The following is a 54,064-nucleotide window of genomic DNA, read 5'->3' on the forward strand; positions in this document are numbered from 1 at the left end:
GCTCAGGGATGAGCCCCCGCACCGACCCCTCGACCCCCGTTTCAGACCACAGACTTACAACCCTGAGAGGGATTGACGCATAGTGCTCGACGTCAACTTCTTCGATGAGCTCCGGATCGGTCTGGCCACCGCTGACGACATCCGTCAGTGGAGCCACGGCGAGGTCAAGAAGCCCGAGACCATCAACTACCGCACGCTCAAGCCCGAGAAGGACGGACTCTTCTGCGAGAAGATCTTCGGTCCGACCCGGGACTGGGAGTGCTACTGCGGCAAGTACAAGCGTGTCCGCTTCAAGGGCATCATCTGCGAGCGCTGTGGCGTCGAGGTCACGCGCGCCAAGGTGCGTCGTGAGCGGATGGGCCACATTGAGCTGGCCGCTCCCGTCACGCACATCTGGTACTTCAAGGGCGTTCCGTCGCGTCTGGGCTACCTGCTCGACCTCGCCCCGAAGGACCTCGAGAAGGTCATCTACTTCGCCGCGTACATGATCACGTACGTGGACGAGGAGCGTCGTACCCGCGACCTGCCCTCCCTCGAGGCGCACGTCCAGGTCGAGCGTCAGCAGGTCGAGAACCGCCGCGACTCCGACCTGGAGGCCCGCGCCAAGAAGCTCGAGACCGACCTGGCCGAGCTCGAGGCCGAGGGTGCCAAGGCCGACGTGCGCCGCAAGGTGCGCGAAGGTGCCGAGCGCGAGATGAAGCAGCTGCGCGACCGTGCGCAGCGCGAGATCGACCGTCTCGACGAGGTGTGGAGCCGCTTCAAGAACCTCAAGGTCCAGGACCTCGAGGGCGACGAGCTGCTCTACCGCGAGCTGCGTGACCGCTTCGGCACGTACTTCGACGGTTCGATGGGTGCCGCGGCGCTGCAGAAGCGCCTGGAGACCTTCGACCTCGAGGAGGAGGCCGAGCGCCTCCGCGAGATCATCCGTACCGGCAAGGGCCAGAAGAAGACCCGTGCGCTCAAGCGCCTCAAGGTCGTCTCCGCGTTCCTGCAGACCAGCAACAGCCCCAAGGGCATGGTGCTCGACTGCGTGCCGGTCATCCCGCCGGACCTGCGTCCGATGGTGCAGCTGGACGGTGGCCGCTTCGCGACCTCCGACCTGAACGACCTGTACCGCCGCGTGATCAACCGCAACAACCGCCTGAAGCGCCTTCTCGACCTCGGTGCGCCCGAGATCATCGTGAACAACGAGAAGCGCATGCTCCAGGAGGCCGTGGACGCCCTCTTCGACAACGGTCGTCGTGGTCGCCCGGTGACCGGTCCCGGTAACCGCCCGCTGAAGTCCCTGAGCGACATGCTCAAGGGCAAGCAGGGTCGTTTCCGTCAGAACCTTCTCGGTAAGCGTGTGGACTACTCCGCGCGTTCCGTGATCGTCGTCGGTCCGCAGCTGAAGCTGCACCAGTGTGGTCTGCCGAAGGCCATGGCGCTGGAGCTCTTCAAGCCGTTCGTGATGAAGCGCCTGGTCGACCTGAACCACGCGCAGAACATCAAGAGCGCCAAGCGCATGGTGGAGCGCGGCCGCACGGTCGTGTACGACGTCCTCGAAGAGGTCATCGCCGAGCACCCGGTTCTGCTGAACCGTGCTCCCACCCTGCACCGCCTCGGCATCCAGGCCTTCGAGCCGCAGCTGGTCGAGGGCAAGGCCATCCAGATCCACCCGCTCGTCTGCACCGCGTTCAACGCGGACTTCGACGGTGACCAGATGGCCGTCCACCTGCCCCTGTCCGCAGAGGCGCAGGCCGAGGCCCGCATCCTGATGCTGTCCTCGAACAACATCCTGAAGCCCGCCGACGGCCGTCCGGTGACGATGCCGACCCAGGACATGGTCCTCGGTCTGTTCTTCCTCACCACCGACGGTGAGCTCCGTGACACCAAGGGCGAGGGCCGTGCGTTCGGCTCCGTCGCCGAGGCGATCATGGCGTTCGACGCCGGCGAGCTGGCGCTGCAGTCGGCCGTCGACATCCGCTTCCCGGTGGGCACCATCCCGCCGCGCGGCTGGACCCCGCCGGTGGCCGAGGAGGGCGAGCCCGAGTACCAGGCGGGCGACAGCTTCCGGCTGCGTACGACCCTGGGCCGCGCGCTCTTCAACGAGCTGCTGCCCGAGGACTACCCGTTCGTCGACTACTCGGTGGGCAAGAAGCAGCTCTCCGAGATCGTCAACGACCTGGCCGAGCGCTACCCCAAGGTCATCGTGGCGGCGACGCTCGACAACCTGAAGGCGGCCGGCTTCTTCTGGGCGACCCGTTCCGGCGTCACCGTGGCCATCTCCGACATCGTCGTTCCCGAGGCGAAGGTCGAGATCGTCAAGGGCTACGAGGCCCAGGACGAGAAGGTCCAGAAGCAGTACGAGCGCGGTCTCATCACGAAGGAAGAGCGCACTCAGGAGCTCATCGCGATCTGGACCAAGGCGACCAACGAGGTTGCCGAGGCGATGAACGCGAACTTCCCGAAGACCAACCCCATCTTCATGATGGTTGACTCGGGTGCCCGAGGAAACATGATGCAGATGCGTCAGATCGCCGGTATGCGTGGTCTGGTGTCGAACGCCAAGAACGAGACGATCCCGCGCCCCATCAAGGCCTCCTTCCGTGAAGGCCTGTCGGTGCTCGAGTACTTCATCTCGACTCACGGTGCTCGTAAGGGTCTGGCGGACACGGCGCTTCGTACCGCCGACTCCGGTTACCTCACCCGTCGTCTGGTCGACGTCTCGCAGGACGTCATCATTCGCGAGGAGGACTGCGGCACCGACCGTGGTCTCAAGCTGGCCATCGCCACCCGTGGCGAGGACGGCGTCCTGCGCAAGGCCGACGACGTCGAGACCAGCGTGTACGCCCGTATGCTCGCCGAGGACATCGTCGTCGACGGCAAGGTCATCGCGCCGGCCAACGTCGACCTCGGTGACGTGCTCATCGACGCCCTGGTCGCCAACGGCGTCGAGGTCGTCAAGACCCGCTCGGTCCTCACCTGCGAGTCCGCGGTCGGCACCTGTGCCTTCTGCTACGGCCGCTCGCTGGCGACCGGCAAGCTGGTGGACATCGGTGAGGCGGTCGGCATCATCGCCGCCCAGTCCATCGGTGAGCCCGGTACCCAGCTGACGATGCGTACCTTCCACACCGGTGGTGTGGCCGGTGACGACATCACCCAGGGTCTGCCCCGTGTCGTCGAGCTCTTCGAGGCTCGTACGCCGAAGGGTGTCGCCCCGATCTCCGAGGCCGCGGGCCGTGTCCGCATCGAGGAGACCGAGAAGACCAAGAAGCTCGTCGTCACCCCGGACGACGGCAGCGACGAGACGCCGTTCCCGATCTCGAAGCGTGCCCGTCTGCTCGTGGGCGAGGGCGACCACGTCGAGGTCGGCCAGAAGCTGACCGTGGGTGCCACCAACCCGCACGACGTGCTGCGCATCCTCGGCCAGCGTGCGGTCCAGGTCCACCTGGTCGGCGAAGTCCAGAAGGTCTACAACTCGCAGGGCGTGTCGATCCACGACAAGCACATCGAGATCATCATCCGGCAGATGCTGCGCCGCGTGACGATCATCGAGTCCGGCGACGCGGAGCTCCTGCCGGGCGAGCTCGTCGAGCGCTCGAAGTTCGAGACCGAGAACCGTCGTGTGGTCACCGAGGGCGGTCACCCCGCCTCCGGCCGTCCGCAGCTGATGGGTATCACCAAGGCCTCGCTGGCGACGGAATCCTGGCTGTCGGCCGCCTCCTTCCAGGAGACGACCCGAGTCCTGACGGATGCGGCGATCAACGCCAAGTCCGACAGCCTCATCGGCCTCAAGGAGAACGTCATCATCGGTAAGCTCATCCCGGCCGGTACGGGTCTGTCCCGCTACCGCAACATCCGGGTGGAGCCCACCGAGGAGGCCAAGGCCGCGATGTACTCGGCCGTCGGCTACGACGACATCGACTACTCGCCGTTCGGCACCGGCTCCGGCCAGGCCGTTCCGCTGGAGGACTACGACTACGGTCCGTACAACCAGTAAGCGAGCAGCTGCTTGACCCGCAGGGCGGTCACCCCGAGAGAGTTCGGGGTGGCCGCCCTGTGGCGTGTCTGGGGCTACAGATACGGCCTGAGCCGATGCAACCGGGTCGGGTAGTCGGGGTGCGTGTCCAGCAGCCGCTCCAGGAACCCCGGGCCGCCGCGCCGGAGTCCGGCCGCGGCCTTGGTGTGGCCGGCCGTCCGACCGACCTGATGCATGGTCTCCAGGACCACGGCGAGCTCCCGTCCGAAGCCGAGTGCGGCGGCGTGCTGGTCCGCACGGAGCTCTGCTCTGCGGCCCACGGCGGCCATGAGATACGGGGTGGCCAGCAGGAGAAGCGGTAACCCGTAGAGATGCTCCAGCGTCGTGAGGGTGATGAACACGAGCACGCCCAGCAGAAGAGCGGTGGCTGACCAGGAGCGTCGTTGCGACCACGCCACGGCCAGCGCCAGCAGGAACCGGATGAGGCGCCAGGCCCATCGGCCCGGCAACGCGTACCACTCGCCCAGCAGCGACGACCAGACATGGCCACCGGTGTGATGGCCCAGTTCGTGGGCGAGTACTGCGGCCAGCTGTGAGGTGGGCAGATGGTCCAGCGTGTACCGGGTGACGCCGACGATGTGGCCGGCGGCCGCGTAGGCGTTCAGGTCCTCGCTCTCCTCGATCCAGAGTTCGTACGTCCGGCCGTCGACACCTGCGCGGGCGGTGACCTCGTGCCAGACCGGAGCAAGCCGCTCGTGATCCGCCGGCAGGGGACGGTGCAGCCGCAGGAGGTGGCGGGCCAGGAAGTCCTCGGTGGGGCGGTGGAAGACCAGTACGCCCGAGAGGAGCCAGGCAAGCGGCAGTACCCAGAGAGGCATCCCCAGCCACGCGTCCAGCGCGCTCGCGATCAGCAGCACCACCAGCAGGCTCGTGACGGTGCCGGGAAGCTGCAGCACCAGTTGCCCCAGAGCCGTCGCGTCCAGCCCGCGCCCGCGGGCGGAGAAGTGCAGGCGGCCGGTCCGGTGCCGGTACTCGAGGTCATCGGTCGGCGAGGGTCGGCGCTGCGCGGCGGGAGCCGGGTCCTCCGGCGGTTGTGCGGGGTCGGAAGGGCTGGACATGGTCGGTCTCCAGGATGTCGGGGCGTCAGCCGATGAGCAGGGAAACGGGGAGCAGGACCACGGCGAGTGCCAGAGCGACCAGTCCTGTGCGTATCCACTGATGCTTGCGTGCGGCGATGCGGCTCGTCTCCGTCAGCGCGGTGATCGCGCCCGCTGCCGGGGTGCGCTCGGTCTCGGCCAGCGCCGCCGCCAAGTGGCCACTGCGTGCGGCTCGTTGGATGTCGCCGAAGTACGACAGGGGAGCACCGGGGGCCCAGCGGTACTTGCTGTACCTGGGCACCACGGCCATGAGGAGCGCCAGGAGCGCCATCATCAGGGCGGCGACCGCGGCCCACCATGCCGCGGCACCAGGGGCGGAGAGCCGCGAGGGCGCCCAGCCCCGTCCGGCCAGCAGGACCCCGAGGACTCCGGCCGCCACCCCGACGGCCGCCACGACGACGGCTGCCTTGGCGTCGGCGCGGGCGATCTCGGTCCGCAGATCTCCGAGCAGCCGCTCCGCCGCCCGGACGCCGGGCGGCGGCAGGGGCGCGGTGGTCCGGGGGCCGTTGCCGCTCATGCGTCGGACTCCGGGGATCCATCAGCGGCTGGTCCGGACGGCTCGTGGGAGGAGGTGGGACCGGAGTCCCGCTTGGTGAGGGACAAGTCCTGGGGCCAGTCGGCGAGCCCGGACGGCCTGCCGCCCGGCACACCGGGCATTTGCCGGCTGAAGATCTCGACCACGGCATCGAGGGCCATCCGCCTGGGCCCCTCGAGCTCGTAGTCCTCGGCGTTGCCTTTGCTCAGCAGATCGCGCGCCAGTTCCAGCGTGGCCTGCAACGAGCGGAACTGGTCCTCGCGCATGCTGTTGATGACGAGCTGCGAGTCCTCCTGATGCTCCGCGAGGTGCATGGCCCAGGCCACGACCCCGCCCTCCTCCAGGTATTTCTGATAGAACGCGATCTTCTCGGCCGCCAGCCGCTGGAGTTCGATCTGCTGGTGGGTGCGCTGGATCGCCACTTCGTGATCCCGCCGCTCGTACTCCATGGTCCGGCCCAGCTGGAGCTCGTCCTGCTGCCGGCCCCGGCGGTCGAGTTCCTCGTCGTACCGCATACCGAGTTGCTCGGTCCGTATCTGCTCCGAGGACGCGTGGCCGATGGACTGCAACCGTCGCTCGTGCTCGATCTCCTGCTCGTTGCGGCGGACGCGCAGCGTCCAGACCACTTTCAGGCCCGCGGTCTCGCCGAGCCGGCCCCGCCCCGGGCCGGTCAGGGCCCGCAGCAGATCGGCCTCGGCGCCCGCGCTGTCGTCGAGGGCGAAGCGTCGGGTCAGAGTCCGCGCGGCTTGCTGCAGCTCGCTGAGGAGCAGGGCGGGCACATCCCGATGTCCGCTCGCCACGAAGACAGCCGGCTCCATGACCTGCCAGGACAGCTCGACGGTTGCCGTGAACTCGAAGGCGTCGTTGTCGCTCGGCAACGGGATGTCCGCCTGATGGGGGTGAACACCCATGTCGACCTCGTACACCGCTGTGTAGCGCTTCCCGGCCGCCTCGCCACGGCTAGGCCGGCGGGGCGGGAGGTAGGCGTCGTACGTGCCCTTACTCGTCGAGAAGACCAGAGCGTGGTCGATACGGGTCAGGGACTTGCGGGCGAAGCCGAAGCGCGAGAGCTGGCGCACGGTGATGACGGGATCGATGAGCGGTGTGTGGCGGTCGGCCGGCTGCTGCCAGTCCGGGGGACGGCGGAGATCAGGCACGACGGGAGCCTCCTCGACTGGTCGGTGCTGTGGGGCCGGGCGGTCCGGGAGCCCCGGCGGGCTGCGGAAGTACGGTCAGCAGCCTGGCTGCCACGCCTGGCGGGGGAGCTCCGTCCTCACCGCGCAGGGTGCGCAGCAGATGGCTGAGGCGCTGGTGCTCCGCGGAGGTGGTGACCAGCGACGGGAGGAGGGAGGCGAGCGCCCGCTCGGCGGCGGCGTCCCGGTCGGCGATGTGGACCCAGGCGCTCAGCGCCTTGAGTGCGTCGCCGGTGCGGCGGCGGTCGTTGAGCGCGGCCCGCCAGAGTCCGGCGATCTCCGTGGCCGCTCCGCCGCCGTGCTCCACCGAGGCGGCGTACGCCTCGAGGAGTTGCGGGTGTCCGGTCTGGTCGCCTTCTTCCGTCCGTGCGCACGCGCTGAGGAAGCCGCGCACGGCGAGGTCGTGTGCGGGCCGGTCGTCGTCGATCCGGGCCAGGAGCTCGGTGAGAACCTCGTCGCGAACCGGCGACAGCAGGAGCATCTCCACGGACTGGGCGAGCTGGTCGACCATGTCCGGGTCGGGACCTTCACCGTCGTCGGCGCGACTGTCGGGCAGCGCGTATTCGAAGCGGATGGCCCGGCGCAGCGCGGCAAGCGTCTCCTGGGGGCGCTCCGCGCCGATCAGGCCGTAGGCACGGATGGCCACCCAGCGCATGCCCACCTCTTCGTTCGTGCACCAAGTGCCCAGGATGTGGGGGACGTTCGGCGTTTCCAGGAGATGGGCCAGTGTCAGCGCGTTGACGGCGACCAGACGGTGACGGAACAAGCGGGACGTGACCCAGGGTTCGATGACCAGTGCCATGGTCGAGGGCAGGTCCGTGTACGCGAGGACGGCGACGGTAGAGGCGGCGCGGGTACGCACCAGTGGGCGTCCGTCGTCGGCGAGCCGGCGCAGCCAGCGGACGAGGGCGGGGCGGGCGGACGGGTGCCCGGTCCACACCTCGCGCAGCAGGACGAGGGACACCCGGTCGTCGAGGAACTTCGCCTTGGACTGGGGGACCGGTCCCCACTCCGTGTTCTCCTCCTCCTCGTACCGCTCGGCGCGGGCGAGTTGCAGCCGTTTGCCGATGTGCGTTCCGAACACGGGGACTCGCGGCTGGAGCGCGGAGTTCTCGGTGCGCTGGAGGAAGCCGTAGAGCAGGTCGCTCAGTTCGGCCGTCAGCGCGTACGGCCCCTCGTCGAAGGCGGCCAGGGCGACGAGGAAGGCCTTGTCCCGAAGAGGGACCCGGTCCTCGTCCTCCTCGAACCACTCCTGGACCTGGTTCTCCAGGCTGATCAGAGAGAAGTTCTGGACGCCTGTCTCGGTGGCATCTCCTTCGGCGTAACGCTTGAGGAGCTTCGCGAAGGCTTCGACCTCACGTAGTTGCCGGTCGCGGCCGAGGAACTCCGTCACGGACGGGAGCCTCAGCAACCGCTCGGCGGTGGCCTCGTCGGTGAGCTCCCGAAGATGCGCCGCCAGCACGTCCCCGGCTTTCGGCGATTGCCAGGGCACGGGAGTGATGTCCTCCAGGGCGGCGCTTGGGTCGACCGTGATCACCAAGAAGGCGTCGTCCTTGACCAGTTGGTCGCGTGCGGCGAGCAGGTGCGGCTCCCGCAACGGGGTGTCCCGGCGCGTCGTCAGATCGCACAGTACGTAGCCCTTGGCCGGGTGCTGGTCGTCGCTCAGCTGCTTGACCAGTTCGGCCGGGCTGGTGTCGCGGAGCAGGATGCGGACCGGAGACGCCTGCAGCCGGTTCAGCAGCATCAGCGCGGCAGTGCGCCGCCCGGTGAAGTGCGCACCGGAGAGCACGAGGACCCGCTCCTCGCGCAGCCGTTTCACCAGGGACTGGAAGGCGCCCTCGTCGGTGACGAAGAGGGGAGCGAGCCGGTCCAGCGTCGTCTTGGGGACTTCGCCGGAGCCGTGGCCCGCCGCAGAGATGCCGATGCCGTAGTGGTGGACCTCCGTCTTGCTGCCCATGATCACGTCACCCGCGACCAGGCCACCGCTCACCCCGTGCTGGTCCCGGCCGACCAGGCTGCCGCCGAACCGCGCGTTGGCGCCGACACCCATGGCCTTCGGGCTGTGGTCGACCAGGTCCCGGCGGGCGGACCAGGCGGCCTGCGGGCGGTCGGTCTCCTCGGCCTCCTCGGGCTCCGCGGAATCCGGGCCGGGGTGCGGTGGCGCGTCGCCGGTCGTGCTGGCTTCCTTGTCGGCGGCGTGCGACGGCGGGGGCGGAGCGCCGGCCGCCGCCTGGGGTACCGGTCCTCCCGCGCTCACTTCTGCTCACCTCGTCCGGTGGCCCCGCCGCCGAGGTTCACGTCGCCGAGGACCATCCCCTGCCCGGAAACACCGTGCTGGTCACCGGCCACGTAACTGCCGCCGAAGGACGCGCCGCCGAGGTCGACGGTGCCCGGCCGCGGGGGCGTCGCCCCGGAGCCGGGCGCATGGGGAGCGGATGTGCCGTCCGCGGCAGCGCAGTCCGGGGCCGATGCGACGGGCTGCCCGTGCAGCCAGGCCACCGTGGGCCCTTCCTTCGTCTCCACGGTGATGCGGTGGAAGTCGCCCGGGCGTACACCGAGCGGACCGTGGCGCACCACTCCCTGGTAGATGCCGTCGGCCACGCACAGAACACTGGCGTCCTCGTGTTGCTTGAGCGCGTCGCGCAGGGGATCGGAATTCAACAGCCGTACCGCGTGATTGAGGTCCGAGCCGACCCAGCCGTCCAGCTCGTCGACGGCGACGTAGCCGGAGGAGAGGACGATCCGCAGGCGCATCTGAGCGCTCGTTGCCATGAGGCGGTTCTTGCTGTGCAGAAGAGCGGGGGTCTCGGTGAGCAGGGTCTTTACCAGCGCCGGCACGGAGGCCTGGGCGTCGACCAGTTCCATGACGGAGTCGCCGCGATCCGCCCGCAGCCGCGCGGGTTCGTCGATACCGGCCTTGAGGAGCGTGGCGTCCACGACCTCGTACAGGAGCCGCCGCAAGAAGGCCTGCTCCACGTCGTCGCGGGTACCGAACTGCTCGATGTCGAAGAGCAGGATGGTGCGGTGCATGGGGTCGGTCATGGTCTGCCTCTCGCAGGTCGCCGTCGTTGTGCAGCACGATGGCGCGGCGAAGCGGCGCGGCAGAGGACCGATGACACGGACGGACTGTGACCGTGTGCACAGAAGCAGGCGGGGCAGCGGCGACCGGATCAGGCGGGCCGCTCGCCGATGATGCGGCGCAGGACGTCGGGGCGGAGGACGATGATGCGGCGGCGCTGTGTGACCACGACCTGTCTGTCCCGCAGTTCTTTCAGCAGCCGGGCCACCGCCTCGCGGGACGAGCCGACGGACCCGGCGAACTCCTGCTGGCTGAGCCGGACCGTGAGTTCGACGCCCTCCTCGGTGTGGTGGCCGTGCGTGCGGACCAGTTCCAGAAGCAGTACGGCCAGTCGCTCGCGTACGGTCAGCGCCGCCCATTCCAGCCGTCGGCGGTCGGTCGCGCGCTGCCGGTCGGTGGTCAGGCTCAGCAGCCGCAGGGCAACGCGGGGACTGCCGGAGAGGAACGTGGTGAAGCGTGTTTCGTCTATCACCACGGCTTCGACGGGATCCAGGGTCGTCACGGTCGCCGACCGGTGCCGCCCGCTGAGGGCCGCGCCCTCGCCGATGATGTCACCGGGCCCCCGCAGCGCGAGCAGGGCTTCGTAGCCGTTCGCGGCGATGGCCGTCACCTTGGTCCAGCCGTGCAGCAGGAGCAGAACGTGGGCCGAAGGCTCCTCCTGATGCATGAGCACGCTGCGAGCCGGGTAGCGCAGGAGGCGTCCGGCTGCCAGCAGGGCCGAGCGGTCCTCCTTCTCCAGCCGGGCCAGAAAGGGCACACCGTCGTCGAAACCATCGTCGTCCCACGCGCGCGTACGCCCCGCAGCCATCCACCGCCCCCGCGATCAGCCGTGTTGAAGTCGCAACGAGTCAAAATACTTGAGGCCACCGCGCACGGGCTGGCGACAATCAGCCGTAGTGGCACGGGCTCGGGGAACCGGTGGCGGATAATCAGCGTTGAAGCATTATGGGAGGCAGCAGGTTTCTGCCGTCCAGCTCCGGGGGGAAGTGGTCTCGTGTCGAATCCGCAATGGCAGCCGGCGCCCTGGCCGCCGCAGCAGAATCAGCAGCCTTCGATGCTGGCCGCGCATGCCGACCGGGAGCGGGCGGTGGATGTGCTGCGGGCCGGGTTCGCCGAGGGGCGGCTGCCGCAGGCGGAGTACGAGAAGCGGGTCGAGCGGGCCTATCTGGCGCGCACCGTGGGGGAGCTGAGCACGCTCGTCGCGGATCTGCCGCAGGGGCCCGCGCCGCAGCAGCAGACGCTCATGCCGGGGGCCATGGCGCCCGTCCCGCGGACCTTCCTGCCGCATCCGCCGCCGCCCACCAACGGCAAGGCGATCGGGGCGCTGGCCTGTGGAGTGGGCACGTTTTTCTGCGGGGGGCTCACCGCGATTCCGGCGGTGATCCTCGGGCACATGGCGCGGGGTGAGATCCGTCGCACACAGGAGCAGGGCGACGGGATGGCCGTCGGCGGCATCGTGCTCGGCTGGCTGTGGATCGCCGGCTGGGCGTTCCTGCTGGTCATCATCATGATCGCGGCCGTCGGCTCGGGTTCGGGCTGACGTCGGCGGGGGCGTGATCCGGCCACGCTCCGGAAACCCATGACTACCGGGACGAATACCGCGCACGGAGGCGAGAAGTCCGGCGTGTCGCGGTGGGCTGCATTTGTTTTGACCGAAGTCCGTGAGGTAGGTACGCTCAGACCTTGTGCCTGGGGTGTGCCTGGGCTCGTGTGCGTGTCATCTGCCGCACAGCGAGTCCGGATCAGTTCGCTCAGTCTGATCACGGCCACCGCAATCTGCCGCTTCTCGCCCTCGGGCGGGGGTCTGCAGTATTCGACACACCCGACCGCGTGGGTCGGCGATGTTCCAGGTTAGCTTTACTATTCGGCACACAGAAACCGGAGAAGTAGTGCCTACGATCCAGCAGCTGGTCCGGAAGGGCCGGCAGGACAAGGTCGAGAAGAACAAGACGCCCGCACTCGAGGGTTCGCCCCAGCGTCGTGGCGTCTGCACGCGTGTGTTCACGACCACCCCGAAGAAGCCGAACTCGGCCCTCCGTAAGGTCGCGCGTGTGCGTCTGACCAGCGGCATCGAGGTCACGGCCTACATCCCGGGTGAGGGACACAACCTGCAGGAGCACTCCATCGTGCTCGTGCGTGGCGGCCGTGTGAAGGACCTGCCCGGTGTTCGTTACAAGATCATCCGCGGCTCGCTTGACACCCAGGGTGTCAAGAACCGCAAGCAGGCCCGCAGCCGCTACGGCGCCAAGAAGGAGAAGTAGAAATGCCTCGTAAGGGCCCCGCCCCGAAGCGCCCGGTCATCATCGACCCGGTCTACGGTTCTCCCCTGGTGACCTCCCTCATCAACAAGGTGCTGCTGAACGGCAAGCGCTCCACCGCCGAGCGCATCGTGTACGGCGCCATGGAGGGCCTGCGTGAGAAGTCGGGCAACGACCCGGTCATCACGCTGAAGCGCGCGCTTGAGAACATCAAGCCGACCCTCGAGGTCAAGTCCCGCCGTGTCGGTGGCGCGACCTACCAGGTGCCGATTGAGGTCAAGCCCGGCCGCGCCAACACCCTCGCGCTCCGCTGGCTCGTCGGCTACTCGCGCGCCCGTCGCGAGAAGACGATGACCGAGCGTCTGATGAACGAGCTGCTCGACGCCTCCAACGGCCTCGGTGCTGCCGTCAAGAAGCGCGAGGACACGCACAAGATGGCCGAGTCCAACAAGGCCTTCGCGCACTACCGCTGGTAGTCGCTACCCACATCGAGACCGAGAGAAGACTGAAGCCTTATGGCTACCACTTCACTTGACCTTGCCAAGGTCCGCAACATCGGGATCATGGCGCACATCGACGCGGGCAAGACGACGACGACCGAGCGGATCCTGTTCTACACCGGCGTCTCTTACAAGATCGGTGAGGTCCACGACGGCGCTGCCACGATGGACTGGATGGAGCAGGAGCAGGAGCGTGGCATCACGATCACCTCTGCTGCCACCACCTGTCACTGGCCGCTCGAGAACGACGACTACACGATCAACATCATCGACACCCCCGGGCACGTCGACTTCACCGTTGAGGTGGAGCGCTCCCTGCGTGTGCTCGATGGTGCCGTGACCGTGTTCGACGGCGTCGCCGGCGTTGAGCCGCAGTCCGAGACGGTGTGGCGTCAGGCCGACCGTTACGGCGTGCCGCGCATCTGCTTCGTGAACAAGCTGGACCGTACCGGTGCCGAGTTCCACCGCTGCGTCGACATGATCGTCGACCGCCTCGGTGCGACCCCGCTGGTCATGCAGCTGCCGATCGGTGCCGAGGCCGACTTCCAGGGTGTCGTCGACCTCGTCACGATGAAGGCGTTCGTCTGGTCGGCCGAGGCCGCCAAGGGCGAGGCGTACGACATCGTCGACATCCCCGCCACGCACGTCGAGGCTGCCGAGGAGTACCGCGGCAAGCTGCTCGAGGCCGTCGCGGAGAACGACGAAGAGATGATGGAGCTGTTCCTGGAGGGCACCGAGCCCACCATCGAGCAGCTGCACGCCGCCGTGCGTCGCATCACCATCGCCTCCGGCAAGGGCGGCGACACCACCGTCACCCCCGTGTTCTGCGGCACCGCGTTCAAGAACAAGGGCGTTCAGCCCCTGCTCGACGCCGTCGTGCGCTACCTGCCGACCCCGCTCGACGTCGAGGCCATCGAGGGCCACGACGTCAAGGACCCCGAGGTCGTCGTCAAGCGCAAGCCGTCGGACGACGAGCCGCTGGCTGCCCTCGCGTTCAAGATCATGAGCGACCCGCACCTGGGCAAGCTCACCTTCGTCCGGGTTTACTCGGGCCGCCTGGAGTCCGGCACCGCGGTGCTGAACCCCGTCAAGGGCAAGAAGGAGCGCATCGGCAAGATCTACCGCATGCACGCGAACAAGCGTGAGGAGATCGAGTCGGTGGGCGCCGGTGACATCGTCGCCGTCATGGGTCTGAAGCAGACCACCACGGGCGAGACGCTCTGTGACGACAAGCAGCAGGTCATCCTGGAGTCCATGGACTTCCCGGCGCCTGTCATCCAGGTCGCCATCGAGCCGAAGTCCAAGGGTGACCAGGAGAAGCTGGGTGTCGCCATCCAGCGTCTCTCGGAGGAGGACCCCTCCTTCCAGGTTCACTCGGACGAGGAGACCGGCCAGACCATCATCGGTGGTATGGGCGAGCTTCACCTCGAGGTGCTCGTCGACCGCATGAAGCGCGAGTTCCGCGTCGAGGCGAACGTCGGCAAGCCCCAGGTCGCGTACCGCGAGACGATCCGCAAGGCCGTCGAGCGCGTGGACTACACCCACAAGAAGCAGACCGGTGGTACCGGTCAGTTCGCCAAGGTGCAGATCGCGATCGAGCCCATCGAGGGCGGCGAGTCGTCGTACGAGTTCGTGAACAAGGTCACCGGTGGCCGTATCCCGCGGGAGTACATCCCGTCGGTGGACTCCGGTGCGCAGGAGGCCATGCAGTTCGGCATCCTCGCCGGCTACGAGATGACGGGCGTCCGCGTCACGCTTCTCGACGGTGCCTACCACGAGGTCGACTCCTCCGAGCTGGCCTTCAAGATCGCCGGTTCGCAGGCCTTCAAGGAGGCCGCGCGCAAGGCGTCCCCCGTGCTGCTCGAGCCGATGATGGCCGTTGAGGTCACCACGCCCGAGGACTACATGGGCGATGTCATCGGTGACATCAACTCCCGCCGTGGCCAGATCCAGGCCATGGAGGAGCGCAGCGGCGCTCGCGTCGTGAAGGGCCTCGTGCCCCTCTCGGAGATGTTCGGCTACGTCGGAGACCTCCGCAGCAAGACGTCGGGTCGCGCAAGCTACTCAATGCAGTTCGACTCCTACGCCGAGGTTCCGCGGAACGTCGCCGAGGAGATCATCGCGAAGGCCAAGGGCGAGTAACTCACTCGAGTTCACGCTTTAGGCTTGACACCGGAGCCCGACCGGGCATTCAGGGGCGAAAGTTCCTGAATGCCCCCGGGCCCTGGCTTTCCAGCAAAGATCACCTGGCGCCGATGAAGCAAGGCGTACAGAACCACTCCACAGGAGGACCCAGTGGCGAAGGCGAAGTTCGAGCGGACTAAGCCGCACGTCAACATCGGCACCATCGGTCACATCGACCACGGTAAGACGACCCTCACGGCCGCCATTACCAAGGTGCTGCACGACGCGTACCCGGACCTGAACGAGGCCTCGGCCTTCGACCAGATCGACAAGGCTCCTGAGGAGCGCCAGCGCGGTATCACGATCTCGATCGCGCACGTCGAGTACCAGACGGAGACGCGTCACTACGCGCACGTCGACTGCCCCGGTCACGCGGACTACATCAAGAACATGATCACGGGTGCCGCGCAGATGGACGGCGCCATCCTCGTGGTCGCCGCCACCGACGGCCCGATGCCGCAGACCAAGGAGCACGTGCTCCTGGCCCGCCAGGTCGGCGTTCCGTACATCGTTGTCGCCCTGAACAAGGCCGACATGGTGGACGACGAGGAGATCCTGGAGCTCGTCGAGCTCGAGGTCCGTGAGCTCCTCTCCGAGTACGAGTTCCCGGGCGACGACGTTCCGGTCGTCAAGGTCTCCGCTCTGAAGGCCCTCGAGGGCGACAAGGAGTGGGGCAACTCGATCCTCGAGCTCATGTCGGCCGTGGACGAGTCCATCCCGCAGCCCGAGCGCGACGTCGACAAGCCGTTCCTCATGCCGATCGAGGACGTCTTCACGATCACCGGTCGCGGTACGGTCGTCACCGGCCGTATCGAGCGTGGTGTCCTGAAGGTCAACGAGACCGTCGACATCATCGGCATCAAGACCGAGAAGACCACCACCACGGTCACCGGCATCGAGATGTTCCGCAAGCTGCTCGACGAGGGCCAGGCCGGTGAGAACGTCGGTCTGCTCCTCCGTGGCATCAAGCGCGAGGACGTCGAGCGCGGCCAGGTCATCATCAAGCCGGGTTCGGTCACGCCGCACACCGAGTTCGAGGCGCAGGCGTACATCCTGTCGAAGGACGAGGGTGGCCGTCACACCCCCTTCTTCAACAACTACCGCCCGCAGTTCTACTTCCGTACGACGGACGTGACCGGCGTCGTGACCCTCCCCGAGGGCACCGAGATGGTCATGCCGGGTGACAACACCGAGATGAAGGTGGAGCTCATCCAGCCCGTCGCCATGGAGGAGGGCCTCAAGTTCGCCATCCGTGAGGGTGGCCGGACCGTCGGCGCCGGCCAGGTCACCAAGATCAACAAGTAAGTCCGCTTACTTGTCGAGTCCCTTCGGGGCTTGATGCCTGGTAGCTCCTGCGAGCTCTGAGAGGGCCCGTACGACTTCGGTCGTACGGGCCCTTTCGCATGCCCTCGGGAGCGTCATGCCCTCGCCTGCCGCGGCCGCCACAGCCACGGCCGGGCGTCCGGGGAGAGGCCTGCCGCGGTCGGTCCGCGTCGGTCCACCGTCAGGGACGGGCCGTCCAGGGTGACGGGGTCGGTGGCCGGGCGGGTGATACGACCGTTCTCCAGGAGCTGTACGCGGCCGTCGGTGCCGAGCCCGAGCAGGTAACCGCCCGCGGCCGCCACGGGGCCGTAGCCGGGGAAGTCCACGGCCGGGCCGCCCGGGCTCAGCAGCCGGGCGGAGGCGGGCGGCCGGTAGTAGAGGCGGCCGCCGTCGACGGCCACGGCGTCGGCCGGGACGGGCAGGCCGGTGAGCGGAGCCGGCCCGTCGGGCGTCCAGTGGTGGACTGTGTCCCGGCCGGCGGCGTACACGTGCACCTGTCCGTCGTCCGCCACGACCGCCGTGAGGCCGTCCTGGACCTGGCCGCCGCCGAGGTCGCGCCACGGCGACCAGGTGCCGCTCGTGTCCCGTACGCGGGTGCTCACGCCCTGCGCCGCGTTGCGGACGAAGAGATGGACGCGGCCGTCGGGGGCGGTGACCGCCACCGGGACGCCGATGCGGCGGCCGCGGTCGGCGTCGGCGCCCTCCGGGTTGCCGAGGCTGGTCCAGGACCCGTACTTGCCGGGGCCGCGCTGCTCCAGGGCCACGATCTCGCGGGCGTCGGTCGCGCCGAGCCCCTCGATCGCGGCGAGCCGCAGGCCGAGGACCAGATGACGGCCGTCGGGGAGTGCGGCGCCGCCGAGGATCGGTGCGAGGGGACCGCCGCCCAGGTCGACGGGGGCGTTGAACTCGCCCTCCTTCTCCTCGTAGCGCACCGCCCGCAGCCCGAGGACGCCGTACGCGGTGAGGGCTCCGGCGCTGTCGGGGAAGAGGGTGAGGCGCGGCCCGGGATAGCGGTGGTGCGTGGCGCGGACCCAGCCCTTGCGGTTGGTGAGCGGGCGGTCGCCGCCCACGTTGTAGTCGCCGCAGCCCGCCGGATCGCCGCAGCTCCAGTCGGGGGCCGCGCCGTAGGGCACGAGGTGGGCGGCCTTGGGGTCGAGGACCTGCGGTGGGAGGTTCTTGGGCCAGTGGTGGTTGTAGTAGCCGCGGAAGGCGGTGACGGCGACGGCCGGCGGCCCGGACTTCGCCCCCTGCGCCCAGCGGATCAGCGCGGCCCAGGCGAAGCAGGCGACGGCGGTGTGGTCGGCGTGGTCGGAGTAGCCGGGCTGCTCGCTGTCGCGGATCTGGGTGGCCCGGTCGCTCGCCTGGAGATCCGGGTCCGGGTCGAGGGTGTGCACCAGGGTGGGCCGGTACCGCTCGAACAGTTCTACGAGGACGCTGACCAGGGAGTCGTGGTCGTACGTCTGCACCGTGCGCAGCGGTGAGCCGTCCGGGACGAGCGTGCGCAGCAGCAGACCGGGCTCGCGCCACAGCGCGGGTGCGCCCATGTGGCCGGCCGGGGTGTGCATCGCGAGGTCGAGATGGACCAACTCGACGCGGCGGCCCCGGTGTTCGAGGGAGTTGACCTCCACCTGGAAGCCGCTGCGCAGGCGCAGTGCGGAAACGTTCCACCTGGTGAAGACGGGCAGGCCGAGCTGGGTCGCGTAGGACTGGCGCAGGCCCTGGTGGCGGGCGGCGGAGTAGGCGGCCTTGTTCGGTGCGGGCTGCCGGTCGCCGGCCGACTTGTTGCGCCCGTCGGCCTCGCCCGCGGTGACGTACACGCAGACCAGCGGCGTACCGCTGCCGAAGGCGTGCTGGGCGTCGGGGTTCATGAAGTACAGGTCGTCGTCGGGGTGGGCGAGGACCTGGAGCAGCAGGGCGCGGTCCGCCTGGGCGGCGGGCAGTCCGGAGGCGGGGGAGGGGGCGGTGAGGTGCGGCGGGGGAGCGGGGGCCGTGCGCGAACAGGCGGTGAGTGAACCGGCGGCGGCGAGAGCGGCGGCGCCGCCGAGGACGACGGCGCGTCTGGACATCCCTCGCTCAACGGGCTTTTCGGGCCTCGGTATCGCAGGTCGATTCCGCATGGGGGCGCACTCCGTCCGCAGGGGAGGCAGCGGTCGGTGGTGCGCTCGCCTCTGTTCAGGTGTTCCGGTGGGTCACCTGGAGAGAGGGTCGCCGGGGGGTGGAGGTTCCATGCATGTACATGTTCCGTTCACCCGGAAGGAGCGGTGAACAGGACGGTGCCCCCGCCCTCGGTGTGCGAGGACGGGGGCACCGTGTGCCGCTGCGACCGGGTCAGTGACGGCCGGCCTGCGGCTTGGCGTTCACGAGGAGGGCCGCGCAGATTCCGGCGAGGAGCATCGCGCCGACCGCGTACCAGATCGCGTGGGTGTAGCCGTGGACGATGCCCGCGGCGACGACCTGGTCCTTCTTCGAGGGGTCGGTCATGTGGGTCGCGATGTACGAGCCCGTGGCCGACGTGGCGATGGTGTTGAGCAGTGCCGTGCCGAGCGAACCGCCCACCTGCTGCGAGGTGTTGACCATCGCGGAGGTGACGCCGGCGTCCTGCGGGCGGATGCCGCTCGTGGCCGTGGAGAAGACCGGCATGAACGTCAGGCCCATGCCGAGGCCGAGGATCAGCTCGGCGGGCAGGACGTGGCTGGCGTAGGAGGAGTCGACGCTCAGCTGGGTCAGGATCAGCAGGCCGCCGGCGGCCAGGATCATGCCCGGGACCATCAGGTAGCGGGCCGGGACCTTGGGCAGCAGGCGGGCCGAGATCTGCGTCGAGCCGACGATGATCGCGACCGACATCGGCAGGAAGGCCAGGCCGGTGCGGACCGGCGAGTATCCGAGGATGCCCTGGAGGTAGTACGTCATGAACAGGAACAGGCCGAACATGCCGATCGTGGCCAGGCCCATGGTCAGGAAGCAGCCCGCACGGTTGCGGTCCTTGAGGATGCGCAGGGGCAGCAGCGGCGACTTGGCGCGGGTCTGCCAGTAGACGAACGCGATGAGCAGCACCGCGCCGCCGATCAGCAGCGAGACGACCATCGAGTCGCCCCAGCCGCGCGGCTCGGCCTCCGAGAAGCCGTAGACGATCGCGACGAGGCCGCCGCAGCCCAGGATCACGCCGGGCACGTCGAGCTTGATGTCCTTGTGGCCCGCACGGTCGTGCAGCAGGATCACGGCGCCGATGACGGCGACGATCGCGATCGGGATGTTGACGTACAGGCACCAGCGCCAGTTCAGGTACGACGTGAGGATGCCGCCGAGGAGCAGGCCGACGGCGCCGCCCGCGCCCGCGAGTGCGCCGTAGATGCCGAACGCCTTGCCGCGCTCACGCGGGTCGGTGAACGTCGTGGTCATCAGCGACAGCGCCGACGGGGCGAGGAGCGCGCCGAAGACGCCCTGCAGGGCGCGTGCGCCGAACAGCATGCCGGAGCTCTGCGCGGCGCCGCCGATCGCGGAGGCCAGCGCGAAGCCGATCAGGCCGATGATGAAGGTGCGCTTGCGGCCGACGAGGTCGGCGACGCGGCCGCCGAGCAGCAGCAGGCCGCCGAACGCCAGGGTGTAGGACGTGATGACCCACTGCCGGTTGGCGTCGGACATGCCGAGGGCCGTCTGGGCGGACGGCAGCGCGATGTTCACGATGGTCGCGTCGAGGACCACCATCAGCTGGGCCAGGGCGATGACGACCAGGCCCCACCAGCGGCGCGGGTCGGGTGCATCGGCCGCCGGTGCGGCGGGGGAGGCCGGCGCCGTCCGGTTGGCGCCGACGGATATGGAGTCGCTCATGGCGAGGTGTCGCTTCCTTTGGGTCGCGGAGAGGCAGGAGAGAGGTGCTCGGCGTCAGACGCGCGACGGCGGAAGACGCACGACGGCGGACGTTTGGCGAGCTGTCCTGATCGTCAGTACCACTGACCATCAGGGTAAGGATACGCTACGGGACATGACGGACGACCTGGCGCAGCCCACAGTTCTGACCCAGCGCCTGGGGTATCTCGTCAAGCACGCCCATCTGCAGCTCGCCGACCTGCTGGCCGAGGCGCTGGGACCCTTCGGGGTCCATCCGCGCGAGGTGGGGATCCTCTCGGTGCTCGCGGCCGACAGCGAGGAGCGCTCGCAGCACGAGCTGGCGCAGCTGATCGGGATGGACCGCACGACGATGGTCGCGGTCGTCGACGAGCTGGAGCGCAAGGGGCTGGTCGAGCGGCACCGCAGCGTCCACGACCGTCGGCGCAACGTCGTGGTGCTCACGCCCGCCGGCATCACCTGCCAGCGCGAGGCGGACCGGGCCCGGGTCGAGGCGGAGCGGGCCTATCTGGCGCCGCTGGACGCGGAGTCGGCGGCGATGCTGACCGAGGCGCTGCGCACGCTGTACCTGGCGCACGGGAGCCGGTAGGCACGGCTTCCCGGGGCTCGCGGGGGAGCGGCCACCCCGGGTTTGACCTTCGTCACTCTCGGGGTACTCTCTACGGCCCGATTGGCCCCGGACGTGCCCCGTATGGCAGACTAGCGGGGTTGCTCGGTTGAGTGCCGATGCTGCGCGTCTCCCGCCGGGAGGACTGGAAGCAAGTCCCACAGTACTCGTCGCCCCATCTGCCGCTTGCGGCAGCGCTGGAGCGGACGTACGGGAATCTTCCGGGAATGCTCAGCGCGGAGCTCCACCAGGCGCCTGGTGGGTTTCTTCCCCCAGCCTTGCGGCCTTGGGTCGCGGTTCCTGTAGCAGGGAAATCCGTATGGATATTTCTGTCAGCAAGACCGCGACACGCCCGACCGCGTGGGTCGGAGGAAGTGTGAAACAGGGCCCCCAGGAGCCAGAGCGTTATGAGAGACAGGACTACTAAGTAGCCATGGCGGGACAGAAGATCCGCATCCGGCTCAAGGCCTACGACCACGAGGTCATCGACTCTTCGGCGAAGAAGATCGTCGAGACGGTGACGCGCACTGGTGCGTCGGTCGCAGGCCCGGTGCCGCTGCCTACCGAGAAGAACGTGTACTGCGTCATCAAGTCGCCGCACAAGTACAAGGACTCGCGCGAGCACTTCGAGATGCGCACGCACAAGCGCCTGATCGACATCCTCGACCCGACGCCGAAGACCGTTGACTCCCTGATGCGACTCGACCTCCCGGCCGGTGTCGACATCGAGATCAAGCTCTGAGGGCCGGTGATCTGAAGATGACTAAGCAGATCAAGGGCATCCTGGGCGAGAAGCTCGGCATGACGCAGGTGTGGGACGAGAACAACCGTGTTGTTCCGGTCACCGTCGTCAAGGCCGGCCCGAACGTCGTCACCCAGGTCCGCACGAACGACATCGACGGCTACGAGTCCGTCCAGATCGCGTTCGGCGAGATCGACCCGCGCAAGGTGAACAAGCCCCTCAAGGGCCACTTCGCCAAGGCCGACGTCACCCCCCGTCGTCACCTCGTCGAGATCCGTACCTCGGACGCTTCCGAGTACACCCTCGGCCAGGAGATCTCCGCCGCGACCTTCGAGTCCGGCGTGAAGGTGGACGTGACCGGCAAGAGCAAGGGCAAGGGCTTCGCCGGTGTCATGAAGCGTCACAACTTCGCCGGTGGCAAGGCATCTCACGGTGCCCACCGCGTGCACCGCAAGCCGGGCTCGATCGGTGGCTGCGCCACCCCCGGCCGTGTGTTCAAGGGCCTCCGCATGGCGGGCCGTATGGGCAACGAGCGGGTCACCACCCAGAACCTGACCGTTCACGCCGTTGACGCGGAGAAGGGTCTGCTCCTCATCAAGGGCGCAGTTCCCGGTCCGAACGGTGGCCTCGTCCTGGTCCGTACAGCGGCCAAGGGGGTTTGAGGAACCGATGAGCACCATTGACATCCTTTCGCCGGCAGGCGACAAGACCGGGACCGTCGAACTCCCCGCGGAGATCTTCGACGTAGAGAAGATCAGCGTTCCGCTGCTTCACCAGGTCGTCGTCGCCCAGCTGGCCGCTGCCCGTCAGGGCACGCACAAGACCAAGCGCCGCGGCGAAGTCCGCGGTGGTGGCAAGAAGCCGTACCGCCAGAAGGGCACCGGCCGCGCCCGTCAGGGTTCGACCCGTGCGCCGCAGTTCGCCGGCGGTGGCGTCGTCCACGGCCCGCAGCCGCGTGACTACTCGCAGCGGACCCCGAAGAAGATGAAGGCCGCGGCCCTGCGCCACGCCCTCACCGACCGGGCCCGCAACGCTCGCATCCACGTCGTCACCGGCGTGGTCGAGGGCGGGGTCTCCACCAAGGCCGCCAAGTCGCTGCTCGGCAAGATCTCGGAGCGCAAGAACCTGCTCCTGGTGATCGACCGTGCCGACGAGGCCGCGCTGCTCTCCGCTCGCAACCTGCCCCAGGTCCACATCCTGGAGCCGGGCCAGCTGAACACGTACGACGTTCTCGTCTCGGACGACGTGGTCTTCACCCAGGCCGCTTTCGAGTCCTTCGTGTCTGGCCCCAAGGCCGCTGACACCGAAGGGAGCGAAGCCTGATGGCTACGCGTCACCCGAGCATTGCCTCGAAGGCCGCCAAGGCCGCCAAGGCGGCGCGCGTCGCCAAGGCGAAGCGCATTGCCACCGAGGGCAAGATCGCCGTTGAGCCCACTCCGCTGAGCAAGTCCTTCTCGGACCCGCGTGACGTTCTCGTCAAGCCGGTCGTCTCCGAGAAGTCGTACGCGCTCCTCGACGAGGGCAAGTACACGTTCGTCGTGGCCCCCGGCGCCAACAAGACCCAGATCAAGCAGGCCGTCGAGGCGGTCTTCTCGGTCAAGGTCACCGGCGTCAACACGATCAACCGTCAGGGCAAGCGCAAGCGCACGCGCACCGGGTTCGGCAAGCGTGCCGACACCAAGCGCGCGATCGTGACCCTTGCTGAGGGCGACCGTATCGACATCTTCGGCCAGGCCTCCTAACGGAGCGCCCGGTCCGAATATCGGACGAGGACTGAGAAATGGGAATCCGCAAGTACAAGCCGACTACGCCGGGCCGTCGTGGCTCCAGCGTCGCCGACTTCGTCGAGGTCACGCGGTCCACGCCGGAGAAGTCGCTGGTCCGCCCGCTGCACAGCAAGGGCGGCCGTAACAACGCCGGTCGGATCACCGTTCGCCACCAGGGTGGCGGACACAAGCGCGCCTACCGAGTGATCGACTTCCGTCGTCACGACAAGGACGGCGTGCCGGCGAAGGTCGCTCACATCGAGTACGACCCGAACCGCACTGCGCGCATCGCGCTCCTGCACTACGCGGACGGCGAGAAGCGCTACATCCTGGCCCCGCGCGGTCTCGCACAGGGTGCCCGGGTCGAGAACGGCCCCACGGCCGACATCAAGCCCGGCAACAACCTGTCGCTCCGCAACATCCCGGTCGGTACCACGATCCACGCGATCGAGCTCCGTCCCGGTGGTGGCGCCAAGTTCGCCCGCTCCGCGGGTGCCTCCGTGCAGCTGCTCGCGAAGGAGGGCTCGATGGCCCACCTTCGTATGCCCTCCGGTGAGATCCGCCTGGTCGACGTGCGCTGCCGCGCCACCGTCGGCGAGGTCGGCAACGCCGAGCAGTCGAACATCAACTGGGGCAAGGCCGGCCGCATGCGCTGGAAGGGCGTCCGCCCGACCGTGCGTGGTGTCGTCATGAACCCGGTCGACCACCCGCACGGTGGTGGTGAAGGCAAGACCTCCGGTGGTCGTCACCCGGTCTCGCCGTGGGGCAAGAAGGAGGGTCGTACTCGTGATCGCAACAAGGCGAGCAACAAGTACATCGTCCGCCGCCGCAAGTCGAACAAGAAGCGCTAGGAGCGGGTTTAGATGCCGCGCAGTCTCAAGAAGGGACCCTTCGTCGACGGACACCTTGTAAAGAAGGTGGACGTACAGAACGAAGCCGGTACCAAGAACGTCATCAAGACCTGGTCCCGTCGCTCGATGATCATCCCCAGCATGCTGGGCCACACGATCGCGGTGCACAACGGCAAGACCCACATCCCGGTGTTCGTCACCGAGTCGATGGTCGGCCACAAGCTCGGCGAGTTCTCGCCGACGCGCACCTTCCGGGGTCACGTCAAGGACGACCGGAAGTCGAAGCGCCGCTAAGGCGGGGTGGAATCGACTATGACTAACACCGAAGGGACAACCATGGAAGCCAGGGCCCAGGCGCGGTACATCCGCGTCACGCCCATGAAGGCCCGCCGCGTGGTGGACCTCATCCGTGGCATGGATGCCACGGAGGCTCAGGCGGTCCTGCGTTTCGCCCCGCAGGCCGCGAGCGTGCCGGTCGGCAAGGTGCTGGACAGCGCCATTGCCAACGCCGCGCACAACTACGACCACCCGGACTCGTCGTCGCTGTTCATCAGCGAGGCGTTCGTCGATGAGGGTCCGACCCTGAAGCGGTTCCGTCCGCGTGCCCAGGGCCGTGCCTACCGGATCCGCAAGCGGACCTCCCACATCACCGTGGTCGTCAGCAGCAAGGAAGGAACCCGGTAATGGGCCAGAAGGTAAACCCGCACGGGTTCCGGCTCGGTGTCACGACCGACTTCAAGTCGCGTTGGTACGCCGACAAGCTGTACAAGGACTACGTCAAGGAAGACGTCGCCATCCGTCGGATGATGACGTCCGGCATGGAGCGCGCCGGCATCTCGAAGGTTGAGATCGAGCGCACCCGTGACCGCGTGCGTGTGGACATCCACACCGCTCGTCCCGGCATCGTCATCGGCCGTCGTGGCGCCGAGGCCGACCGCATCCGCGGTGACCTCGAGAAGCTCACGGGCAAGCAGGTCCAGCTGAACATCCTCGAGGTCAAGAACCCCGAGGTCGACGCTCAGCTGGTCGCGCAGGCCGTCGCGGAGCAGCTGTCCTCCCGCGTCTCCTTCCGTCGCGCCATGCGTAAGAGCATGCAGTCGTCGATGAAGGCCGGCGCCAAGGGCATCAAGATCCAGTGTGGCGGTCGTCTCGGCGGTGCCGAGATGTCCCGTTCGGAGTTCTACCGCGAGGGCCGCGTGCCCCTGCACACGCTCCGCGCCAACGTGGACTACGGCTTCTTCGAGGCCAAGACGACCTTCGGCCGCATCGGCGTGAAGGTCTGGATCTACAAGGGCGACGTCAAGAACATCGCCGAGGTTCGCGCCGAGAACGCCGCTGCCCGCGCCGGCAACCGCCCGGCCCGTGGCGGCAACGACCGCCCGGCCGGCCGTGGTGGCCGCGGTGGCGAGCGTGGCGGTCGCGGTCGCAAGCCGCAGCAGCAGACGGCTCCGGCCGCCGAGGCCCTCAAGGCCGACGCGCCCGCCGCTGCCGCTCCGGCTGAGAGCACCGGAACGGAGGCCTGACCGAAATGCTGATCCCCCGTAGGGTCAAGCACCGCAAGCAGCACCACCCGAAGCGCAGCGGTATGTCCAAGGGTGGCACGCAGGTTGCGTTCGGTGAGTACGGCATTCAGGCCCTCACCCCGGCGTACGTGACGAACCGTCAGATCGAGGCCGCTCGTATCGCCATGACGCGTCACATCAAGCGTGGCGGCAAGGTCTGGATCAACATTTACCCGGACCGTCCCCTCACCAAGAAGCCTGCCGAGACCCGCATGGGTTCCGGTAAGGGTTCGCCGGAGTGGTGGATCGCCAACGTCAAGCCCGGACGCGTCATGTTCGAGCTGTCGTACCCCAACGAGAAGATCGCGCGTGAAGCCCTGACTCGTGCGGCCCACAAGCTGCCGATGAAGTGCAAGATCGTTAAGCGCGAAGCAGGTGAGGCGTGATGTCGGCCGGGACCAAGGCGTCCGAGCTGCGCGAGCTGGGCAACGAGGAGCTTCTCAACAAGCTCCGCGAGGCCAAGGAAGAGCTGTTCAACCTCCGCTTCCAGGCGGCGACCGGTCAGCTCGAGAACCACGGCCGGCTCAAGGCCGTCCGCAAGGACATCGCGCGGATCTACACCCTCATGCGTGAGCGCGAGCTGGGCATCGAGACGGTGGAGAGCGCCTGATGAGCGAGAAGACTGTGACTGAAGAGACTGCCGCCCGCGGCTTCCGCAAGACCCGTGAGGGTCTGGTCGTCAGCGACAAGATGGACAAGACCGTCGTCGTCGCTGTCGAGGACCGCGTCAAGCACGCCCTGTACGGCAAGGTCATCCGCCGTACGAACAAGCTCAAGGCGCACGACGAGCAGAACGCTGCCGGCGTCGGCGACCGTGTCCTCCTCATGGAGACGCGTCCGCTGTCGGCGACCAAGCGCTGGCGCGTCGTCGAGATCCTCGAGAAGGCCAAGTAATTCTCTGAGGGGTATCCCTCAGGGTTCGTTCCGCCAGGCTCGGTGCAGAAGCGCTAGTCACTAGCGCTTCTGCACCGGGAACCGGCAGACAAACAGGAGATAGACGTGATCCAGCAGGAGTCGCGACTGCGTGTCGCCGACAACACGGGTGCGAAGGAAATTCTCACCATCCGTGTTCTCGGTGGCTCGGGTCGCCGCTACGCGGGCATCGGTGACGTCATCGTCGCCACCGTCAAGGACGCGATCCCCGGTGGCAACGTGAAGAAGGGTGACGTCGTCAAGGCGGTCATCGTTCGCACCGTCAAGGAGCGCCGCCGTCCGGACGGCTCGTACATCCGCTTCGACGAGAACGCCGCTGTCATTCTCAAGAACGACGGCGACCCTCGTGGCACCCGTATCTTCGGCCCGGTGGGCCGTGAGCTGCGCGAGAAGAAGTTCATGAAGATCATCTCGCTCGCGCCGGAGGTGCTGTAAGCATGAAGATCAAGAAGGGCGACCTGGTCCAGGTCATCACCGGTAAGGACAAGGGCAAGCAGGGCAAGGTCATTGCCGCTTACCCGCGCGACGAGCGTGTCCTGGTCGAGGGTGTCAACCGGGTCAAGAAGCACACCAAGGCCGGCCCCACGGCCTCCGGCTCGCAGGCCGGTGGCATTGTCACGACCGAGGCCCCCGTCCACGTCTCCAACGTCCAGCTGGTCGTGGAGAAGGACGGCAACAAGGTTGTGACGCGCGTCGGTTACCGCTTCGACGACGAAGGCAACAAGATCCGCGTTGCCAAGCGGACGGGTGAGGACATCTGATGACGACCACCACTTCCCCGCGTCTGAAGCAGAAGTACCGCGACGAGATCAAGGGCAAGCTGCAGGAAGAGTTCTCGTACGAGAACGTCATGCAGATCCCCGGTCTGGTCAAGATCGTGGTCAACATGGGTGTCGGTGACGCTGCGCGTGACTCGAAGCTCATGGACGGTGCTGTCCGCGACCTGACCACCATCACGGGTCAGAAGCCGGCCATCACCAAGGCCCGCAAGTCCATCGCGCAGTTCAAGCTGCGTGAGGGCCAGCCGATCGGTGCCCACGTCACGCTCCGTGGCGACCGCATGTGGGAGTTCCTGGACCGCACCCTGTCGCTCGCGCTGCCGCGCATCCGCGACTTCCGTGGTCTGTCCCCCAAGCAGTTCGACGGCCGTGGCAACTACACCTTCGGTCTCACCGAGCAGGTCATGTTCCACGAGATCGACCAGGACAAGATCGACCGCGTCCGGGGTATGGACATCACCGTGGTCACCACGGCGACCAACGACGCTGAGGGCCGCGCGCTCCTTCGTCACCTCGGCTTCCCGTTCAAGGAGGCGTAAGCGAGATGGCGAAGAAGGCTCTCATCGCGAAGGCTGCCCGCAAGCCCAAGTTCGGCGTGCGCGCGTACACCCGCTGCCAGCGCTGCGGTCGTCCGCACTCTGTTTACCGCAAGTTCGGCCTGTGCCGCGTGTGCCTTCGTGAGATGGCTCACCGTGGCGAGCTGCCGGGCGTGACCAAGAGCTCCTGGTAGTCACCTGCTGCCCCTTGGGGCACAGGCGATTGTCCGGATCTCTCGGTAAGTAAGGGGTCGGCAGAGGCACCTGCTCTCATGGCTTAGGCTAGGAGGGTTGGGCGCGCTCTGCCGCCCTCACCGACTTACTACGCCGTAGGTCCCCGCGCCGCACCCGTCCCGCCCCTGTGTGGGGAGAGGGATGGCGCATACAGGAAACCCCGGCGAGAGAGGCCGAAGGCCAATTCATGACCATGACTGATCCGATCGCAGACATGCTTACGCGTCTGCGGAACGCGAACTCGGCGTACCACGACACCGTGGCTATGCCGCACAGCAAGATCAAGTCGCACATCGCCGAGATCCTCCAGCAGGAGGGTTTCATCACCGGCTGGAAGGTCGAGGACGCCGAAGTCGGCAAGAACCTCGTCCTGGAGCTGAAGTTCGGCCCGAACCGTGAGCGTTCGATCGCCGGCATCAAGCGAATCTCCAAGCCGGGTCTGCGCGTTTACGCGAAGTCCACCAACCTGCCGAAGGTCCTCGGCGGCCTGGGCGTGGCGGTCATCTCCACGTCGCACGGTCTCCTGACCGGCCAGCAGGCAGGCAAGAAGGGCGTGGGTGGGGAAGTCCTCGCCTACGTCTGGTAGCGGAAGGGAACAGGAGGAAACAGCTATGTCGCGTATTGGCAAGCTCCCCATCACGGTTCCCGCCGGCGTGGACGTCACCATCGACGGCCAGACGGTCACGGTCAAGGGCTCCAAGGGCACCCTGGCTCACACCGTCGTGGCGCCGATCGAGATCGCCAAGGGCGAGGACGGCGTCCTGAACGTCACCCGCCCCAACGACGAGCGTCAGAACAAGGCCCTGCACGGCCTGTCCCGCACGCTGGTGGCGAACATGATCACCGGCGTGACCACGGGTTACGTGAAGAAGCTCGAGATCAGCGGTGTCGGTTACCGCGTCCTGGCGAAGGGCTCCAACCTGGAGTTCTCGCTCGGCTACAGCCACTCGATCACGGTCGAGGCGCCCGAGGGCATCTCGTTCAAGGTCGAGTCGCCGACCAAGTTCTCGGTCGAGGGCATCGACAAGCAGAAGGTCGGCGAGGTTGCGGCCAACATCCGCAAGCTGCGCAAGCCCGACCCGTACAAGGCCAAGGGCGTCAAGTACGAAGGCGAAGTCATCCGCCGCAAGGTCGGAAAGGCGGGTAAGTAAGCCATGGCATACGGTCAGAAGATTGCTAAGGGCGACGCTTACAAGCGTGCTGCCATCAAGCGGCGTCACATCCGTATCCGTAAGCACATCTCGGGTACGGCTGAGCGTCCGCGCCTGGTCGTGACGCGCTCGAACCGCAACATCGTGGCCCAGGTCATCGACGACGTTAAGGGTCACACCCTCGCGTCGGCTTCGACCCTGGACACCTCGATCCGCGGTGGCGAGGGCGACAAGTCCGCACAGGCCAAGTCGGTCGGCGCCCTGGTTGCCGAGCGCGCCAAGGCCGCCGGTGTCGAGGCTGTCGTGTTCGACCGTGGTGGTAACCAGTACGCCGGGCGCATCGCCGCTCTGGCGGACGCCGCCCGCGAAGCCGGCCTGAAGTTCTGAGGCCCCGTCGCGCAGCGACTTATGTCACTGCGTAGCTAGCGGAAAAAGAGAGAGGTTAATCCAATGGCTGGACCCCAGCGCCGCGGAAGCGGTGCCGGTGGCGGCGAGCGGCGGGACCGGAAGGGTCGCGACGGTGGCGCTGCCGCCGAGAAGACCGCATACGTTGAGCGCGTTGTCGCGATCAACCGCGTCGCCAAGGTTGTCAAGGGTGGCCGTCGCTTCAGCTTCACCGCGCTCGTCGTGGTGGGCGACGGTGACGGCACCGTAGGTGTCGGTTACGGCAAGGCGAAGGAGGTGCCGGCCGCCATCGCCAAGGGTGTTGAGGAGGCCAAGAAGCACTTCTTCAAGGTCCCCCGTATCCAGGGCACCATCCCGCACCCGATCACGGGCGAGAAGGCCGCGGGCGTCGTCCTGCTCAAGCCTGCTTCCCCCGGTACCGGCGTTATCGCCGGTGGCCCGGTGCGTGCTGTGCTCGAGTGCGCCGGCGTTCACGACATCCTGTCGAAGTCGCTCGGTTCGTCGAACGCGATCAACATCGTGCACGCGACCGTGGAGGCCCTCAAGGGCCTGCAGCGTCCCGAGGAGATCGCGGCTCGCCGTGGTCTGCCCCTCGAGGACGTCGCCCCCGCGGCCCTGCTTCGTGCACGTGCAGGGGCCGGTGCTGCGTAATGGCACAGCTCAAGATCACGCAGACGAAGTCGTACATCGGCAGCAAGCAGAACCACCGTGACACCCTGCGCTCCCTTGGTCTCAAGGGCATCAACACGCAGGTCGTCAAGGAGGACCGCCCCGAGTTCCGCGGCATGGTGCACACCGTCCGCCACCTCGTGACGGTTGAGGAGGTCTGATCATGGCGGAGAACAACCCGCTGAAGATCCACAACCTCCGTCCGGCTCCCGGCGCCAAGACCGCCAAGACCCGTGTTGGTCGTGGTGAGGCGTCGAAGGGTAAGACGGCCGGTCGTGGTACCAAGGGCACGAAGGCCCGTTACCAGGTTCCGGAGCGCTTCGAGGGTGGCCAGATGCCCCTCCACATGCGTCTTCCGAAGCTCAAGGGCTTCCGGAACCCCTTCAAGGTCGAGTTCCAGGTCGTGAACCTGGACAAGCTCACCTCGCTGTACCCCGAGGGTGGCGAAGTCACCGTCGAGGGTCTGGTGGAGAAGGGTGCTGTCCGCAAGAACAGCCTCGTCAAGGTCCTCGGCCAGGGCGAGATCACCGTGGCGCTGCAGGTGACGGTCGATGCCGTCTCCGGCTCCGCCAAGGAGAAGATCACCGCCGCGGGCGGTACGGTCACCGAGCTCGTCTGAGTCCATCGGACGACGTCTCGATGACGTGAACGATCCCTACCGGGGATACCCCACAAAAGGGGTATCCCCGGTTGGTCGTTCCTAGGGGGGCAGGTACGCCGGTAAGGTGGCGTCCGCTGTTAATTTCTGGGATCCGTGTGCCCCCGGCACCAATCGCGGAGCTTGACCGTTACGTATTCGTCGAATCCTCAAGACCGTCACCTCTGACGCACGCGCGCGGGGGTCGCAGGAGGCACCGTGCTCACCGCGTTCGCCCGGGCGTTCAAGACGCCCGACCTGCGCAAGAAGCTGCTCTTCACGTTGGGCATCATCGTGATCTACCGGCTCGGGGCGCACATCCCGATCCCCGGTGTGGACTACACGAGTGTCCAGACGTGCATGGACCAGTCCAGTTCCACCACCGGCCTGTTCGGTCTGGTCAACATGTTCAGTGGTGGCGCGCTGTTGCAGATCACGGTCTTCGCGCTCGGCATCATGCCGTACATCACCGCGAGCATCATTCTGCAGCTGCTCACTGTGGTGATCCCGCGTCTGGAGGCCCTCAAGAAGGAGGGTCAGGCCGGTACGGCGAAGATCACGCAGTACACGCGCTACCTGACCGTGGCTCTTGCCATCCTTCAGGGCACCGGCCTGGTGGCCACCGCCCGTACCGGCGCACTCTTCCAGGGCTGCTCGGTCGCGAGTCAGATCGTGCCCGACCAGTCGATCTTCATCACCGTCACCATGGTCATCGTCATGACCGCCGGCACCTGCGTGATGATGTGGCTCGGTGAGCTGATCACCGACCGCGGCATCGGCAACGGCATGTCGATCCTCATGTTCATCTCCATCGCCGCCAGCTTCCCGGCGTCGCTGTGGGCCATCAAGCAGCAGGGCTCGCTGGCCGACGGCTGGATCGAGTTCGGCACCGTCATCCTCGTCGGCCTGGTCATGGTCGGCCTGGTGGTCTTCGTCGAGCAGGCCCAGCGCCGTATCCCGGTCCAGTACGCGAAGCGCATGATCGGCCGCCGGTCCTACGGCGGTACGTCTACGTACATCCCGCTCAAGGTGAACCAGGCGGGTGTGATCCCTGTCATCTTCGCCTCGTCGCTCCTCTACATCCCGGCACTCGTCGCTCAGTTCGCGGGCGGCAACTCCAGCTGGAAGCTGTGGATCGACGACCACCTGACCAAGGGAAATCACCCGATTTACATCGTCACGTACTTCCTCCTGATCGTTTTCTTCGCGTTCTTCTACGTGGCGATCTCGTTCAACCCCGAGGAAGTCGCGGACAACATGAAGAAGTATGGTGGCTTCATCCCGGGCATCCGGGCTGGCCGACCGACCGCTGAGTACCTTTCGTACGTGCTCAACCGGATCACCTGGCCGGGTTCGCTGTACTTGGGTCTGATCGCTCTCGTACCGACGATGGCGTTGGTTGGTTTCGGGGCAAGCCAGAACTTCCCCTTCGGCGGCACCAGCATCCTGATCATCGTGGGTGTGGGGCTGGAGACGGTGAAGCAGATCGAGAGCCAGCTCCAGCAGCGCAATTACGAAGGGTTCCTCCGCTGATGCGAATCGTCCTCGTCGGGCCGCCCGGTGCTGGCAAGGGAACGCAGGCCGCGTTTCTCGCCCAGAACCTGTCGATCCCGCACATCTCCACGGGCGACCTCTTCCGTGCCAACATCAGCAAGGGCACGGATCTCGGCAAGCAGGCGAAGTCCTTTATGGACGCGGGCCAGCTGGTACCGGACGAGGTCACCATCGGGATGGCCAAGGACCGCATGGAGCAGCAGGACGCCGTGAACGGCTTCCTGCTCGACGGCTTCCCTCGCAACGTCTCGCAGGCCGAGGCGCTCGACGTCGCCCTCAAGGCCGACGATGTGAAGCTGGACGCGGTTCTGGACCTGGAGGTCCCCGAGGACGAGGTGGTCAAGCGCATCGCCGGCCGCCGCATCTGCCGTAACGACTCGGCGCACGTCTTCCATGTCGCCTACAAGCAGCCCGAGGCCGAGGGCGTCTGTGACGTCTGCGGTGGCGAGCTGTACCAGCGCGACGACGACAAGGAAGAGACCGTCCGCAAGCGGCTCGAGGTCTACCACACGCAGACCGAGCCGATCATCGACTACTACCGGGAGCAGGGGCTCGTCGTGACGATCTCCGCCCTCGGCAAGGTCGAGGAGGTCACGGCGCGGGCCATGGAGGCCCTGGGACGCTAGTCCCGTCGCACGTCTGTACGTGGCTGAGGCCGCGGTTCCCCGTCCGGGGGGCCGCGGCCTTAGTGTTGGTGTACGTACACCTCGTACCGGATGACGGAGAGCGCAGGCCCCCATGGTGCAGATCAAGACCCCCGACCAGATTCGCAAGATGCGGGAGGCGGGGCTTGTCGTCGCGGCGATCCACGCCGCGACCCGTGAGGCGGCCGTGCCCGGCGCCACCACCAAGGACCTGGACGAGGTGGCCCGCAAGGTGCTCGACGAGCACGGCGCGAAGTCGAACTTCCTGGGTTACGGCGGATTCCCCGCCACCATCTGCACCTCGAAGAACGAGGTGGTGGTGCACGGCATCCCCAGCGAGAAGGTCGTCCTGGAGGACGGCGACATCATCTCCATCGACTGCGGCGCGATCGTGGACGGCTGGCACGGCGACGCCGCGTACACCGCGTTCGTCGGCTCGGGTCACGCACCGGAGCTGCTCGAGCTGTCCCGGGTGACCGAGGAGTCCATGTGGGCCGGGATCGCCGCGATGAAGACCGGTAACCGGCTGGTGGACGTCTCCCGCGCGATCGAGACGTACATCCGCCGCCAGCCCAAGCCCGGCGGCGGCAAGTACGGGATCGTCGAGGACTACGGCGGCCACGGCATCGGCACCGAGATGCACATGGACCCGCACCTCCTGAACTACGTCGAGCGCCGCCGCGGCAAGGGCCCGAAGCTGGTCCCCGGCTTCTGCCTCGCCATCGAGCCCATGGTCGCCCTGGGCACCCCGCGCACCGCGGTCCTGGAGGACGACTGGACCGTGGTCTCGACGGACGGCACCTGGTCCTCCCACTGGGAGCACTCGGTCGCGGTGACGGAGGAGGGCCCGCTGGTGCTCACTTCTCCGGATGGCGGCAAGGCGAAGCTGGCGGAGATGGGGATTACGGCCGCGCCGGATCCGCTGGCCTGACGGCGACGTTGCGCCCGGGTCGCCGGTCGGAGGCCGGCGCAGCCCCTCGAAGCTTGTGAGGCGCCCCGGCGCCGATCCCGCGAGAGGGGCGTCGGGGACAGGTCGGTGGCAGGGCGAAGCTGGCGGAGATGGGGATTACGGCCGCGCCGGATCCGCTGGCGTGATCGTTGTCTGTCGGGGAGATGAAATAACGCCCGAGTGGCGGGCTTAGTGATCTCTCTGGTAGGGGAGAATCCCTGGATTCGTCTTTCCGGGGGTACTGACGTAGACTGACGCGTCGGCTCTCGTGTATTGGCATGTCTGCATGCGAAGCGAGAGTCGATCAAGGTAGTCGATTCGAAGGGCGAAGCGTGGCCAAGAAGCAAGGTGCCATCGAGATCGAGGGCACTGTCGTCGAGTCTCTTCCGAACGCCATGTTCAAGGTCGAGCTCCAGAACGGCCACCAGGTCCTGGCACACATCAGCGGCAAGATGCGCATGCACTACATCCGTATCCTCCCTGACGACCGGGTCGTGGTGGAGCTGTCTCCGTACGACCTGACGCGTGGCCGGATCGTCTACCGGTACAAGTAGATCTTGCCCGAGTCCCGCTTCCTGCGGGCCGCCGGCAACTGACCCGGAGAACCTCACCCATGAAGGTCAAGCCGAGCGTCAAGAAGATCTGCGACAAGTGCAGGGTGATCCGCCGTCACGGCCGGGTCATGGTGATCTGCGACAACCCGCGCCACAAGCAGCGCCAGGGCTGACGCACGACTGACCTGCAGTTCGTTCGCAGAGATTCGCGCGACGCACGCAACACATTGAGTACACACGCAGGACCCGCCGGCGGTGGATCACTTCACCGTGGCGACACCTTCAGTCGGAGGCTGAGGACCCAGTTCGTACCGCACTTCCCCTTCGGGGGGCCGGCGACTGGGAGTGGTTCTGTTACAGACCTCCGAATATCAACAGGAGCCATGAATGGCACGCGTTGAAGGCGTTGACCTCCCGCGCGAAAAGCGCATCGAGGTCGCCCTGACCTACGTGTTCGGCATCGGGCGTACGCGCGCCCAGCAGACGCTGGACACGGTCGGTATCGACCGCAACATCCGCGTTCGTGACCTGAGCGAGGAAGACCTCGTCAAGATCCGCGAGTACGTGGACCAGAACTTCCAGACCGAGGGTGACCTCCGTCGCGAGATCCAGGCCGACATCCGCCGCAAGGTCGAGATCGGCTGCTACCAGGGTCTGCGCCACCGTCGTGGTCTGCCGGTCCGCGGCCAGCGCACCAGCACGAACGCTCGTACCCGCAAGGGCCCGCGTCGCGCCATCGCCGGCAAGAAGAAGCCGGGCAAGAAGTAGTCCTCAGCGGACGCTTTTCAGCGGTCTTCGCTGTAGGACCGACCACCTCCCGTAGGAGAACGACATGCCCCCCAAGGGACGTCAGGGCGCTGCCAAGAAGGTGCGCCGCAAGGAAAAGAAGAACGTCGCTCACGGCCACGCGCACATCAAGAGCACGTTCAACAACACGATCGTGTCCATCACGGACCCGACCGGCAACGTGATCTCGTGGGCCTCCGCCGGCCACGTCGGCTTCAAGGGTTCGCGTAAGTCGACCCCGTTCGCCGCGCAGATGGCTGCCGAGTCGGCCGCCCGCCGCGCGCAGGAGCACGGCATGCGCAAGGTCGACGTGTTCGTCAAGGGCCCGGGCTCGGGTCGCGAGACCGCCATCCGTTCGCTTCAGGCGACCGGTCTTGAGGTCGGCTCCATCCAGGACGTCACGCCCACCCCGCACAACGGCTGCCGTCCGCCCAAGCGCCGCCGCGTCTGATTCCGGTCAGTAACGCAGGCTGCTTGGTCTGAGGTTTTCGGGCGGTACGGCTCCTTCGGGTCGTGCCGCCCGTACCCTTGTAGTACTCAAGGGCATCAAATAGTGGGTGCCCATGACTGAAGGATCGCAACATGCTGATTGCTCAGCGTCCCTCGTTGACCGAAGAGGTCGTCGACGAGTTCCGCTCCCGGTTCGTCATCGAGCCGCTGGAGCCGGGCTTCGGCTACACCCTCGGCAACTCCCTCCGCCGGACTCTTCTGTCCTCGATCCCGGGTGCGGCCGTCACGTCCATCCGGATCGACGGTGTCCTGCACGAGTTCACCACCGTGCCGGGCGTCAAGGAAGACGTCACCGACCTCATCCTCAACATCAAGCAGCTGGTCGTCTCCTCGGAGCACGACGAGCCGGTCGTGATGTACCTGCGCAAGCAGGGCCCGGGTCTGGTCACCGCCGCCGACATCGCGCCCCCGGCCGGTGTCGAGGTGCACAACCCCGACCTCGTCCTCGCCACGCTCAACGGCAAGGGCAAGCTGGAGATGGAGCTGACCGTCGAGCGCGGTCGCGGCTACGTCTCCGCCGTCCAGAACAAGCAGGTCGGTCAGGAGATCGGGCGCATCCCGGTCGACTCGATCTACTCGCCGGTTCTGAAGGTCACGTACAAGGTCGAGGCCACGCGTGTCGAGCAGCGGACCGACTTCGACAAGCTGATCGTCGACGTCGAGACGAAGCAGGCCATGCGTCCCCGTGACGCCATGGCGTCGGCCGGTAAGACCCTGGTCGAGCTGTTCGGTCTCGCCCGCGAGCTGAACATCGACGCCGAGGGCATCGACATGGGTCCGTCCCCGACGGACGCCGCCCTGGCCGCCGATCTGGCGCTGCCGATCGAGGAGCTCGAGCTCACCGTTCGGTCGTACAACTGCCTCAAGCGCGAGGGCATCCACTCCGTGGGTGAGCTCGTCGCCCGCTCGGAGGCCGACCTGCTCGACATTCGCAACTTCGGTGCGAAGTCGATCGACGAGGTCAAGGCCAAGCTTGCCGGCATGGGCCTTGCGCTCAAGGACTCGCCTCCCGGGTTCGACCCGACCGCCGCCGCGGATGCCTTCGGCGCGGACGACGACGCCGACGCCGGGTTCGTCGAGACCGAGCAGTACTAAGAGCTCGGGACCGGCTGTTTGATTTCGGCTGCCGACCGGCTGTGGCTGGTCGCGCAGTTCCCCGCGCCCCTACGGGGCGCGGGGTCTCCGACGGGCAAACCTGCCCGCTCGGACACTGACCTCGGTACCTGATACGGCCGGGGCAGACACCAAGGAGAAACATCATGCCGAAGCCCGCCAAGGGTGCCCGTCTGGGCGGCAGCGCCGCGCACGAGAAGCTGCTTCTCGCGAACCTCGCGAAGTCGCTCTTCGAGCACGGCAAGATCACGACGACCGAGGCCAAGGCCCGTCGTCTGCGTCCGTACGCGGAGCGTCTGGTCACCAAGGCGAAGAAGGGCGACCTTCACAACCGCCGTCAGGTGCTCACGGTCATCACGGACAAGAGCGTCGTCCACACGCTCTTCACCGAGATCGGCCCGCGCTACGAGAACCGTCCGGGTGGCTACACCCGTATCACCAAGATCGGTAACCGCCGTGGCGACAACGCGCCCATGGCTGTCATCGAGCTGGTCGAGGCCCTGACGGTCGCGCAGCAGGCCACTGGTGAGGCCGAGGCCGCCACCAAGCGTTCCGCCAAGGACGCCGAGCCGAAGACCGAGGCCCCGGCCGAGGTCATCGAGGACGCCAAGCCGGCCGAGGCCGCCGCTGAGGAGTCCAAGGACGCCTAGTCGTCTGCCGGGGGCTGTGGGTACGTGCAGTTCCCCTTCGTTGCGGGTCCGTTCCTTTTCGGGGCGGGCCCGCTTCGCGTTGCTGAGAGGATTTTCGGGTGAGTGATGAAGCAGCGGACGGGTTCGTGCGCGTACGGCTCGATCTGAGTTACGACGGCAGCGACTTCTCCGGGTGGGCCAAGCAGGCCGGCGGGCGGCGGACCGTGCAGGGGGAGATCGAGAGCGCGCTGCGGACCGTGACCCGGTCGACGCGGACGTACGAGCTGACCGTGGCCGGACGCACCGATGCCGGGGTGCACGCGCGCGGGCAGGTGGCGCACGTCGATCTGCCGGAGGACGTGTGGGCCGAGCACTCGGAGAAGCTGCTCAAGCGGCTCGCCGGGCGGCTGCCCAAGGACGTACGGGTGTGGTCCGTGGCGCCCGCGCCGAGCGGGTTCAACGCGCGGTTCTCCGCCGTGTGGCGGCGGTACGCGTACCGCGTGACCGACCACCCGGGCGGCGTCGACCCGCTGCTGCGCGGGCACGTGCTGTGGCACGACTGGCCGCTGGACGTCGAGGCCATGAACGAAGCGGCGCAGCGGCTGCTCGGGGAGCACGACTTCGCCGCGTACTGCAAGCGCCGTGAGGGCGCCACCACCATCCGTACCCTGCAGCAGCTGAGCCTGGTGCGCGGGGAGGACGGGGTCGTCACCGCGACCGTGCGGGCCGACGCCTTCTGTCACAACATGGTGCGCTCGCTGATCGGCGCCCTGCTGTTCGTCGGCGACGGACACCGCACGCCTGAGTGGCCCGGCAAGGTGCTCGCCGCGGGCGTGCGGGACTCTGCGGTGCACGTGGTGCGGCCGCACGGGCTCACGCTGGAGGAGGTCGGCTACCCGGCCGACGAGCTGCTGGCCGCCCGGAACCTGGAGGCGCGCAACAAGCGGACGCTGCCGGGGGCGGGCTGTTGCTGAAGTAACTCGTGTACATCCCAGGCAACTTGGATATGCTTCCGCGATCCGGCCACGGGGAAACGAATGGGGTGGTCGGGTGACAATGCGGTTGTGCGGGACCTGGGGGGTTTCCGTCGATGGCTTCATTCGGCATGGTGCGGACCAGGGGGCGCCGCGCCGCACCGCGGTACGACGCTGAGCGGTTCGGGCTGCTCCCGCTGCCGCCCTCGGACAGGGAGAAGTACTCCTACACCCGTCGGCGGCTGTGGGTCCTGACGCTCGGCTCGCTCGTCAGCTTCACCTGCCTGGTGGTCAGCCAGATCGAACTGGCTTGGTCCGCACCGCTGTTGTGGGCGTACTTACCTCTTCTGCTCTTCAGCGTCGCCTACTACGTCGTGTCGCTGCGGGTGAATGGTTTCTCCCGGGACTTCGACCTCAAGGGGCACCGTCGGCTGGTGCGGAGCTGGCGGCCCGCGGACCATCCGTCCGTCGACGTCTTCCTGCCGGTGTGCGGAGAGCCGATCCAGGTGCTCCACAACACCTGGCGGCACGTGCGGGCGATGGCCGACCGCTACCCGGGCGTGTGCTCGCCGTTCGTCCTCGACGACAGTGCCAGTCCCGAACTGGCCGCCATGGCAAGGGACTTCGGGTTCCGTTACGGAGCCAGGGAGAACCGCGGCTGGTTCAAGAAGGCCGGCAATCTGCACTTCGGGTTCGGCCGGTCCGACGGCACGTACATCCTGATCCTGGACGCCGACTTCACCCCGCGCGCCGATCTGCTCCAGGAACTGCTGCCCTACCTGGAGTCCGACGACCGCGTCGGCATCGTGCAGTCGCCGCAGTTCTTCCGGGTGCTCGACTCGCAGAACTGGATAGAGCGCGGTGCCGGAGCCGTGCAGGAGCTGTTCTACCGGTCGGTGCAGGTGTCCCGGCAGGGCAGTGACGGCGCCATCTGCGTGGGCAGTTGTGCCGTGTACCGCCGGTCGGCCCTGGAGTCCAACGGCGGCAGCACCCTCATCGAGCACTCCGAGGACGTGCACACCGGGTTCGATCTGCGGGGCCTGGGCTGGGATCTGCGGTACGTGCCGGTCGCCCTGTCCACCGGGGTGTGCCCGGACACCGCGGGCGCGTTCTTCAACCAGCAGTACCGGTGGTGTTCGGGCTCCATGAGCCTGCTGGGCAGCGCCAAGTTCTGGCAGCGGAAGATCAGGCTGTCGACCCGGCTCTGTTACCTGTCCGGGTTCTTCTACTACATCCACACGGCGCTGTTCACCTTCGCCGTTCCCGTCGTTCCGCTGGTGCTGCTGCTCGTCCTGCCGGGCAAACTGCTGGCCGAGAACCTGCATCTGGTGCTGCCCAGCGTCCTCTACGCCACGATCGTCTTCCCGATGTGGCACAGGACGCCGTACCGCCTGGAGGCCTGGGCCGCCCGCATGATGTACGGCTGGGCGCACGTCTTCGCCATCTGGGACATCCTGCGCAAGAACCGCGCCGGCTGGCGGCCCACCGGCTCCTCCGGCGCGAAGAGGGACAAGACCCGCAGGTTCTGGATCGGCATGTGGGTGTGGAGCGGCGGCACCGCGGTGCTGTGGGTGGGCACCGCGGTCTGGCGGATGCTCACCATGAACGCCCCCGACTTCGCCCTGATCCTGTCCTCCGGTCTGTTCTACGCCCTCGTCGTGGGCCGGGTCCTCGTGCAGCCCAGAGCGGAGAGCGCCACGTGACACCGACCCGTACGACCAAGTCCCGTGCGACCAAGTCCCGTACGACCACGAAGGCGCTGCGCGGCGCGGGCCTGGTCCTGGCCGCGGTCCTCGCGCTCGGCGGCTGCTCCCTGGGCGGCGGCAACTCCGGCACGGAGCAGGGCGGTTCGGGACCGCGCGGCGGTGACGGCGGCCCGTCGGCGTCGTCGGCGGCCGAGGCACAGCCGCCCTACGACGTGACGCCGCTGCTCAAGCCCGCCAAGAAGTACTACGGCGCGGCCGTCGACGGCGCCCCGACCTCGATGAAGCCCGTCGAGGCGTACGCGAAACTGACCGGCAAGCGGCCCAACCTCGTCGAGTACTACGCGGCCTGGGGCGACGGCTTCGACGCCACCGGGGTGCGCAAGGCCTGGGACCTGGGCGCGCTGACGCTGATGTCCTGGGAGCCGTTCGACATCACGCTCGCCGACATCGCCGCGGGCAAGGGGGACCGGTACCTGACGTCGTACGCGGCCGCGGTGAAGAAGCTGAACCTGCCCGTCGTCATCGACTTCGCCGACGAGATGAACGGCAACTGGGAGAAGTGGGGCACCGAGCACGTCACCCCCCGGCAGTACGTCGCCGCCTGGCGGCACATCCACGACACGTTCGCCGACGTCGGCGCCTCGAACGTGATCTGGGCCTGGTCGCCGAACGTCGTCAACCCGATGCCGGACGTGCGTCTCGCGCCCTACTACCCGGGTGACGAGTACGTGGACTGGGTGGGCGTCGTCGGCTACTTCTCGGGTCCGGCGGCCACCTCGTTCGACGCCGTCTTCGGCCGGACGCTCAGGGAGGTCCGGAAGTTCAGCGCGAAGCCGGTGCTGCTCCTGGAGACGGCCGCGGACCCGGGGGCCCGGCGCAGCGCGGACGTGCGCCACCTGTTCGCGGGCGTCGAGGGCGACGACGACGTCATCGGGTTCGTCTGGTTCGACTACGACAAGCGGGCCGACTGGCGGCTGGAGGCGAGCCCGTCGGGCCTTCGGCAGTTCAGGAAGCTCGCCGCCGACGACCGCTTCGGCTTCGACGTCCGGGATCCGCGATGAACCCGGGCGGCGGCTCCTCCGTGCCCCAGCCGTATCGCGTGCCGCCCCTGCGCAGACCCGACGACGAGACGTACGCGCTGCGGACGGTGACGCCTGCGGTACCCGTCCAGCCCGGGCCCGGCCACGAGCAGCCCGGCCACGAGAAGGCCGGCCCCGGCTACGAGATACCGGAGACGCCCGAGGCGGGCTGGGACATGGCGGCCAGCCGCCGCCGGGCCTGGGTCAGCCGGGGCGTGCTGTTCCTGATCCTGGTGATCCAGGCGGTCCTGTCGCTGAGGCTGTCCAACACCGCGTTCCAGGACGAGGCGCTGTACCTGACCGCCGGGCACGCCGAGCTCGCCCACCTGCTCCACGGCACCGCGCTGCCGAAGGACTACGCGGCCTACTTCTCGGGGTCGCCGCAGCTGTACCCGGTGCTCGCGGCGCTGGTCGACGGGCGGTTCGGGCTGTCCGGGGCGCGCGCCCTGAGCCTCGTCCTGATGCTGGGCACCACCGGCCTGCTGTACACGATCACCCGGCGCCTCTTCAGCGAGCGGGCGGCGCTCGCCGCGGCCGGGCTGTTCGCCGTCATGCAGTCGACGACCGTCATGGGGCACTACGCGACGTACGACGCGATGGCGCTGTTCCTGCTCGCTCTGGCCACCTGGATCGTGGTGCGCACCGACCGGCTGCCCGCCGTCGCGGGGCTGCTCGCCGCTCCCGTCGCCGTGCTCGCCGTCGGTGTGAAGTACGCGTCCGCCCTGTACCTGCCGACGATCCTGGGGCTCGCGCTGCTGACGGCGTGGCCTCGGCGCGGCGCCGGATCCGCGATCCTCCGTGTGGTGCTGCTGGCGCTCGGCACCGGCGCACTGCTCGCCGCGGGCGCGCACGTGACCGACCTGCTCGCCGGTGTGCGGCAGACCACCACCGACCGCGCCCACGGCAGCGACAGCAGCCGCTACCTGCTGGAGCAGTCCGCCGAGTGGGGCGGCCTGATGTTCCTCACGGCGGTCGGCGGCGCGATCTCGTACGTGTGGCGCAGCCGGCTGAACGAGTCACCGCTCGCCCGCAGGCTCGGCAACCCCGGCCGGAGCCGGCGGCTGCTCCTCGGGCTGCTGCTGTGCGGCACCGCGCTGCTCGCGCCCGCCTACCAGATCCATCTGGCCACCGTGGTCTCGCTGTTCAAGCACATCGGGTTCGGCCTGTTCTTCGCGGCGCCCATGGCGGGCGTCGGCGTGACCCGGCTGATCGGCGCGCACTTCCGCCATCCGCAGCTCGGCATCCTGCTGTGGACGACCGCGCTCTGTCTGGGCATCCAGCAGGCGGACTGGCGTTTCGGTCTCTGGCCCGACTCCACGCGGATGATCCGGACGATCGCCCCGCGGGTGGACTCCGAGGGGCTCTATCTGAGCTCGACGCCCGAGGTCCCCGCCTATTACCTGCGCGAGAAGACCAGTCACCGGCAGTGGCAGAGCGTCTTCGGCATGGAGTACAAGGACGAGAAGGGCGGGTACCACGCCGGGGACGACGCCTACCGCGTCGCGGTCCGCGACGGCGCGTTCGACCTGATCGTCCTCGACGGGCTCACCAATCCCCGGGTCGACGACATCGTCGCGGCCGCGACCCGGGGGAACACCCACTACCGGCTGCTGGCCGAGCTGCCGTTCCGCAACTCCAGCGGCACCGGCCGGTACCGGATCTGGGTCAGGACCTCGAAGTGAGCCCCGGCGCGCTCAGCCCCGGGCGGCCGCCGAGGCCTGCGTCTCGCCGCGCTGCTTGATCCGCTGGAACGTGTACTCCTGGAGGTCGTCACCGAGCGCGAACAGGACGCTGTCCTTCTTGGTGGCGTCCGTGCCGTTGGTACGGCCGCCGTTGGTGAAGTACGCGTACCGGCCGACCGAGTTCGCGGTCTGGCGGCACACCGTCGTACGGCAGAACGTGGGGACGCCGGAGCCGGGCAGCGAGACGACCCCGCCGTCGAAGTCGTACTGCTCCTTGGCGCTGGTGGCCTGCGCCTTGCTGTCGAAGACCGCGACGCCGATGGTGACCGCCGAGCCGCTCTTGTAGTACGTGGCGCGGATCACCTGGGTGCAGTTGTTCTTCTTCAGGACGCCGGCCAGGCCCTTCTGCGCGGCGGCGGTGCAGTCGGCGCTGCGGCTCGTGGCACCCTTCGTGTACGTGTTGCCACCGAACGTGAGCGTCTTGCCGGGGAACAGGGTGTCCGCGCTGAGCGGTGCCGTGTCCTTGGCGGCGCTGTCGATGAAGTCGTTGGGGTCCAGCGGCGGTGCCGCGGACGTCGGCTCGAAGGTCGGCTGCTCGGTCTTGTCCTCGCTCGGGATGTCCGCGGTGCTCGGCAGCTGGTCGGCCGGCTTGTTCCCGGCGTTGCTGCTCTTGTTCGCCGAGACGATCCCCCAGGCCACCACCGATCCCACGGCGAGAGTCGCGACCGCGGCGACGCCGATCAGCAGCCAGCGGCGCTTGCGAGCGCGTGTCTCCGAGGCCTCGGCGAGCGCCGCCCAGTCCGGAGCGTTTCCGTTGTCATTGGGCCCCCACTGGGGTCCCCCCTGCCCGAAGCTCATGGGGCGCATCTTAAACGTGGTACATGAGTGCTGGGGGAGGGGTGTGGCGGAGCGTTATCCTGGAGGCTTCGGCCAGGGCGGAGCCGGGCCGCGTTTTGACCCGTACGGGGCGGCGTGGGTATTCTGCCTAGTCGTTATGTGTATCGGCTTGCTCATTCTCATGTGAGAAGCCATTGCACAGGTTCCCTGGAGCAGTTTCCAGTGGGCGGCATACGGGCGCTGAACCCGGCACTGTCGTCCCCAACTGCACGATCGCTTCAGTGATGCCATGTTCAGCACCCATCCACTGAAGAAGAAGGCTGCTAAGTGCGTACGTACAGCCCTAAGCCCGGCGATGTGACTCGCCAGTGGCACGTCATCGACGCGCAGGACATCGTCCTGGGCCGTCTGGCCACCACCGCCGCCATCCTCCTGCGCGGCAAGCACAAGCCCGTCTATGCCCCGCACATGGACATGGGTGACTTCGTCGTCATCATCAACGCCGACAAGGTGCACCTGTCCGGCAACAAGAAGACCCAGAAGATGGCGTACCGCCACTCCGGCTTCCCGGGTGGTCTGCGCTCCGTCCGTTACGACGAGCTTCTGTCGAAGAACCCCGAGAAGGCCGTCGAGAAGGCCATCAAGGGCATGCTCCCGAAGAACACGCTCGGCCGTCAGATGCTCTCGAAGCTGAAGGTCTACTCGGGCGACACGCACCCGCACGCTGCCCAGCAGCCGGTGCCGTTCGAGATCACTCAGGTCGCGCAGTAGTTCCGGCCACACCCCCAAAGACAGAAAAGAATCTGAGGAGCATCGTGGCCGAGACCACCGCCGAGACGCCGGTCGAAGAGATCGTCGACGTCGAGAGCTACACCACCGAGTCGGACGCGCCTGTCGAGGGCGAGTACACCTCGGAGTCCAACCCCGCCCGCTTCGGCGACCCGCAGCCGGCCGCCGGCCTGGGCCGTCGCAAGAACGCCATCGCGCGCGTTCGCATCGTGCCGGGCACGGGCAAGTGGAAGGTCAACGGGCGCACGCTCGAGGACTACTTCCCGAACAAGGTCCACCAGCAGGAAGTCAACGAGCCCTTCAAGGTGCTCGAGCTGGACGGCCGCTACGACGTCATCGCCCGCATCTCGGGTGGCGGCGTCTCCGGTCAGGCCGGTGCCCTGCGCCTCGGCGTGGCCCGCGCGCTGAACGAGGCGGACGTGGACAACAACCGCCCGGCGCTCAAGAAGGCCGGTTACCTCAAGCGTGACGACCGTGCGGTCGAGCGCAAGAAGGCCGGTCTCAAGAAGGCCCGCAAGGCCCCGCAGTACAGCAAGCGCTAAATCTCGCTGCCTGCTTGTTTTTCCCGTTCGCCCCGGCGGCACTTCGCGTGCTGCCGGGGCGTTCGGCTTATGGTCGACTTGTTTTCAGTTCGGAGGACACCAAGTGGGACGACTCTTCGGCACGGACGGTGTGCGCGGCGTGGCCAACGCCGACCTGACCGCCGAGATGGCGCTCGGTCTGTCGGTCGCCGCGGCGCACGTACTCGGCGAGGCCGGTTCGTTCGAGGGGCACCGGCCCGTCGCGGTCGTCGGCCGAGATCCGCGCGCCTCGGGCGAGTTCCTGGAGGCCGCGGTCGTCGCGGGCCTGGCGAGCGCGGGTGTCGACGTCCTGCGGGTCGGCGTGCTGCCCACCCCCGCGGTGGCGTATCTCACCGGCGCGCTGGGCGCCGACCTCGGCGTGATGCTCTCCGCGAGCCACAACGCCATGCCGGACAACGGCATCAAGTTCCTCGCGCGCGGCGGCCACAAGCTGGACGACGTCCTGGAGGACCGCATCGAGACGATCTACCAGGAGCACCGCACCGGCGCTCCGTGGGACCGTCCGACGGGTGCCGGGGTCGGCCGCGTGAAGTCGTACGACGAGGGGCTCGACCAGTACATCGCGCACCTGGTGGGCGTGCTGCCGAACCGGCTCGAGGGCCTGAAGATCGTGCTCGACGAGGCGCACGGCGCGGCCTTCCGGGTCTCGCCCGAGGCGTTCACGCGGGCCGGGGCCGAGATCATCACCATCGGCGCCGACCCCGACGGGCTCAACATCAACGACGGGTGCGGCTCGACCCACCTGGACCTGCTGAAGGCCGCCGTCGTCGAGCAGGGCGCCGACTTCGGCATCGCGCACGACGGGGACGCCGACCGCTGCCTCGCCGTGGACCACACCGGGTCCGAGGTCGACGGCGACCAGATCATCGCCGTGCTGTCGCTGGCGATGAAGGAGCGGGGCGCGCTGCGCCACGACACCGTTGTCGCGACCGTCATGTCGAACCTCGGTCTGAAGCTGGCCATGGAGCGCGCGGGCATCACGCTCGTCCAGACCGCGGTCGGTGACCGGTACGTGCTGGAGAACATGAAGGAGCACGGGTACGCGCTGGGCGGTGAGCAGTCCGGGCACGTGATCGTGCTGGACCACGCGACCACCGGTGACGGCACGCTCACCGGGCTGCTGCTCGCCGCGCGGGTCGCGCAGACCGGTCGTTCGCTCCGGGACCTCGCGTCCGTCATGGAGCGGCTGCCGCAGGTGCTCATCAATGTGCCGGACGTGGACAAGGCGCGGGTCGGGTCGGCGCCGGAGATCGCTGCCGCTGTGGCGGACGCCGAGGGGGAACTCGGGTCCACCGGGCGGGTGTTGCTTCGGTCCTCGGGGACCGAGCCTCTGGTGCGGGTGATGGTTGAGGCTGCTGATATCGAGCAGGCTCGGGCTGTCGCGGGGCGGCTTGCCGATGTGGTGAAGTCGGTGCTGGGGTGACTCCCCGGTTGTCGGTCGGGTGACGGCCGGTGGCCGCTTCTCGCGCAGTTCCCCGCGCCCCTTACGGGGCGCTTCGCTGCCTCGCCCAGAAGGCCTTCTGGGCGAGGAGCGTCAGGGTGCCCGCCACCACGATGCCTACCAGGTTCAGCAGGAGTTGTTCTGTTGAGCCCCAGGCCTGGCGGTACTCGTTGTAGCTGAAGGCCACCGCCGCGTTCGCCGCCGCCGGGACCGTCGTCACCGAGATGGCGACGCCGACCAGGGCGCCCGACTTCGCCGAGGTGAGCGAGAGGGTGCCCGCGGCGCCCGCGAGGACGGCCACGACGAACGAGAACCAGTCCGGGTTGAAGATGAAGCTGGTGTTCGGGCGGTCCGCCTCCAGCTGGGCGCGGCTGAACAGGTCGACCGCGTCCATGAAGTAGCTGAAGCCCACCGCCACCACCATCGACACCGCGAAGCCGACGAGCAGCGCGGTCATCGCCCGCAGGGCCAGCCGCGGGGCGCGTCGCACCAGGGCCGTGCACAGACCGGCGACCGGGCCGAAGTCGGGGCCGACGGCCATCGCGCCGACGATCAGGATCGCGTTGTCGAGCACCACACCGCAGGCCGCGATCATGGTGGCGATCACCATGAAGGCCAGGTAGGTCACGGAGAGCGTGGACTCCTCGTGCGTGGCCTCGGCGAGCTGGTCCCACAGGACCGCGTCCGCGCCCTCGCCCGGTGCGTCGTCCTCCGCCCTGTCGGCGCGCCGGGAGAGCGAGAGGTCGATGTTCTCGACGGCGATCGACCCGGACTCGTCGATGCCCAACTCCCTGAGCCCCGCGAGGAGTTCGTCGCCGGCCTCGCGGGCGACGTCGCACATGACGACATCGCCCATCGGGTCGCGTGCCGCGCCCGTCAGCACCGCGAGGTGCGTGGTGCCGACCGTCTTCTCGATCAGGCGCACCACGTCGTCCGTGGTGGCGGCCGGGGTGATCAGGCGCAGATGCAGCATGGCGCCTTTCTAACAGCCCCGGCCGGCCGCCTGCCTACAGCTTGCGCAGGCGCAGTCGCTGGACCTTGTGGTCCGGGCCCTTGGTGATGACCAGGTTGGCTCGGCCGCGGGTGGGGGCCACGTTCTCCAGGAGGTTGACGCGGTTGACGGTGCGCCAGGTGGAGCGGGCGTAGTCGAGTGCCTCCTCCTCCGAGACCTGGGTGTACTTCTGGAAGTACGAGGACGGGTTCTGGAAGGCGGTCGCGCGCAGCTTCTTGAAGCGGTTGAGGTACCAGCGCTGGATGTCCTCCTCGCGCGCGTCCACGTACACACTGAAGTCGAAGAAGTCGGCGAGGCCGACCCGGGTGCGGCCGTCCTTGCCGGGCAGGGCGGGCTGGAGCACGTTGATGCCCTCGACGATGAGGATGTCGGGGCGGCGCACGACGAGTCGCTCGTCCGGCACGATGTCGTAGATCAGGTGCGAGTAGACCGGCGCCGTCACCTCGTCCTTGCCGGCCTTGATGTCGGCGACGAACCGGGTCAGGGCGCGCCGGTCGTACGACTCGGGGAAGCCCTTGCGCGCCATCAGGCCGCGGGCCTGGAGCTCTTTGGTGGGCAGCAGGAAGCCGTCGGTGGTGACGCGCTCGACGCGCGGGTGCTCGGGCCAGCGCGACAGCAGCGCCTGGAGGAGGCGGGCGACGGTCGACTTGCCGACCGCCACCGAACCCGCGACCCCTATGACGAAGGGCGTGCCGGACTGCGAGCCCTTCTTGCCGGCGTCGCCGAGGAAGGTGTTGAGCGCGCTGCGCAGTCCGTCGGTGGCGCCGACGTAGAGGTTCAGCAGGCGGGAGAGCGGGAGGTAGATGTCCCGCACCTCGTCGAGGTCGATGACGTCACCGAGGCCGCGCAGCCGCTCCAGCTCCTCGGCGGTCAGGGGCAGCGGAGTCTTGTCGCGCAGGGCGCTCCACTCGCCGCGGGTGAGGTCGACGTAGGGAGTCGCCTCCGGCCTGTGCCGGTGGGCGCTCCGCAGGTTTTCGGAGACCGGAGAGATCACAGTCCATTGTTACGGCTGTGTGGCAGGTCGTGGAGGTGGGGTACGTCACGCCGGGTGGCCCTTCCCCTTCCCGCCGTCACAGGTCGTGCACACCTGTGGACCTGAGGTGGGGGTGGCGCCTACGTTCGAAGGACCTGCGGGACAGAGCCGGTCCCGTGGGCCGGGAGGTAAGGCGCGATGTCCGTACTCCGGGTGCCCGCGTTCGTCCGTACGTGGGTGGGAGCGGGTCGGGACGAGGACGAGTGGGCCGGGCGTGTCCGCAGTGAGCTGGCGGACGAGCTGCCGGACGAGGACATAGGCGAGGACCTCGACGACTGCCTCGACCTGTACGAGATGGGGAGCAAGCCGCGCTGCGAGGAGGCCGAGTACCTCGGCATGGTGCAGGACGCGCGGGACCGGATCGCGTGGGGGCACTGATCGGCGTGGACACGGGCCTACCCTGCCCTGTATGTGCGGAATCGTGGGATACGTAGGTTCACAGTCGGCTCATGACGTGGTGCTGGCCGGGCTCAAGCGCCTTGAGTACCGGGGGTACGACTCGGCGGGGATCGCGGTCCTCGCGGACGGTTCGCTGGCCTCGGTGAAGAAGGCCGGCAAGCTCGCCAATCTGGAGAAGGCCCTGGTGGACCGGCCGCTGCCGGCCGGGTCCACGGGCATCGGGCACACCCGCTGGGCCACCCACGGCGGCCCCACGGACGCCAACGCGCACCCGCATCTGGACAACGCGTCGCGGGTCGCCGTCGTCCACAACGGGATCATCGAGAACTTCGCGGCCCTGCGCGACGAGCTGGCCGAGCGCGGGCACGTACTCGTCTCCGAGACGGACACCGAGGTCGTCGCGCATCTGCTCGGCGAGGAGTTCGAGGGGGACCTGGCGGAGGCGATGCGGCGGGTCTGCCGTCGTCTGGAGGGCGCGTTCACGCTGGTCGCGGTGCACGCGGACGCGCCGGACGTGGTGGTGGGGGCGCGCCGGAACTCGCCGCTGGTGGTGGGCGTCGGGGAGGGTGAGGCGTTCCTTGCGTCGGACGTGGCGGCGTTCATCGCGCACACCCGCTCGGCGATCGAGCTGGGGCAGGACCAGGTCGTCGAGCTGCGCCCCGACACGGTGACGGTGACCGACTTCGACGGGCGTGCGGCCGACGTGCGCAGGTACCACATCGACTGGGACGCCTCGGCCGCCGAGAAGGGCGGCTACGACTACTTCATGCTCAAGGAGATCGCCGAGCAGCCGAAGGCCGTCGCGGACACCCTGCTCGGACGCATCGGGGCCGAGGGGCAGCTGACGCTGGACGAGCTGCGGATCCCTGCGCAGGTGCTGCGGATGGTCGACAAGGTCGTGATCGTGGCGTGCGGGACGGCGTTCCACGCCGGGCTGATCGCCAAGTACGCCATCGAGCACTGGACCCGGATCCCGTGCGAGGTCGAGCTGGCGAGCGAGTTCCGCTACCGGGACCCGATCCTCGACGCGCGTTCCCTCGTCATCGCGATCTCGCAGTCCGGCGAGACCATGGACACGCTGATGGCGCTGCGGCACGCGCGCGAGCAGGGCGCGACGGTGCTGGCCATCTGCAACACGAACGGTTCGACGATCCCGCGCGAGTCGGACGCGGTCCTCTACACCCACGCGGGTCCCGAGGTGGCCGTCGCCTCGACGAAGGCGTTCCTGACGCAGCTGGTCGCCTGCTATCTGGTCGCGCTGTACCTGGGTCAGGTGCGGGGCACCAAGTGGGGCGACGAGATCCTGGCCGTCGTACGGGAGCTGGGCCGGATGTCCGAGGAGGTCGAGCGGGTCCTGGAGACCATGGAGCCGGTGCGCGAGCTGGCGCGTTCGCTGGCCGGGCAGGACACCGTGCTGTTCCTCGGGCGGCACGTCGGGTATCCCGTGGCCCTCGAAGGCGCCCTGAAGCTCAAGGAGCTGGCGTACATGCACGCCGAGGGGTTCGCGGCGGGGGAGCTGAAGCACGGGCCGATCGCGCTCATCGAGGACGGGGTGCCGGTGGTGGTCGTCGTGCCGTCGCCGCGCGGCCGTTCCGTCCTCCACGACAAGATCGTCTCCAACATCCAGGAGATCCGGGCGCGCGGGGCGCGGACCATCGTCATCGCCGAGGAGGGCGACGAGGCCGTCGTCCCCTACGCCGATCACCTGGTGCGGGTGCCGGCCACGCCGACGCTGTTGCAGCCGCTGGTGGCCACGGTGCCGTTGCAGGTGTTCGCGTGCGAGCTGGCCACGGCGCGGGGGAACGAGGTGGATCAGCCTCGGAACCTGGCGAAGTCGGTGACCGTGGAGTAGGTCAGTCCTGATGTTCGGGGCACCGGCAGTCGGGTGCACCGGAGAGGTAGGCGAGCCAGGTGTGCCGGGTGATCGCCGGTGTGCCCGGGTGGTCGAGGGCCCACAGGACGTAGCCGGCGTGGGTCCTGGCCCAGGGCTCGTCGGAGTCGGCGGCGCGGGCGAGCCCGGCGCGCAGGTCCGGGCCGTCGACGGCGCGCGCGACCCGGATGTACTCGCGGTCCTTGCAGCGGTAGGCCCGGCGGACGGCCAGCTCGACGAGCTCGGTGAGCTTGGCCCGGACCGGCTCGGTGTGGCCGGGGACGGCGAGGCGGCGGATGAGGACCTCCTTCGTCCCCCAGGCCTTGGCGCGCTCCGTCCACTCCTGCGGGTGGCGCGCCTCCCACTCCAGGAAGACGAGGGCGTACGGCAGTCCGGGCCAGGTGGTGATGTCGGGCAGCGGCCACGTGCTCCACAAGCCGCCGGGGAGGCTGTGCCTCTGGGCGTCCTTGTGGGCGCCCATGGCCTTTCGGAGGCTGGTGTTCCGGTACTGCTTCTCGGGCCCGAGCCGGCGCGTCCGGTACCACCACTTGTTGACCTGGTCCAGGGCGGCTTGGGTGGCGGCCCGCGCCTCCGAGAGGCGGTCGAGCGCGGCGGTGCGCTCTGCGGGGTCCCGCGCGATGAGGCCGTACGTCCAGCCGAGGCGGGCGTGCCATGCCTCTGGGGAGTCGTCGGTCACCGGGTGGCTTTGAGGGCGGCGACGAAGGTGGTGAAGGCGGGGGTGGGGAAGGTGAGGGTGCCTTGGGTGGGGTGGTCGGAGATTTCGACGCAGTCGTTGCCCTCGCCGCCGCCGGAGCAGGACGACTTCCTCCACTGGGTCGGGGTGGTCATGCTGCCCTCGCAGTTCCTTGGCCAACTGGTGGATGAGGTCACGTGATTGCTCCTGGGGGAGCGACGCTTCCCTCACCCTACGGAAGAGCGTTCGAAAGTGCTCCAGTTGGGCCTCGGAGTCCAGGTAGGCAGTGCCGTGCGGGGCATCGCGCGCCACGGTGTCGAGACGGGGGACCGTTCCGCCCAGGTGCACCAGGGTGCTTCCGGCGCCTGACCCGGACCGTGACGTGGTCGGCCTCGGACATCTCCAGGATGCGCACCAGTTGGGCTCGGGATGCGGCGCGGCCCGACGCCCGTCGCTGAAGGCTTTCGCGAAGAAGGCCGGATCGAGGATCGCGCCGAGATGACGCTGCGCATTCTCGAATGGCGCGGTGTCCTGGTCCCGGAGCATGTCCGCGAGCGCGTCCTCGCCTGCACCGACGGCGACCGGCTCACCGTCTGGGCCCAGCGGGCCGTTCACGCCACCGACGCCGCGGACCTCTTCATGGACGCCGGCTGATCCCCCGACCGTAAGGTGCTCGGCATGAGCATCATCGGGGTCGGGATCGACGTGGCCGAGATCGAGCGGTTCGCGGCGGCGCTGGAGCGTACGCCGGGGATGGCTGCGCGGCTGTTCACGGAAGGGGAGCTGCTGCTGCCCAGCGGTGAGCGGCGCGGGGTCGCCTCGCTCGCTGCCCGGTTCGCTGCCAAGGAGGCGGCGGCCAAGGCGTTGGGGGCGCCTCGGGGGCTGCGGTGGGGGGATGCCGAGGTGTTCGTCGAGGAGAGTGGGCAGCCGCGGCTTCGGGTGAGCGGGACCGTGGCTGCGCGGGCTGCCGAGCTGGGGGTGCGGTCGTTTCATGTGTCGCTGAGCCATGACGCCGGGGTGGCGTCCGCCGTGGTGGTGGCCGAGGGGTGACGCCGGGTGCGGGCCGGTGGCCGCTTCTCGCGCAGTTCCCCGCGCCCCTGAAGTGAGCTGCGCTCGCCCTCGTTTTCGGGTGCGGCTTTCGTCGTGGCTGGTCGCGCAGTTCCCCGCGCCCCTGGAGATGCGCACTTCGTGCGCTGTCTCCATCAGGGGTGCGCCGTCTGCCTCGGGTGGAGGCGCGGCCCCTGCCTCGGGTGGAGGCGCGCGGAGCGCAGCCTCAAGGGGAGGCGGCGCGAAGCGCCTGCCTCAGGGGCGCGGGGAACGGCGCGAGAAGCGGCCACCGGCCTGCCGATGACGAACTACCCAGGGGCGCGGGGAACGGCGCGAGAAGCGGCCACCGGCCTGCCGATGACGAACTACCCAGGGGCGCGGGGAACTGCGCGAGAAGCGGCCACCGGCCTGCCGATGACGAACTACCCAGGGGCGCGGGGAACTGCGCGAGAAGCGGCCACCGGCCCGCAGGCGAGCGGGCAACCCAGGGGCGCGGGGAACTGCGCACCCGGCTAAGCGCCCCGTACGTCCCGCCAAGCCACCCGCACCGCGTCCGCCACATCCTGCGCCGACACCGGCGCCCCGTTCGCCGCGAAGCGGGCCGCCAGGCCGTGGAGGTAGGCGCCCGACGAGGCCGCGTCGAGCGGGTGCAGGCCCGTTGCCAGGAGGGAGCCGGTCAGGCCCGAGAGGACGTCGCCGCTGCCTGCCGTGGCGAGCCAGGGGGTGCCGGTCGGGTTCACGCGGGCCGGGGACGTGGCGTCCGGGGACGCGATCAGGGTCGTCGAGCCCTTGAGGAGGACCGTCGCGGAGTAGTGGTCCGCCAACGCCCGTACCGAGGCCAGGCGTTGGCCCTCCACCTCGTCGCGGGCCACGCCCAGGAGCGCCGCCGCCTCACCGGCGTGCGGGGTGAGCACGGTGGGGGCCGTGCGGGCGCGGACGGCGCGCACGTCCGCGAGGCGCAGCCCGTCCGCGTCGATCAGGACCGGTACGTCGGAGTCCAGGACGTCAAGGAGACCGGCGGTGTCGTCGCCCAGGCCGGGGCCGATCACCCAGGACTGGACGCGGCCCGCCTTCGCGGGCGGGCCCGCGGACACCAGCGTCTCGGGGAACCGGGCGAGGACCGCGTCGGCCGCCGGGCCCACATAGCGCACCGCGCCCGCCCCGCCGTGCAGCGCGCCCGCCACCGCCAGGACCGCCGCCCCCGGATAGCGCGCCGAACCCGCGACCACGCCGACCACACCGCGCCGGTACTTGTCGCTCTCGCCGGTCGGCT

General features: G+C 68.3%; 62 protein-coding genes and 1 pseudogene (1 of these 63 running past the window's edge). 48 read left to right on the plus strand and 15 right to left on the minus strand.

All coding sequences use genetic code 11. From position 1 onward, the window contains the following. The first annotated feature begins 82 nt into the window (after positions 1-82). Positions 83-3,982: a DNA-directed RNA polymerase subunit beta' gene (locus ACFVDP_RS10775; RefSeq protein WP_383486609.1), complete on the plus strand. Its 3,900-nt coding sequence runs from the start codon at positions 83-85 to the stop codon at positions 3,980-3,982. 74 nt (positions 3,983-4,056) lie between these two features. Here the strand turns inward: ACFVDP_RS10775 and ACFVDP_RS10780 are convergent, their stop codons facing one another. The 6 genes from ACFVDP_RS10780 to ACFVDP_RS10805 form a co-directional block, all read right to left on the minus strand. After that, on the minus strand, positions 4,057-5,079 hold the full coding sequence (locus tag ACFVDP_RS10780) for a M48 family metalloprotease (RefSeq protein WP_383486611.1): 1,023 nt from the start codon (positions 5,077-5,079) through the stop codon (positions 4,057-4,059). A 25-nt stretch (positions 5,080-5,104) separates the two neighbouring features. Further along, positions 5,105-5,635: a Pycsar system effector family protein gene (locus tag ACFVDP_RS10785; RefSeq protein WP_383486613.1), complete on the minus strand. Its 531-nt coding sequence runs from the start codon at positions 5,633-5,635 to the stop codon at positions 5,105-5,107. Then, complete coding sequence (locus tag ACFVDP_RS10790) at positions 5,632-6,810, minus strand: hypothetical protein (protein WP_383486616.1); 1,179 nt, start codon at positions 6,808-6,810, stop codon at positions 5,632-5,634. The genes ACFVDP_RS10785 and ACFVDP_RS10790 overlap by 4 nt, the downstream gene beginning before the upstream one ends. Then, entirely contained in the window at positions 6,803-9,103 is a 2,301-nt protein-coding gene (locus ACFVDP_RS10795; RefSeq protein WP_383486619.1) for a hypothetical protein, read from the minus strand. Before ACFVDP_RS10795 ends, ACFVDP_RS10790 begins: the two co-directional genes overlap by 8 nt. Next, positions 9,100-9,888 carry a hypothetical protein gene (locus tag ACFVDP_RS10800; RefSeq protein WP_383486622.1) on the minus strand — a complete coding sequence of 263 codons (789 nt, stop codon included), beginning with the start codon at positions 9,886-9,888 and terminating at the stop codon, positions 9,100-9,102. Before ACFVDP_RS10800 ends, ACFVDP_RS10795 begins: the two co-directional genes overlap by 4 nt. A gap of 128 nt (positions 9,889-10,016) precedes the next feature. Beyond that, positions 10,017-10,733, minus strand: a complete 717-nt coding sequence (locus ACFVDP_RS10805; protein ID WP_383486624.1) for a Crp/Fnr family transcriptional regulator — start codon at positions 10,731-10,733, stop codon at positions 10,017-10,019. A gap of 246 nt (positions 10,734-10,979) precedes the next feature. On the opposite strand from ACFVDP_RS10805, the gene ACFVDP_RS10810 reads away from it, so the two are divergent. The 5 genes from ACFVDP_RS10810 to tuf all read left to right on the plus strand — a co-directional run bounded on the left by ACFVDP_RS10810 (position 10,980) and on the right by tuf (position 16,172). Then, the gene (locus tag ACFVDP_RS10810) at positions 10,980-11,465 is read left to right on the plus strand and encodes a DUF1707 and DUF4190 domain-containing protein (RefSeq protein WP_383487318.1); all 486 of its coding nucleotides are present in this window, start codon (positions 10,980-10,982) and stop codon (positions 11,463-11,465) included. A 349-nt stretch (positions 11,466-11,814) separates the two neighbouring features. Then, positions 11,815-12,186 (plus strand): 30S ribosomal protein S12, encoded by a 372-nt coding sequence (rpsL, locus tag ACFVDP_RS10815; RefSeq protein ID WP_003948652.1) that lies wholly within the window; start codon positions 11,815-11,817, stop codon positions 12,184-12,186. A 2-nt stretch (positions 12,187-12,188) separates the two neighbouring features. Continuing rightward, the gene (rpsG, locus tag ACFVDP_RS10820; protein ID WP_116511074.1) at positions 12,189-12,659 is read left to right on the plus strand and encodes a 30S ribosomal protein S7; all 471 of its coding nucleotides are present in this window, start codon (positions 12,189-12,191) and stop codon (positions 12,657-12,659) included. A 39-nt stretch (positions 12,660-12,698) separates the two neighbouring features. After that, entirely contained in the window at positions 12,699-14,825 is a 2,127-nt protein-coding gene (fusA, locus tag ACFVDP_RS10825; RefSeq protein ID WP_383486628.1) for an elongation factor G, read from the plus strand. A 153-nt stretch (positions 14,826-14,978) separates the two neighbouring features. Continuing rightward, positions 14,979-16,172: an elongation factor Tu gene (gene tuf / locus ACFVDP_RS10830; RefSeq protein ID WP_383486631.1), complete on the plus strand. Its 1,194-nt coding sequence runs from the start codon at positions 14,979-14,981 to the stop codon at positions 16,170-16,172. Positions 16,173-16,285: 113 nt separating this feature from the next. On the opposite strand, the gene ACFVDP_RS10835 is transcribed toward tuf, so the two are convergent. After that, positions 16,286-18,256, minus strand: coding sequence for a PIG-L family deacetylase (locus tag ACFVDP_RS10835; RefSeq protein WP_383486634.1), 1,971 nt, complete (start codon positions 18,254-18,256; stop codon positions 16,286-16,288). 262 nt (positions 18,257-18,518) lie between these two features. Next, positions 18,519-20,018: an MFS transporter gene (locus tag ACFVDP_RS10840; protein ID WP_383486637.1), complete on the minus strand. Its 1,500-nt coding sequence runs from the start codon at positions 20,016-20,018 to the stop codon at positions 18,519-18,521. A 154-nt stretch (positions 20,019-20,172) separates the two neighbouring features. Here ACFVDP_RS10840 and ACFVDP_RS10845 point away from each other — a divergent pair, with 154 nt between their 5' ends. The 35 genes from ACFVDP_RS10845 (at position 20,173) to ACFVDP_RS11015 (ending at position 43,088) form a co-directional block, all read left to right on the plus strand. Continuing rightward, positions 20,173-20,625 carry a MarR family winged helix-turn-helix transcriptional regulator gene (locus tag ACFVDP_RS10845; protein ID WP_383486640.1) on the plus strand — a complete coding sequence of 151 codons (453 nt, stop codon included), beginning with the start codon at positions 20,173-20,175 and terminating at the stop codon, positions 20,623-20,625. Positions 20,626-21,076: 451 nt separating this feature from the next. Then, positions 21,077-21,385, plus strand: coding sequence for a 30S ribosomal protein S10 (gene rpsJ, locus ACFVDP_RS10850; protein WP_003948644.1), 309 nt, complete (start codon positions 21,077-21,079; stop codon positions 21,383-21,385). A gap of 17 nt (positions 21,386-21,402) precedes the next feature. After that, a complete protein-coding gene (gene rplC / locus ACFVDP_RS10855; protein WP_383486643.1) occupies positions 21,403-22,047 on the plus strand; it encodes a 50S ribosomal protein L3 in 645 nt (214 codons plus the stop codon). 7 nt (positions 22,048-22,054) lie between these two features. Further along, entirely contained in the window at positions 22,055-22,708 is a 654-nt protein-coding gene (gene rplD, locus ACFVDP_RS10860) for a 50S ribosomal protein L4 (RefSeq protein WP_383486646.1), read from the plus strand. Beyond that, on the plus strand, positions 22,708-23,127 hold the full coding sequence (gene rplW, locus ACFVDP_RS10865; protein WP_266713072.1) for a 50S ribosomal protein L23: 420 nt from the start codon (positions 22,708-22,710) through the stop codon (positions 23,125-23,127). The genes rplD and rplW overlap by 1 nt, the downstream gene beginning before the upstream one ends. A 38-nt stretch (positions 23,128-23,165) precedes the next feature. Beyond that, positions 23,166-24,002 (plus strand): 50S ribosomal protein L2, encoded by an 837-nt coding sequence (gene rplB, locus ACFVDP_RS10870; RefSeq protein ID WP_383486650.1) that lies wholly within the window; start codon positions 23,166-23,168, stop codon positions 24,000-24,002. 12 nt (positions 24,003-24,014) lie between these two features. Continuing rightward, a complete protein-coding gene (gene rpsS, locus ACFVDP_RS10875) occupies positions 24,015-24,296 on the plus strand; it encodes a 30S ribosomal protein S19 (RefSeq protein WP_111663848.1) in 282 nt (93 codons plus the stop codon). Positions 24,297-24,338: 42 nt separating this feature from the next. Next, positions 24,339-24,686, plus strand: a complete 348-nt coding sequence (gene rplV / locus ACFVDP_RS10880; RefSeq protein WP_383486654.1) for a 50S ribosomal protein L22 — start codon at positions 24,339-24,341, stop codon at positions 24,684-24,686. Beyond that, complete coding sequence (gene rpsC, locus ACFVDP_RS10885; protein WP_383486657.1) at positions 24,686-25,525, plus strand: 30S ribosomal protein S3; 840 nt, start codon at positions 24,686-24,688, stop codon at positions 25,523-25,525. The genes rplV and rpsC overlap by 1 nt, the downstream gene beginning before the upstream one ends. A gap of 5 nt (positions 25,526-25,530) precedes the next feature. Then, complete coding sequence (rplP, locus tag ACFVDP_RS10890) at positions 25,531-25,950, plus strand: 50S ribosomal protein L16 (RefSeq protein ID WP_055553500.1); 420 nt, start codon at positions 25,531-25,533, stop codon at positions 25,948-25,950. After that, the gene (gene rpmC / locus ACFVDP_RS10895) at positions 25,950-26,174 is read left to right on the plus strand and encodes a 50S ribosomal protein L29 (RefSeq protein ID WP_010036720.1); all 225 of its coding nucleotides are present in this window, start codon (positions 25,950-25,952) and stop codon (positions 26,172-26,174) included. The genes rplP and rpmC overlap by 1 nt, the downstream gene beginning before the upstream one ends. After that, entirely contained in the window at positions 26,174-26,458 is a 285-nt protein-coding gene (rpsQ, locus tag ACFVDP_RS10900) for a 30S ribosomal protein S17 (protein WP_111663851.1), read from the plus strand. The genes rpmC and rpsQ overlap by 1 nt, the downstream gene beginning before the upstream one ends. A gap of 105 nt (positions 26,459-26,563) precedes the next feature. Beyond that, the gene (gene rplN, locus ACFVDP_RS10905; RefSeq protein ID WP_003974257.1) at positions 26,564-26,932 is read left to right on the plus strand and encodes a 50S ribosomal protein L14; all 369 of its coding nucleotides are present in this window, start codon (positions 26,564-26,566) and stop codon (positions 26,930-26,932) included. 2 nt (positions 26,933-26,934) lie between these two features. Beyond that, complete coding sequence (rplX, locus tag ACFVDP_RS10910) at positions 26,935-27,258, plus strand: 50S ribosomal protein L24 (protein WP_016645174.1); 324 nt, start codon at positions 26,935-26,937, stop codon at positions 27,256-27,258. Then, complete coding sequence (rplE, locus tag ACFVDP_RS10915; RefSeq protein ID WP_383486663.1) at positions 27,258-27,815, plus strand: 50S ribosomal protein L5; 558 nt, start codon at positions 27,258-27,260, stop codon at positions 27,813-27,815. The genes rplX and rplE overlap by 1 nt, the downstream gene beginning before the upstream one ends. A gap of 5 nt (positions 27,816-27,820) precedes the next feature. Next, a complete protein-coding gene (locus ACFVDP_RS10920) occupies positions 27,821-28,006 on the plus strand; it encodes a type Z 30S ribosomal protein S14 (protein WP_003956452.1) in 186 nt (61 codons plus the stop codon). 227 nt (positions 28,007-28,233) lie between these two features. Further along, positions 28,234-28,632 (plus strand): 30S ribosomal protein S8, encoded by a 399-nt coding sequence (gene rpsH, locus ACFVDP_RS10925; RefSeq protein ID WP_361716660.1) that lies wholly within the window; start codon positions 28,234-28,236, stop codon positions 28,630-28,632. Positions 28,633-28,657: 25 nt separating this feature from the next. Then, a complete protein-coding gene (rplF, locus tag ACFVDP_RS10930) occupies positions 28,658-29,197 on the plus strand; it encodes a 50S ribosomal protein L6 (RefSeq protein ID WP_383486666.1) in 540 nt (179 codons plus the stop codon). 3 nt (positions 29,198-29,200) lie between these two features. After that, a complete protein-coding gene (gene rplR, locus ACFVDP_RS10935; protein WP_018528362.1) occupies positions 29,201-29,584 on the plus strand; it encodes a 50S ribosomal protein L18 in 384 nt (127 codons plus the stop codon). A gap of 63 nt (positions 29,585-29,647) precedes the next feature. Next, positions 29,648-30,253 (plus strand): 30S ribosomal protein S5, encoded by a 606-nt coding sequence (gene rpsE, locus ACFVDP_RS10940; RefSeq protein ID WP_356491262.1) that lies wholly within the window; start codon positions 29,648-29,650, stop codon positions 30,251-30,253. Next, the gene (gene rpmD, locus ACFVDP_RS10945) at positions 30,253-30,432 is read left to right on the plus strand and encodes a 50S ribosomal protein L30 (RefSeq protein ID WP_013001408.1); all 180 of its coding nucleotides are present in this window, start codon (positions 30,253-30,255) and stop codon (positions 30,430-30,432) included. Before rpsE ends, rpmD begins: the two co-directional genes overlap by 1 nt. Positions 30,433-30,434: 2 nt before the next feature. Further along, on the plus strand, positions 30,435-30,890 hold the full coding sequence (gene rplO, locus ACFVDP_RS10950; RefSeq protein ID WP_383486672.1) for a 50S ribosomal protein L15: 456 nt from the start codon (positions 30,435-30,437) through the stop codon (positions 30,888-30,890). 237 nt (positions 30,891-31,127) lie between these two features. Beyond that, a complete protein-coding gene (gene secY / locus ACFVDP_RS10955; protein ID WP_383486675.1) occupies positions 31,128-32,441 on the plus strand; it encodes a preprotein translocase subunit SecY in 1,314 nt (437 codons plus the stop codon). After that, positions 32,441-33,088 carry an adenylate kinase gene (locus tag ACFVDP_RS10960; RefSeq protein WP_383486678.1) on the plus strand — a complete coding sequence of 216 codons (648 nt, stop codon included), beginning with the start codon at positions 32,441-32,443 and terminating at the stop codon, positions 33,086-33,088. The genes secY and ACFVDP_RS10960 overlap by 1 nt, the downstream gene beginning before the upstream one ends. Before the next feature lie 112 nt (positions 33,089-33,200). Beyond that, positions 33,201-34,037 (plus strand): type I methionyl aminopeptidase, encoded by an 837-nt coding sequence (gene map / locus ACFVDP_RS10965; protein WP_383486680.1) that lies wholly within the window; start codon positions 33,201-33,203, stop codon positions 34,035-34,037. Positions 34,038-34,387: 350 nt separating this feature from the next. Further along, positions 34,388-34,609 carry a translation initiation factor IF-1 gene (gene infA, locus ACFVDP_RS10970; RefSeq protein WP_003948620.1) on the plus strand — a complete coding sequence of 74 codons (222 nt, stop codon included), beginning with the start codon at positions 34,388-34,390 and terminating at the stop codon, positions 34,607-34,609. Positions 34,610-34,668: 59 nt separating this feature from the next. Continuing rightward, on the plus strand, positions 34,669-34,782 hold the full coding sequence (gene rpmJ / locus ACFVDP_RS10975) for a 50S ribosomal protein L36 (RefSeq protein WP_003974245.1): 114 nt from the start codon (positions 34,669-34,671) through the stop codon (positions 34,780-34,782). Between the two features lie 214 nt (positions 34,783-34,996). After that, positions 34,997-35,377 carry a 30S ribosomal protein S13 gene (gene rpsM / locus ACFVDP_RS10980; RefSeq protein ID WP_383486683.1) on the plus strand — a complete coding sequence of 127 codons (381 nt, stop codon included), beginning with the start codon at positions 34,997-34,999 and terminating at the stop codon, positions 35,375-35,377. A gap of 64 nt (positions 35,378-35,441) precedes the next feature. Beyond that, on the plus strand, positions 35,442-35,846 hold the full coding sequence (gene rpsK / locus ACFVDP_RS10985) for a 30S ribosomal protein S11 (protein WP_003948617.1): 405 nt from the start codon (positions 35,442-35,444) through the stop codon (positions 35,844-35,846). A gap of 131 nt (positions 35,847-35,977) precedes the next feature. Continuing rightward, positions 35,978-37,000 (plus strand): DNA-directed RNA polymerase subunit alpha, encoded by a 1,023-nt coding sequence (locus ACFVDP_RS10990; RefSeq protein ID WP_003966937.1) that lies wholly within the window; start codon positions 35,978-35,980, stop codon positions 36,998-37,000. Between the two features lie 164 nt (positions 37,001-37,164). Continuing rightward, entirely contained in the window at positions 37,165-37,668 is a 504-nt protein-coding gene (rplQ, locus tag ACFVDP_RS10995; protein WP_383486686.1) for a 50S ribosomal protein L17, read from the plus strand. A 98-nt stretch (positions 37,669-37,766) separates the two neighbouring features. Further along, positions 37,767-38,621: a tRNA pseudouridine(38-40) synthase TruA gene (gene truA, locus ACFVDP_RS11000; RefSeq protein WP_383486689.1), complete on the plus strand. Its 855-nt coding sequence runs from the start codon at positions 37,767-37,769 to the stop codon at positions 38,619-38,621. Positions 38,622-38,737: 116 nt separating this feature from the next. Then, a complete protein-coding gene (locus ACFVDP_RS11005; RefSeq protein WP_383486692.1) occupies positions 38,738-40,324 on the plus strand; it encodes a glycosyltransferase family 2 protein in 1,587 nt (528 codons plus the stop codon). Then, positions 40,321-41,388, plus strand: a complete 1,068-nt coding sequence (locus ACFVDP_RS11010) for a glycoside hydrolase family 26 protein (RefSeq protein ID WP_383486695.1) — start codon at positions 40,321-40,323, stop codon at positions 41,386-41,388. The genes ACFVDP_RS11005 and ACFVDP_RS11010 overlap by 4 nt, the downstream gene beginning before the upstream one ends. Further along, entirely contained in the window at positions 41,385-43,088 is a 1,704-nt protein-coding gene (locus ACFVDP_RS11015) for a glycosyltransferase family 39 protein (RefSeq protein ID WP_383486698.1), read from the plus strand. The genes ACFVDP_RS11010 and ACFVDP_RS11015 overlap by 4 nt, the downstream gene beginning before the upstream one ends. A gap of 12 nt (positions 43,089-43,100) precedes the next feature. Here the strand turns inward: ACFVDP_RS11015 and ACFVDP_RS11020 are convergent, their stop codons facing one another. Further along, positions 43,101-43,946: a hypothetical protein gene (locus ACFVDP_RS11020; RefSeq protein ID WP_383486701.1), complete on the minus strand. Its 846-nt coding sequence runs from the start codon at positions 43,944-43,946 to the stop codon at positions 43,101-43,103. 306 nt (positions 43,947-44,252) lie between these two features. Here ACFVDP_RS11020 and rplM point away from each other — a divergent pair, with 306 nt between their 5' ends. The 3 genes from rplM (at position 44,253) to glmM (ending at position 46,718) form a co-directional block, all read left to right on the plus strand. Beyond that, a complete protein-coding gene (gene rplM / locus ACFVDP_RS11025) occupies positions 44,253-44,696 on the plus strand; it encodes a 50S ribosomal protein L13 (RefSeq protein ID WP_383486704.1) in 444 nt (147 codons plus the stop codon). Between the two features lie 44 nt (positions 44,697-44,740). Continuing rightward, on the plus strand, positions 44,741-45,256 hold the full coding sequence (rpsI, locus tag ACFVDP_RS11030; protein ID WP_111663862.1) for a 30S ribosomal protein S9: 516 nt from the start codon (positions 44,741-44,743) through the stop codon (positions 45,254-45,256). Positions 45,257-45,359: 103 nt separating this feature from the next. After that, the gene (gene glmM / locus ACFVDP_RS11035; RefSeq protein WP_383486708.1) at positions 45,360-46,718 is read left to right on the plus strand and encodes a phosphoglucosamine mutase; all 1,359 of its coding nucleotides are present in this window, start codon (positions 45,360-45,362) and stop codon (positions 46,716-46,718) included. Positions 46,719-46,779: 61 nt separating this feature from the next. On the opposite strand, the gene ACFVDP_RS11040 is transcribed toward glmM, so the two are convergent. Beyond that, on the minus strand, positions 46,780-47,709 hold the full coding sequence (locus ACFVDP_RS11040; protein ID WP_383486710.1) for a DUF389 domain-containing protein: 930 nt from the start codon (positions 47,707-47,709) through the stop codon (positions 46,780-46,782). Positions 47,710-47,743: 34 nt separating this feature from the next. Continuing rightward, a complete protein-coding gene (gene coaA, locus ACFVDP_RS11045; RefSeq protein WP_383486713.1) occupies positions 47,744-48,742 on the minus strand; it encodes a type I pantothenate kinase in 999 nt (332 codons plus the stop codon). 177 nt (positions 48,743-48,919) lie between these two features. Between coaA and ACFVDP_RS11050 the strand changes: the two genes are divergently transcribed. Together ACFVDP_RS11050 and glmS are read left to right on the plus strand one after the other, a co-directional pair. Next, the gene (locus ACFVDP_RS11050) at positions 48,920-49,159 is read left to right on the plus strand and encodes a hypothetical protein (RefSeq protein ID WP_383486716.1); all 240 of its coding nucleotides are present in this window, start codon (positions 48,920-48,922) and stop codon (positions 49,157-49,159) included. 31 nt (positions 49,160-49,190) lie between these two features. Beyond that, positions 49,191-51,032 carry a glutamine--fructose-6-phosphate transaminase (isomerizing) gene (glmS, locus tag ACFVDP_RS11055; protein WP_383486718.1) on the plus strand — a complete coding sequence of 614 codons (1,842 nt, stop codon included), beginning with the start codon at positions 49,191-49,193 and terminating at the stop codon, positions 51,030-51,032. Position 51,033: 1 nt separating this feature from the next. Here glmS and ACFVDP_RS11060 read toward each other — a convergent pair whose 3' ends face one another. From ACFVDP_RS11060 to ACFVDP_RS11070, 3 genes and pseudogenes are all read right to left on the minus strand, one after another. Continuing rightward, positions 51,034-51,747, minus strand: coding sequence for a hypothetical protein (locus tag ACFVDP_RS11060; RefSeq protein WP_383487321.1), 714 nt, complete (start codon positions 51,745-51,747; stop codon positions 51,034-51,036). Next, positions 51,744-51,899: a DUF397 domain-containing protein gene (locus tag ACFVDP_RS11065; RefSeq protein WP_383487324.1), complete on the minus strand. Its 156-nt coding sequence runs from the start codon at positions 51,897-51,899 to the stop codon at positions 51,744-51,746. Before ACFVDP_RS11065 ends, ACFVDP_RS11060 begins: the two co-directional genes overlap by 4 nt. A gap of 88 nt (positions 51,900-51,987) precedes the next feature. Beyond that, positions 51,988-52,159: pseudogene (locus ACFVDP_RS11070) on the minus strand (transcriptional regulator); the annotation flags it as partial. A gap of 83 nt (positions 52,160-52,242) precedes the next feature. Between ACFVDP_RS11070 and ACFVDP_RS11075 the strand changes: the two are divergent. Continuing rightward, positions 52,243-52,398: a hypothetical protein gene (locus tag ACFVDP_RS11075; RefSeq protein ID WP_383486721.1), complete on the plus strand. Its 156-nt coding sequence runs from the start codon at positions 52,243-52,245 to the stop codon at positions 52,396-52,398. Positions 52,399-52,422: 24 nt separating this feature from the next. After that, the gene (locus tag ACFVDP_RS11080; RefSeq protein ID WP_383486723.1) at positions 52,423-52,794 is read left to right on the plus strand and encodes a holo-ACP synthase; all 372 of its coding nucleotides are present in this window, start codon (positions 52,423-52,425) and stop codon (positions 52,792-52,794) included. Positions 52,795-53,303: 509 nt separating this feature from the next. On the opposite strand, the gene ACFVDP_RS11085 is transcribed toward ACFVDP_RS11080, so the two are convergent. Then, on the minus strand, positions 53,304-54,064 hold the 3' portion of the coding sequence (locus ACFVDP_RS11085; protein WP_383486726.1) for an NAD(P)H-hydrate dehydratase. 676 nt of this gene lie beyond the right edge of the window; only the last 761 of its 1,437 coding nucleotides appear in the window; its start codon lies beyond the right edge, outside the window; its stop codon occupies positions 53,304-53,306.

It is taken from the genome of Streptomyces sp. NPDC057694 (genome assembly GCF_042799415.1).
Classification (GTDB): Bacteria; Actinomycetota; Actinomycetes; order Streptomycetales; family Streptomycetaceae; genus Streptomyces.

What these genes read in the sequence shown, in the direction of transcription:
- ACFVDP_RS10780 (WP_383486611.1), bottom strand. Translation starts at nt 5,079, where the DNA reads ATGTCCAGCCCTTCCGACCCCGCACAACCGCCGGAGGACCCGGCTCCC.
- ACFVDP_RS10785 (WP_383486613.1), bottom strand. Translation starts at nt 5,635, where the DNA reads ATGAGCGGCAACGGCCCCCGGACCACCGCGCCCCTGCCGCCGCCCGGC.
- ACFVDP_RS10800 (WP_383486622.1), bottom strand. Translation starts at nt 9,888, where the DNA reads ATGACCGACCCCATGCACCGCACCATCCTGCTCTTCGACATCGAGCAG.
- ACFVDP_RS10805 (WP_383486624.1), bottom strand. Translation starts at nt 10,733, where the DNA reads ATGGCTGCGGGGCGTACGCGCGCGTGGGACGACGATGGTTTCGACGAC.
- ACFVDP_RS10810 (WP_383487318.1), top strand. Translation starts at nt 10,980, where the DNA reads ATGCTGGCCGCGCATGCCGACCGGGAGCGGGCGGTGGATGTGCTGCGG.
- rpsG (WP_116511074.1), top strand. Translation starts at nt 12,189, where the DNA reads ATGCCTCGTAAGGGCCCCGCCCCGAAGCGCCCGGTCATCATCGACCCG.
- fusA (WP_383486628.1), top strand. Translation starts at nt 12,699, where the DNA reads ATGGCTACCACTTCACTTGACCTTGCCAAGGTCCGCAACATCGGGATC.
- ACFVDP_RS10835 (WP_383486634.1), bottom strand. Translation starts at nt 18,256, where the DNA reads ATGTCCAGACGCGCCGTCGTCCTCGGCGGCGCCGCCGCTCTCGCCGCC.
- ACFVDP_RS10840 (WP_383486637.1), bottom strand. Translation starts at nt 20,018, where the DNA reads ATGAGCGACTCCATATCCGTCGGCGCCAACCGGACGGCGCCGGCCTCC.
- ACFVDP_RS10845 (WP_383486640.1), top strand. Translation starts at nt 20,173, where the DNA reads ATGACGGACGACCTGGCGCAGCCCACAGTTCTGACCCAGCGCCTGGGG.
- rpsJ (WP_003948644.1), top strand. Translation starts at nt 21,077, where the DNA reads ATGGCGGGACAGAAGATCCGCATCCGGCTCAAGGCCTACGACCACGAG.
- rplC (WP_383486643.1), top strand. Translation starts at nt 21,403, where the DNA reads ATGACTAAGCAGATCAAGGGCATCCTGGGCGAGAAGCTCGGCATGACG.
- rplD (WP_383486646.1), top strand. Translation starts at nt 22,055, where the DNA reads ATGAGCACCATTGACATCCTTTCGCCGGCAGGCGACAAGACCGGGACC.
- rplW (WP_266713072.1), top strand. Translation starts at nt 22,708, where the DNA reads ATGGCTACGCGTCACCCGAGCATTGCCTCGAAGGCCGCCAAGGCCGCC.
- rplB (WP_383486650.1), top strand. Translation starts at nt 23,166, where the DNA reads ATGGGAATCCGCAAGTACAAGCCGACTACGCCGGGCCGTCGTGGCTCC.
- rpsS (WP_111663848.1), top strand. Translation starts at nt 24,015, where the DNA reads ATGCCGCGCAGTCTCAAGAAGGGACCCTTCGTCGACGGACACCTTGTA.
- rplV (WP_383486654.1), top strand. Translation starts at nt 24,339, where the DNA reads ATGGAAGCCAGGGCCCAGGCGCGGTACATCCGCGTCACGCCCATGAAG.
- rpsC (WP_383486657.1), top strand. Translation starts at nt 24,686, where the DNA reads ATGGGCCAGAAGGTAAACCCGCACGGGTTCCGGCTCGGTGTCACGACC.
- rplP (WP_055553500.1), top strand. Translation starts at nt 25,531, where the DNA reads ATGCTGATCCCCCGTAGGGTCAAGCACCGCAAGCAGCACCACCCGAAG.
- rpmC (WP_010036720.1), top strand. Translation starts at nt 25,950, where the DNA reads ATGTCGGCCGGGACCAAGGCGTCCGAGCTGCGCGAGCTGGGCAACGAG.
- rpsQ (WP_111663851.1), top strand. Translation starts at nt 26,174, where the DNA reads ATGAGCGAGAAGACTGTGACTGAAGAGACTGCCGCCCGCGGCTTCCGC.
- rplX (WP_016645174.1), top strand. Translation starts at nt 26,935, where the DNA reads ATGAAGATCAAGAAGGGCGACCTGGTCCAGGTCATCACCGGTAAGGAC.
- rplE (WP_383486663.1), top strand. Translation starts at nt 27,258, where the DNA reads ATGACGACCACCACTTCCCCGCGTCTGAAGCAGAAGTACCGCGACGAG.
- ACFVDP_RS10920 (WP_003956452.1), top strand. Translation starts at nt 27,821, where the DNA reads ATGGCGAAGAAGGCTCTCATCGCGAAGGCTGCCCGCAAGCCCAAGTTC.
- rpsH (WP_361716660.1), top strand. Translation starts at nt 28,234, where the DNA reads ATGACCATGACTGATCCGATCGCAGACATGCTTACGCGTCTGCGGAAC.
- rplF (WP_383486666.1), top strand. Translation starts at nt 28,658, where the DNA reads ATGTCGCGTATTGGCAAGCTCCCCATCACGGTTCCCGCCGGCGTGGAC.
- rplR (WP_018528362.1), top strand. Translation starts at nt 29,201, where the DNA reads ATGGCATACGGTCAGAAGATTGCTAAGGGCGACGCTTACAAGCGTGCT.
- rpsE (WP_356491262.1), top strand. Translation starts at nt 29,648, where the DNA reads ATGGCTGGACCCCAGCGCCGCGGAAGCGGTGCCGGTGGCGGCGAGCGG.
- rpmD (WP_013001408.1), top strand. Translation starts at nt 30,253, where the DNA reads ATGGCACAGCTCAAGATCACGCAGACGAAGTCGTACATCGGCAGCAAG.
- rplO (WP_383486672.1), top strand. Translation starts at nt 30,435, where the DNA reads ATGGCGGAGAACAACCCGCTGAAGATCCACAACCTCCGTCCGGCTCCC.
- ACFVDP_RS10960 (WP_383486678.1), top strand. Translation starts at nt 32,441, where the DNA reads ATGCGAATCGTCCTCGTCGGGCCGCCCGGTGCTGGCAAGGGAACGCAG.
- map (WP_383486680.1), top strand. Translation starts at nt 33,201, where the DNA reads ATGGTGCAGATCAAGACCCCCGACCAGATTCGCAAGATGCGGGAGGCG.
- rpmJ (WP_003974245.1), top strand. Translation starts at nt 34,669, where the DNA reads ATGAAGGTCAAGCCGAGCGTCAAGAAGATCTGCGACAAGTGCAGGGTG.
- rpsM (WP_383486683.1), top strand. Translation starts at nt 34,997, where the DNA reads ATGGCACGCGTTGAAGGCGTTGACCTCCCGCGCGAAAAGCGCATCGAG.
- rpsK (WP_003948617.1), top strand. Translation starts at nt 35,442, where the DNA reads ATGCCCCCCAAGGGACGTCAGGGCGCTGCCAAGAAGGTGCGCCGCAAG.
- ACFVDP_RS10990 (WP_003966937.1), top strand. Translation starts at nt 35,978, where the DNA reads ATGCTGATTGCTCAGCGTCCCTCGTTGACCGAAGAGGTCGTCGACGAG.
- rplQ (WP_383486686.1), top strand. Translation starts at nt 37,165, where the DNA reads ATGCCGAAGCCCGCCAAGGGTGCCCGTCTGGGCGGCAGCGCCGCGCAC.
- ACFVDP_RS11005 (WP_383486692.1), top strand. Translation starts at nt 38,738, where the DNA reads ATGGCTTCATTCGGCATGGTGCGGACCAGGGGGCGCCGCGCCGCACCG.
- ACFVDP_RS11015 (WP_383486698.1), top strand. Translation starts at nt 41,385, where the DNA reads ATGAACCCGGGCGGCGGCTCCTCCGTGCCCCAGCCGTATCGCGTGCCG.
- ACFVDP_RS11020 (WP_383486701.1), bottom strand. Translation starts at nt 43,946, where the DNA reads ATGAGCTTCGGGCAGGGGGGACCCCAGTGGGGGCCCAATGACAACGGA.
- ACFVDP_RS11040 (WP_383486710.1), bottom strand. Translation starts at nt 47,709, where the DNA reads ATGCTGCATCTGCGCCTGATCACCCCGGCCGCCACCACGGACGACGTG.
- ACFVDP_RS11050 (WP_383486716.1), top strand. Translation starts at nt 48,920, where the DNA reads ATGTCCGTACTCCGGGTGCCCGCGTTCGTCCGTACGTGGGTGGGAGCG.
- glmS (WP_383486718.1), top strand. Translation starts at nt 49,191, where the DNA reads ATGTGCGGAATCGTGGGATACGTAGGTTCACAGTCGGCTCATGACGTG.
- ACFVDP_RS11065 (WP_383487324.1), bottom strand. Translation starts at nt 51,899, where the DNA reads ATGACCACCCCGACCCAGTGGAGGAAGTCGTCCTGCTCCGGCGGCGGC.
- ACFVDP_RS11075 (WP_383486721.1), top strand. Translation starts at nt 52,243, where the DNA reads ATGACGCTGCGCATTCTCGAATGGCGCGGTGTCCTGGTCCCGGAGCAT.
- ACFVDP_RS11080 (WP_383486723.1), top strand. Translation starts at nt 52,423, where the DNA reads ATGAGCATCATCGGGGTCGGGATCGACGTGGCCGAGATCGAGCGGTTC.